This is a genomic window from Palleronia sediminis (genome assembly GCF_004358695.1).
Classification (GTDB): domain Bacteria; phylum Pseudomonadota; class Alphaproteobacteria; order Rhodobacterales; family Rhodobacteraceae; genus Palleronia; species Palleronia sediminis.
Genome location: NZ_SNAA01000001.1, coordinates 1 through 54,512, shown reverse-complemented (window position 1 = coordinate 54,512; position 54,512 = coordinate 1). Strand labels below are relative to the sequence as shown.

The 54,512-nt window shown below is 63.6% G+C and carries 60 protein-coding genes and 3 pseudogenes (1 of these 63 running past the window's edge); 45 read left to right on the top strand and 18 right to left on the bottom strand.

Annotated features, from left to right (window positions below; genetic code table 11):
- The 11 genes and pseudogenes from E2L08_RS00315 to E2L08_RS00270 all read left to right on the top strand — a co-directional run.
- Positions 1-230, top strand: the final stretch of a protein-coding gene (locus E2L08_RS00315) for a YcbK family protein (protein WP_133395069.1). The gene continues 445 nt to the left of window position 1, outside the view; 230 of the gene's 675 nt are visible here — the last part of the coding sequence; its start codon lies beyond the left edge, outside the window; the stop codon is at positions 228-230.
- Complete coding sequence (locus E2L08_RS00310) at positions 227-484, top strand: hypothetical protein (RefSeq protein ID WP_133395068.1); 258 nt, start codon at positions 227-229, stop codon at positions 482-484. Before E2L08_RS00315 ends, E2L08_RS00310 begins: the two co-directional genes overlap by 4 nt.
- Before the next feature lie 31 nt (positions 485-515).
- A complete protein-coding gene (locus E2L08_RS17420; RefSeq protein ID WP_338069512.1) occupies positions 516-650 on the top strand; it encodes a hypothetical protein in 135 nt (44 codons plus the stop codon).
- Between the two features lie 89 nt (positions 651-739).
- Positions 740-1,651 carry a LysR family transcriptional regulator gene (locus E2L08_RS00300; RefSeq protein WP_133395066.1) on the top strand — a complete coding sequence of 304 codons (912 nt, stop codon included), beginning with the start codon at positions 740-742 and terminating at the stop codon, positions 1,649-1,651.
- 133 nt (positions 1,652-1,784) lie between these two features.
- A complete protein-coding gene (locus tag E2L08_RS00295) occupies positions 1,785-2,417 on the top strand; it encodes an NADPH-dependent F420 reductase (RefSeq protein WP_240757770.1) in 633 nt (210 codons plus the stop codon).
- 42 nt (positions 2,418-2,459) lie between these two features.
- A complete protein-coding gene (locus E2L08_RS00290; protein ID WP_133395064.1) occupies positions 2,460-3,050 on the top strand; it encodes an FMN-dependent NADH-azoreductase in 591 nt (196 codons plus the stop codon).
- Between the two features lie 147 nt (positions 3,051-3,197).
- Positions 3,198-3,875 (top strand): annotated as a pseudogene (locus E2L08_RS17165) (DUF5996 family protein); the annotation flags it as partial.
- A complete protein-coding gene (locus E2L08_RS17340; RefSeq protein ID WP_276321510.1) occupies positions 3,778-4,329 on the top strand; it encodes a pirin-like C-terminal cupin domain-containing protein in 552 nt (183 codons plus the stop codon). The pseudogene E2L08_RS17165 and the gene E2L08_RS17340, both read left to right, overlap by 98 nt.
- A gap of 153 nt (positions 4,330-4,482) precedes the next feature.
- On the top strand, positions 4,483-4,926 hold the full coding sequence (locus E2L08_RS00280) for a DoxX family protein (protein WP_133395062.1): 444 nt from the start codon (positions 4,483-4,485) through the stop codon (positions 4,924-4,926).
- Positions 4,927-4,984: 58 nt separating this feature from the next.
- Positions 4,985-5,848, top strand: a complete 864-nt coding sequence (locus E2L08_RS00275) for a VOC family protein (RefSeq protein WP_133395061.1) — start codon at positions 4,985-4,987, stop codon at positions 5,846-5,848.
- A gap of 10 nt (positions 5,849-5,858) precedes the next feature.
- Entirely contained in the window at positions 5,859-6,821 is a 963-nt protein-coding gene (locus E2L08_RS00270) for a glutathione S-transferase family protein (protein ID WP_133395060.1), read from the top strand.
- A 46-nt stretch (positions 6,822-6,867) separates the two neighbouring features.
- Here the strand turns inward: E2L08_RS00270 and E2L08_RS00265 are convergent, their stop codons facing one another.
- Complete coding sequence (locus tag E2L08_RS00265; RefSeq protein ID WP_133395059.1) at positions 6,868-7,440, bottom strand: NADPH-dependent FMN reductase; 573 nt, start codon at positions 7,438-7,440, stop codon at positions 6,868-6,870.
- Positions 7,441-8,409: 969 nt separating this feature from the next.
- Here E2L08_RS00265 and E2L08_RS00255 point away from each other — a divergent pair.
- The 11 genes from E2L08_RS00255 to phoB all read left to right on the top strand — a co-directional run bounded on the left by E2L08_RS00255 (position 8,410) and on the right by phoB (position 18,418).
- A complete protein-coding gene (locus E2L08_RS00255; protein ID WP_133395057.1) occupies positions 8,410-9,456 on the top strand; it encodes a PstS family phosphate ABC transporter substrate-binding protein in 1,047 nt (348 codons plus the stop codon).
- Between the two features lie 69 nt (positions 9,457-9,525).
- Complete coding sequence (pstC, locus tag E2L08_RS00250) at positions 9,526-10,902, top strand: phosphate ABC transporter permease subunit PstC (protein ID WP_133395056.1); 1,377 nt, start codon at positions 9,526-9,528, stop codon at positions 10,900-10,902.
- Positions 10,903-10,913: 11 nt separating this feature from the next.
- Positions 10,914-12,206, top strand: coding sequence for a phosphate ABC transporter permease PstA (gene pstA / locus E2L08_RS00245; RefSeq protein WP_133395055.1), 1,293 nt, complete (start codon positions 10,914-10,916; stop codon positions 12,204-12,206).
- Positions 12,200-13,024, top strand: a complete 825-nt coding sequence (gene pstB, locus E2L08_RS00240) for a phosphate ABC transporter ATP-binding protein PstB (RefSeq protein ID WP_133395054.1) — start codon at positions 12,200-12,202, stop codon at positions 13,022-13,024. Before pstA ends, pstB begins: the two co-directional genes overlap by 7 nt.
- Before the next feature lie 10 nt (positions 13,025-13,034).
- Positions 13,035-13,760, top strand: a complete 726-nt coding sequence (phoU, locus tag E2L08_RS00235; protein ID WP_133395053.1) for a phosphate signaling complex protein PhoU — start codon at positions 13,035-13,037, stop codon at positions 13,758-13,760.
- Positions 13,761-13,792: 32 nt separating this feature from the next.
- Entirely contained in the window at positions 13,793-14,170 is a 378-nt protein-coding gene (locus tag E2L08_RS00230; protein WP_133395052.1) for an ArsR/SmtB family transcription factor, read from the top strand.
- The gene (arsB, locus tag E2L08_RS00225; RefSeq protein ID WP_133395051.1) at positions 14,167-15,234 is read left to right on the top strand and encodes an ACR3 family arsenite efflux transporter; all 1,068 of its coding nucleotides are present in this window, start codon (positions 14,167-14,169) and stop codon (positions 15,232-15,234) included. The genes E2L08_RS00230 and arsB overlap by 4 nt, the downstream gene beginning before the upstream one ends.
- Positions 15,231-15,653, top strand: coding sequence for an arsenate reductase (glutaredoxin) (gene arsC, locus E2L08_RS00220; RefSeq protein WP_133395050.1), 423 nt, complete (start codon positions 15,231-15,233; stop codon positions 15,651-15,653). Before arsB ends, arsC begins: the two co-directional genes overlap by 4 nt.
- 93 nt (positions 15,654-15,746) lie before the next feature.
- Positions 15,747-16,772, top strand: coding sequence for an ATP-binding protein (locus tag E2L08_RS00215; RefSeq protein WP_133395418.1), 1,026 nt, complete (start codon positions 15,747-15,749; stop codon positions 16,770-16,772).
- A gap of 228 nt (positions 16,773-17,000) precedes the next feature.
- The gene (gene phoU / locus E2L08_RS00210; RefSeq protein WP_133395049.1) at positions 17,001-17,717 is read left to right on the top strand and encodes a phosphate signaling complex protein PhoU; all 717 of its coding nucleotides are present in this window, start codon (positions 17,001-17,003) and stop codon (positions 17,715-17,717) included.
- Between the two features lie 8 nt (positions 17,718-17,725).
- Positions 17,726-18,418, top strand: coding sequence for a phosphate regulon transcriptional regulator PhoB (phoB, locus tag E2L08_RS00205; protein ID WP_133395048.1), 693 nt, complete (start codon positions 17,726-17,728; stop codon positions 18,416-18,418).
- Between the two features lie 698 nt (positions 18,419-19,116).
- Here phoB and E2L08_RS00200 read toward each other — a convergent pair.
- The 3 genes and pseudogenes from E2L08_RS00200 to E2L08_RS00190 all read right to left on the bottom strand — a co-directional run.
- Complete coding sequence (locus tag E2L08_RS00200; RefSeq protein WP_133395047.1) at positions 19,117-20,034, bottom strand: plasmid partitioning protein RepB C-terminal domain-containing protein; 918 nt, start codon at positions 20,032-20,034, stop codon at positions 19,117-19,119.
- Positions 20,031-20,942: a plasmid partitioning protein RepB C-terminal domain-containing protein gene (locus E2L08_RS00195; RefSeq protein WP_133395046.1), complete on the bottom strand. Its 912-nt coding sequence runs from the start codon at positions 20,940-20,942 to the stop codon at positions 20,031-20,033. The genes E2L08_RS00200 and E2L08_RS00195 overlap by 4 nt, the downstream gene beginning before the upstream one ends.
- A pseudogene (locus tag E2L08_RS00190) lies at positions 20,942-21,694 on the bottom strand (recombinase family protein); the annotation flags it as partial. The pseudogene E2L08_RS00190 and the gene E2L08_RS00195, both read right to left, overlap by 1 nt.
- A 90-nt stretch (positions 21,695-21,784) precedes the next feature.
- On the opposite strand from E2L08_RS00190, the gene tnpA reads away from it, so the two are divergent.
- The 3 genes from tnpA to tnpC all read left to right on the top strand — a co-directional run bounded on the left by tnpA (position 21,785) and on the right by tnpC (position 24,152).
- Positions 21,785-22,153 carry an IS66-like element accessory protein TnpA gene (tnpA, locus tag E2L08_RS00185; RefSeq protein ID WP_133395045.1) on the top strand — a complete coding sequence of 123 codons (369 nt, stop codon included), beginning with the start codon at positions 21,785-21,787 and terminating at the stop codon, positions 22,151-22,153.
- Positions 22,150-22,497: an IS66 family insertion sequence element accessory protein TnpB gene (gene tnpB / locus E2L08_RS00180; protein ID WP_206076943.1), complete on the top strand. Its 348-nt coding sequence runs from the start codon at positions 22,150-22,152 to the stop codon at positions 22,495-22,497. The genes tnpA and tnpB overlap by 4 nt, the downstream gene beginning before the upstream one ends.
- A gap of 62 nt (positions 22,498-22,559) precedes the next feature.
- On the top strand, positions 22,560-24,152 hold the full coding sequence (gene tnpC / locus E2L08_RS00175; protein WP_133395044.1) for an IS66 family transposase: 1,593 nt from the start codon (positions 22,560-22,562) through the stop codon (positions 24,150-24,152).
- A 32-nt stretch (positions 24,153-24,184) separates the two neighbouring features.
- On the opposite strand, the pseudogene E2L08_RS00170 reads toward tnpC, so the two are convergent.
- Positions 24,185-25,018, bottom strand: a pseudogene (locus tag E2L08_RS00170) (recombinase family protein); the annotation flags it as partial.
- 136 nt (positions 25,019-25,154) lie between these two features.
- Between E2L08_RS00170 and E2L08_RS00165 the strand changes: the two are divergent.
- The 3 genes from E2L08_RS00165 to E2L08_RS00155 all read left to right on the top strand — a co-directional run bounded on the left by E2L08_RS00165 (position 25,155) and on the right by E2L08_RS00155 (position 26,280).
- Entirely contained in the window at positions 25,155-25,604 is a 450-nt protein-coding gene (locus E2L08_RS00165; RefSeq protein WP_240757693.1) for a hypothetical protein, read from the top strand.
- Between the two features lie 99 nt (positions 25,605-25,703).
- Positions 25,704-25,958: a ribbon-helix-helix domain-containing protein gene (locus E2L08_RS00160; protein WP_133395043.1), complete on the top strand. Its 255-nt coding sequence runs from the start codon at positions 25,704-25,706 to the stop codon at positions 25,956-25,958.
- Between the two features lie 4 nt (positions 25,959-25,962).
- Positions 25,963-26,280, top strand: coding sequence for a type II toxin-antitoxin system RelE/ParE family toxin (locus E2L08_RS00155; RefSeq protein ID WP_133395042.1), 318 nt, complete (start codon positions 25,963-25,965; stop codon positions 26,278-26,280).
- 532 nt (positions 26,281-26,812) lie between these two features.
- Here E2L08_RS00155 and E2L08_RS00150 read toward each other — a convergent pair.
- From E2L08_RS00150 to E2L08_RS00125, 6 genes are read right to left on the bottom strand one after another with little or no spacing between them, the layout of a single operon-like run.
- Positions 26,813-27,784: a DUF4268 domain-containing protein gene (locus E2L08_RS00150; protein WP_240757691.1), complete on the bottom strand. Its 972-nt coding sequence runs from the start codon at positions 27,782-27,784 to the stop codon at positions 26,813-26,815.
- A 59-nt stretch (positions 27,785-27,843) separates the two neighbouring features.
- The gene (locus E2L08_RS00145) at positions 27,844-30,804 is read right to left on the bottom strand and encodes a type I restriction endonuclease subunit R (RefSeq protein WP_133395041.1); all 2,961 of its coding nucleotides are present in this window, start codon (positions 30,802-30,804) and stop codon (positions 27,844-27,846) included.
- Positions 30,804-31,967, bottom strand: coding sequence for a restriction endonuclease subunit S (locus tag E2L08_RS00140; RefSeq protein WP_133395040.1), 1,164 nt, complete (start codon positions 31,965-31,967; stop codon positions 30,804-30,806). The genes E2L08_RS00145 and E2L08_RS00140 overlap by 1 nt, the downstream gene beginning before the upstream one ends.
- Positions 31,960-33,468: a type I restriction-modification system subunit M gene (locus E2L08_RS00135; RefSeq protein ID WP_133395039.1), complete on the bottom strand. Its 1,509-nt coding sequence runs from the start codon at positions 33,466-33,468 to the stop codon at positions 31,960-31,962. The genes E2L08_RS00140 and E2L08_RS00135 overlap by 8 nt, the downstream gene beginning before the upstream one ends.
- The gene (locus E2L08_RS00130) at positions 33,465-35,000 is read right to left on the bottom strand and encodes a type I restriction-modification system subunit M (RefSeq protein WP_133395038.1); all 1,536 of its coding nucleotides are present in this window, start codon (positions 34,998-35,000) and stop codon (positions 33,465-33,467) included. The genes E2L08_RS00135 and E2L08_RS00130 overlap by 4 nt, the downstream gene beginning before the upstream one ends.
- A complete protein-coding gene (locus E2L08_RS00125) occupies positions 34,997-36,586 on the bottom strand; it encodes an anti-phage dCTP deaminase (protein ID WP_133395037.1) in 1,590 nt (529 codons plus the stop codon). Before E2L08_RS00125 ends, E2L08_RS00130 begins: the two co-directional genes overlap by 4 nt.
- 44 nt (positions 36,587-36,630) lie before the next feature.
- On the opposite strand from E2L08_RS00125, the gene E2L08_RS16900 reads away from it, so the two are divergent.
- Positions 36,631-36,801: a hypothetical protein gene (locus E2L08_RS16900; RefSeq protein ID WP_168771004.1), complete on the top strand. Its 171-nt coding sequence runs from the start codon at positions 36,631-36,633 to the stop codon at positions 36,799-36,801.
- 1 nt (position 36,802) lies between these two features.
- Here the strand turns inward: E2L08_RS16900 and E2L08_RS00120 are convergent, their stop codons facing one another.
- The 5 genes from E2L08_RS00120 to E2L08_RS00095 all read right to left on the bottom strand — a co-directional run bounded on the left by E2L08_RS00120 (position 36,803) and on the right by E2L08_RS00095 (position 40,712).
- Positions 36,803-37,204, bottom strand: coding sequence for a hypothetical protein (locus E2L08_RS00120; protein ID WP_133395036.1), 402 nt, complete (start codon positions 37,202-37,204; stop codon positions 36,803-36,805).
- The gene (locus E2L08_RS00115; RefSeq protein WP_133395035.1) at positions 37,201-38,526 is read right to left on the bottom strand and encodes a recombinase family protein; all 1,326 of its coding nucleotides are present in this window, start codon (positions 38,524-38,526) and stop codon (positions 37,201-37,203) included. Before E2L08_RS00115 ends, E2L08_RS00120 begins: the two co-directional genes overlap by 4 nt.
- Positions 38,523-38,978, bottom strand: a complete 456-nt coding sequence (locus E2L08_RS00110) for a DUF2924 domain-containing protein (protein ID WP_133395034.1) — start codon at positions 38,976-38,978, stop codon at positions 38,523-38,525. Before E2L08_RS00110 ends, E2L08_RS00115 begins: the two co-directional genes overlap by 4 nt.
- Positions 38,979-39,301: 323 nt before the next feature.
- A complete protein-coding gene (locus E2L08_RS00100) occupies positions 39,302-40,033 on the bottom strand; it encodes a hypothetical protein (protein WP_133395032.1) in 732 nt (243 codons plus the stop codon).
- Between the two features lies 1 nt (position 40,034).
- A complete protein-coding gene (locus E2L08_RS00095; protein WP_133395031.1) occupies positions 40,035-40,712 on the bottom strand; it encodes a LexA family transcriptional regulator in 678 nt (225 codons plus the stop codon).
- A 116-nt stretch (positions 40,713-40,828) separates the two neighbouring features.
- Between E2L08_RS00095 and E2L08_RS00090 the strand changes: the two genes are divergently transcribed.
- The 13 genes from E2L08_RS00090 (at position 40,829) to E2L08_RS00030 (ending at position 51,005) form a co-directional block, all read left to right on the top strand.
- Positions 40,829-41,512, top strand: a complete 684-nt coding sequence (locus tag E2L08_RS00090) for a hypothetical protein (RefSeq protein WP_133395030.1) — start codon at positions 40,829-40,831, stop codon at positions 41,510-41,512.
- Between the two features lie 203 nt (positions 41,513-41,715).
- Complete coding sequence (locus tag E2L08_RS00085; RefSeq protein ID WP_133395029.1) at positions 41,716-42,012, top strand: helix-turn-helix transcriptional regulator; 297 nt, start codon at positions 41,716-41,718, stop codon at positions 42,010-42,012.
- Positions 42,012-42,359 (top strand): hypothetical protein, encoded by a 348-nt coding sequence (locus tag E2L08_RS00080; protein ID WP_240757969.1) that lies wholly within the window; start codon positions 42,012-42,014, stop codon positions 42,357-42,359. Before E2L08_RS00085 ends, E2L08_RS00080 begins: the two co-directional genes overlap by 1 nt.
- A gap of 35 nt (positions 42,360-42,394) precedes the next feature.
- Complete coding sequence (locus E2L08_RS00075) at positions 42,395-42,877, top strand: hypothetical protein (RefSeq protein WP_133395027.1); 483 nt, start codon at positions 42,395-42,397, stop codon at positions 42,875-42,877.
- 104 nt (positions 42,878-42,981) lie between these two features.
- Positions 42,982-43,839, top strand: a complete 858-nt coding sequence (locus tag E2L08_RS00070; protein ID WP_133395026.1) for an ATP-binding protein — start codon at positions 42,982-42,984, stop codon at positions 43,837-43,839.
- A 22-nt stretch (positions 43,840-43,861) separates the two neighbouring features.
- Positions 43,862-44,644, top strand: a complete 783-nt coding sequence (locus tag E2L08_RS00065) for a hypothetical protein (RefSeq protein ID WP_133395025.1) — start codon at positions 43,862-43,864, stop codon at positions 44,642-44,644.
- Between the two features lie 79 nt (positions 44,645-44,723).
- Positions 44,724-44,954, top strand: coding sequence for a hypothetical protein (locus E2L08_RS00060; RefSeq protein WP_133395024.1), 231 nt, complete (start codon positions 44,724-44,726; stop codon positions 44,952-44,954).
- Positions 44,955-45,094: 140 nt separating this feature from the next.
- Positions 45,095-45,322 carry a DUF6511 domain-containing protein gene (locus E2L08_RS17100; protein WP_133395023.1) on the top strand — a complete coding sequence of 76 codons (228 nt, stop codon included), beginning with the start codon at positions 45,095-45,097 and terminating at the stop codon, positions 45,320-45,322.
- An 11-nt stretch (positions 45,323-45,333) separates the two neighbouring features.
- Positions 45,334-45,549, top strand: a complete 216-nt coding sequence (locus E2L08_RS00050) for a hypothetical protein (protein WP_133395022.1) — start codon at positions 45,334-45,336, stop codon at positions 45,547-45,549.
- Complete coding sequence (locus tag E2L08_RS17160) at positions 45,546-46,343, top strand: hypothetical protein (protein ID WP_133395021.1); 798 nt, start codon at positions 45,546-45,548, stop codon at positions 46,341-46,343. The genes E2L08_RS00050 and E2L08_RS17160 overlap by 4 nt, the downstream gene beginning before the upstream one ends.
- Complete coding sequence (locus tag E2L08_RS00040) at positions 46,340-47,089, top strand: hypothetical protein (RefSeq protein WP_133395020.1); 750 nt, start codon at positions 46,340-46,342, stop codon at positions 47,087-47,089. Before E2L08_RS17160 ends, E2L08_RS00040 begins: the two co-directional genes overlap by 4 nt.
- Positions 47,086-48,405: an ATP-dependent DNA helicase gene (locus E2L08_RS00035; RefSeq protein ID WP_133395019.1), complete on the top strand. Its 1,320-nt coding sequence runs from the start codon at positions 47,086-47,088 to the stop codon at positions 48,403-48,405. The genes E2L08_RS00040 and E2L08_RS00035 overlap by 4 nt, the downstream gene beginning before the upstream one ends.
- Before the next feature lie 8 nt (positions 48,406-48,413).
- The gene (locus E2L08_RS00030; RefSeq protein ID WP_133395018.1) at positions 48,414-51,005 is read left to right on the top strand and encodes a VapE domain-containing protein; all 2,592 of its coding nucleotides are present in this window, start codon (positions 48,414-48,416) and stop codon (positions 51,003-51,005) included.
- 34 nt (positions 51,006-51,039) lie between these two features.
- Here E2L08_RS00030 and E2L08_RS00025 read toward each other — a convergent pair whose 3' ends face one another.
- Positions 51,040-52,110, bottom strand: coding sequence for a helix-turn-helix domain-containing protein (locus tag E2L08_RS00025; protein ID WP_133395017.1), 1,071 nt, complete (start codon positions 52,108-52,110; stop codon positions 51,040-51,042).
- Positions 52,111-52,117: 7 nt separating this feature from the next.
- Positions 52,118-52,738: a hypothetical protein gene (locus E2L08_RS00020; protein WP_133395415.1), complete on the bottom strand. Its 621-nt coding sequence runs from the start codon at positions 52,736-52,738 to the stop codon at positions 52,118-52,120.
- 509 nt (positions 52,739-53,247) lie between these two features.
- Here E2L08_RS00020 and E2L08_RS00015 point away from each other — a divergent pair.
- The 3 genes from E2L08_RS00015 to E2L08_RS00005 are packed head-to-tail and all read left to right on the top strand — an operon-like array spanning position 53,248 to position 54,396.
- The gene (locus tag E2L08_RS00015) at positions 53,248-53,769 is read left to right on the top strand and encodes a crossover junction endodeoxyribonuclease RuvC (protein ID WP_133395016.1); all 522 of its coding nucleotides are present in this window, start codon (positions 53,248-53,250) and stop codon (positions 53,767-53,769) included.
- Positions 53,766-53,966 carry a hypothetical protein gene (locus E2L08_RS00010; protein WP_133395015.1) on the top strand — a complete coding sequence of 67 codons (201 nt, stop codon included), beginning with the start codon at positions 53,766-53,768 and terminating at the stop codon, positions 53,964-53,966. Before E2L08_RS00015 ends, E2L08_RS00010 begins: the two co-directional genes overlap by 4 nt.
- Positions 53,959-54,396 (top strand): DUF6362 family protein, encoded by a 438-nt coding sequence (locus E2L08_RS00005; RefSeq protein WP_133395014.1) that lies wholly within the window; start codon positions 53,959-53,961, stop codon positions 54,394-54,396. The genes E2L08_RS00010 and E2L08_RS00005 overlap by 8 nt, the downstream gene beginning before the upstream one ends.
- Positions 54,397-54,512 lie beyond the last annotated feature (116 nt).

Sequence of the window (54,512 nt, the reverse complement as noted above, 5' to 3'; positions counted from 1 at the left end):
TGCTGGCCGACAGCCGCACCATGAAGGGTGGAGGCGCGGCCGGAGTGGCGACACTGGGTGCTGCGGGCGTTGAGGTCGCGCAGAGCGTGTTGGCCGAGACCCAGACCGCTATCCTGCCACTCGTGCCGTATCTCGACACTCTGCGCTGTGTGTTCATCGCCGTGGCGCTCGGCGGGATCGCCGTAACTATCTACGCGCGCCTTGATGACTGGCGCCGGGGGCAGCGATGATCTCGACCTTTCTCGGTGGGATTATCGCCAGCCCATGGATGCGAGCGGCGCTGCGCTACGGCGTCACCGCCCTCGCCACGCTCCTGTTCCTGGTTGCGCTTCGGCGGTCCGGCGAGCGAGCGGGACGCCGCGCCGAGCGCCTTGAAACCTTGGAGAAGGCCAATGATGTTCAACGCCGGATGCTGGAGGCGGCGGCTCGTCGTCCTCGCAATCGCGACGAGCTTGTTGACCGGCTGCGCGACGGCGGGTTTTGAAGCGAACGGCCTGGCAGCATGTCCGCCGGTCGTGGAATACAGCCGCGGGTTTCAGGCGCAGGCGGCCGAAGAATTGGCGGTGCTGCCGGACGGATCAGCCATCGCCGAGATGCTGGCCGACTACAGCGTCATGCGGGATCAGGCGCGCGCGTGCAGCGAGCAATGAAGCCTCTGCACACCAGCCGATGGCCTTTTCTTTCCGATGCAGCTACAGTGAGCGATAATTCAACAAACATTGCTGCCTTCGGGGAAGAAATGGACCGTCTCGAATGCGATCGCATGTTCCTCGCCGTCATGGAAGCCGGCAGCTTCACCGGGGCAGCGGAAAAGCTCGGCACCAGTTCCGGCCAGGCATCCAAGCTGTTGTCGCGGCTGGAAAGTGAACTTGGCGTGCGGCTGCTCAATCGGACGACGCGATCCGTTTCGCCGACGGAGGCCGGTAGGGCATACTACGATCGGCTGAAGCCGCTCGTGGATGAACTCGAAACGCTGGAACTCGATATCCGCAACATCTCGCAGTCGCCGCGGGGGCGGCTGCGCCTGACGGCGCCGCTGACCTTCGGCACGCTGGAAATGGCACCCGCGCTCAATGAATTCGCTGCGCGCTATCCCGACATCGAACTTGATGTGACCTTCACCGACCGGGTCGTCAACGTCGTCGACGAGGGTTTCGACCTCGCCATCCGTGTCGGGCGCCCCGGCGATTCCAGCCTGATCATCCGCAAGCTCTGCGCCGTCCGCATCGTCGTGGTGGCCGCGCCCGCCTACCTCGAGATGCACGGCGCCCCCGAGGCGCCTTCGGACCTGGAACACCATGCCTGCATAATCGACACCAACTTCCGCGAGCCGAACCGTTGGCCGTTCAGGACGCAGCAGGGCGACGCGGAGATGGCGAACGTCTCAGGCCGCATCCGCTACTCCAATGCCGAAGCCTGTCTTCAGGCCGCGACCCTGGGCTTGGGGCTGGCCTGCGTCCCTGCTTTCGTGGCGGGGGACGCGCTGCGGTCCGGCGGGGTGACGCGACTTCTGTCGTCCTACGAGTCGGAGCCTTACGACGTTCACGTGCTCTACCCACATAACCGGCACCTTGCCGCGAAAGTGCGCCTGCTCGTCGACTTCCTGGTCGAACGCTACAGACAGACACCGCACTGGGAGCAAGGCTGGTGACAATTCCATCCAATTGAGAAGCAATCATCTTCCCGGCAGCCGGATTATTGTCTGCCAGAGTAGGGTCTATGTTCTCTGCATGACGAACGAACTGGCGTTCAGCCGAACGCCGGATGTCAGAAGGAGAACGAACATGAGCATCTCGATCATTGGCGCCGGCAACATGGCGAAGGGTCTCGCGGCCCGCTTCGCGAGCGCCGGCCATCCCGTCACTCTCGCCAGCCGCGACAAAACCAAGGCCGACGCAGCCGCCCGAGAGGTGGGCAACGGCGTATCCTCGGCACCCATCGCCGCGGCCGCGCAATCGGCGGACGTCGTCTTCCTGGCGGTGCCCTTTGATGCTGCGGGCGACATAATCGAGGCGGTCGGCGGTTTCGCAGGCAAGATCGTCGTCGACATCACCAACCCGATGAAGGCTGACTTCTCCGGCCTCAGCATCGGTCACACGACGAGCGCCGCCGAAGAAATCCAGAAGCGCGCCCCGCAGGCGAAGATCGTGAAGGCGTTCAACACGATTTTCGCGCAGGTCCTCCAGAACGCCGGCCAGGCGGCCGGACGTCCTGCAACGGTCTTCGTCGCCGGAGACGATGAGGCCGCCCGCGCCGCAGTCGCCGAGCTGGCGCGGGGCGCCGGGTTCGAGACGCTCGAGACCGGCCCCCTGGCCACCGCTCGATACCTCGAGCCCGTGGCCGCGCTGAACATCACGCTCGGCTACGGCCTCGGCCACGGCACCGACATCGCGCCAACCTGGCAGCGCGCTGCCTGACCCGTCGAACTGTCACTCCCCTCCATGAGAAAGTCTGAAACCATGACCAACATCCTTCGCGTCGAATCCTCAATCAAGGGCGACGCCGCCGTCTCCCGGCTGCTGACGGACCGCATCGTCGCCCGCCTTGTCGCGGCCAACCCGGACGCCGTCACAGTCACGCGCGACCTCGCGGCCGGCATCCGTCCCGTCGATGGCCAATGGCTCGGAGCGGTCTATACACCAACCGAGGCGCGGACCGAGAGCCAGCAGGCGACGGCGGCCTATGCCGACGCGCTACTCGACGAGGTGAAGGCGGCGGACGTCCTTGTCATTGCGCTGCCGGTGTATAACTTCGGGCTGCCCGCGCAACTCAAGGCTTGGATCGACCAGCTCGCCCGCAAGGGACAGACCTTCCGCTACACCGAGGCCGGACCCGAAGGCCTCTTGCCTGGCAAGCGGGCGATTGTCGCCTACGCGTCGGACGGCACGAAGCTCGGCTCCGAGATCGACTTCGCCTCGGGCTATCTGCGCCACATACTCGGGTTCTTCGGCATCGCCGACGTTGAGTTCGTAGCCGCAGATGCAATCGCCTTCGGCGCTGAGGAAGCCATCGGGCGGGGCGAAGCCCAGGTGGACGCGCTGGCGGCCTGAGCCGAGATCCACGTTGAGGAGGCTCCGGCAACGGTCGGGGCCTCTCGTCGCAAAAGCTATCTTCGGAAGCGCCAAGCCTGTAATGTCGGAGTTGTGGCAGTCTGCGCCGCATGCGCCATCGACCGCTTCATTGACTAAGGGGCGAACGTGACTGCTTTTTGGCCCGATATTCCCTACCGACCTTGGCGCGAGACCTGCTCCGCGCTGCACCTCTACACCCAGGTCGTCGGCAAGTACCGGCTCGCCCGTTCGCCCTGGGTGAACCATTCCTGGCATGTGACGCTCTACGTCAATGCGCGCGGCTTCACGACCTCGCTCGTGCCAGACCGCCCCGGCGGCGTGGAAATCGTGCTGGACCTCCTCGACCATGCGGTGATCGGCTCCTGCACGGACGGGAGGACGGCGCGCTTCGATCTTGGCCCGATGTCGGTCGCCGCCTTTCACGAGCGTTTCGTCGACCTCCTGCGCAAGATTGGCGCCACGGCCGAGTTCCACGGTGTTCCGAACGAAGTTCCCGATCCGATCCCGTTTGTCGAGGACCTGGCCGAGCGGCCCTACGATGCGGCAACCGTGCCCCGCTTCTTCCGGGCCTGCGTTTGTATCGATCATGTTCTGAACCGCTTTCGCACCTCCTTCCTTGGCAAGGTCAGCCCCGCCCATCTGTTCTGGGGCAGCTTCGATATGGCCGTGACCCGCTTCTCCGGGCGAACGGCACCGCTGCATCCGGGTGGGGTGCCGGGACTGCCAAATAACGTCACCTGCGAGGCCTATAGCCACGAAGTATCCTCGGCCGGGTTCTGGCCGGGCGGCGGCGGCGTCGATTTCCCTGCGTTCTATTCTTACGCCTATCCGGCGCCACCGGGCTTCGCCAACGCCGCCGTGGACGCTATACGCCGATGTCCAGCTCGCGCCGGGTGCAAGCTTCACGGTCGAGCCATCCGTGACCGAGCGCGCGCTTTACACCATCTCGGTCGAAATCGAGGTGGCGGGGCAGAGCTTCGCGTACGCCCAGCTCCTCGTGTTGCGGCCGGGCGACCAGATCGTCGTCCGCGCCGTCACCGCCGCACGTGTCATGCTGTTCGGCGGAGAATCTTTGGAGGGCCCGCGCTGGATCTGGTGGAACTTCATCTCGTCGCGAAAGGAGCGGATCGAGCAGGCGCAGGAGGAATGTCACCGCGGGCGGTTCGACACCGTGCCGGGCGATGAGGCCGACTTCATCCCGCTTCCCAAGATGAATACCAAGCCCCGCCGGACGCTCGGCGGCGTGTTCTACCCCTAGGGCCGGCGGCCCGGACCATTTTGGCGTCCCGAGAGATTTCTTCCATTTTGGCAGCAATCATCTTCCCCTTGACCGGATTATCATTCGGCTCAAACAAGATCATCTTCTCCCTACAGACACCGCGCAAGTGCGCCCCCTTCGAGGAGAATCGAAATGACCTACGCCACCGCTTCCACATCCGCCCGTCCGTCTCTGGTCGAGGGCGTGACCAACGCCGATCTCGCCGCGACGATCCTGCGCGTCTCGATGGGCGTGCTGTTTCTCGCCCATGCCGGGCTGAAGCTCTTCATCTTCACCCCGGCCGGTACGGTCGGTTATTTCGCAAGCCTCGGGCTGCCCGGGCCGCTCGCTTATCTCGTCATCGCGGCCGAGCTGTTCGGCGGCATCGCCCTGATCCTCGGCATCTATTCCCGCTGCGTGTCTCTGGCGCTGGTGCCGATCCTGCTGGGCTCGATCTATGTGCCGCACGGCGCTGCCGGCTTCTTCTTCTCGAACGAAGGCGGCGGCTGGGAATACCCGGCGTTCTGGGCGGTGACGCTGATCGTTCAGGCCCTGCTCGGCGACGGCGCATTCGCGCTGAAGCGCAGCCGCGCCTGAGCTTCCTTGCGGGCCGCGGGGAACCTCCCGCGGCCGCACTTTTCCCGAGGAGACCGATATGACCGCCGCTACAGACTTCTTCGACATGACTACCGCGCCGCTGCGCATCGGGACCGTCCGGCTCAAGGTGCGTGACCTCGATGCGGTCTCCACCTTCTACCAAACGATGCTCGGACTCCGCCCGATCGAGAGCCACGGCCATCGCATCACGCTCGGCACCGGCGGCACGCCGCTTCTGGAGCTGGTGGGCGATCCGGATCTGGCCCCGCTCGATCCGCGACAGGCCGGGCTCTTTCACACTGCTTTCCTGATGCCGACCCGATCCGACCTGGCCCGCTGGTTCGCCCACGTCGCTGCGGCGCGCGTGCCGCTTCAGGGAGCGTCGGATCACATCGTCAGCGAGGCGCTCTATCTCGCCGATCCCGAGGGCAACGGTATCGAGGTCTACGCCGACTGGCCCGTCGACCGCTGGCATGACGCGAAAGGCGAGATCCGGATGAGCACCGATCCGCTCGACCTGCAGGACCTTTTGCAGAGCGCCGAGGGAACCGCATGGTCGGGCTTTCCAGAGGAGGGCAGCGTCGGCCACGTCCACCTGCAGGTAGGTGACACCGTAGAAGCCGACCGCTTCTACCGCGACATCCTCGGCCTCGACATCGCCGCGCGCTATCCGGGCGCGAGCTTCTACGGCAGCGGCGGTTACCACCACCAGCTCGCCGGCAACGTCTGGAACAGCCGCCGCGCCGGAAAACGTCCGAAGCGGATGGCAGGTCTCGATGGCGTCGAGGTCATTGTCCGCGATGCCGCTGACCTCGCGGCCATCGCTGCCCGCGCCGACAGCGCCGGCATCAAAAGCACCACGAACACGGGCGGCCTGACCCTGCACGACCCTTGGGGCACCGGCATCACTTTGAAGAACTGAGGAGACGACCATGCTGATGAACGGAAAATGGGTAGCCGCCTGGCAGCCCGTCCAGGCCAAGGACGACAAGGGCGGCTTCGTCCGCCAGACATCGAGCTTTCGCAACTGGATCACCCCCGATGGAAGCGCCGGGCCCACCGGCGAAGGCGGCTTCAAGGCCGAGCCCGATCGCTACCATCTTTATCTCGCGCTGATCTGCCCTTGGGCGGCGCGCACGCTGATCGGGCGCAAGCTGAAGGGGCTCGAGGACGCGATCTCGGTTTCCATCGTCGAGCCTGAACTCTCCGATCAGGGCTGGCGCTTCGGAGATGCGGCCGGAGCCGACCTCGACACGGTGAATGGCGCGAGCTTCCTGCACGAGATCTACACCCGCGCCGATCCCGCCATCTCGGGGCGGGCGACGGTGCCGGTCTTGTGGGACAAGACCGGCGGAACCATCGTCAACAACGAGTCGGCTGACATCCTGCGGATGCTGAATTCCGGCTTCGGCGATCTGGCGGACAACACATTCGACTTGTATCCGGCCGACCTCCGCGAGGAGATCGACGCGCTCAACACCCGCATCTACCCGGCGCTCAACAACGGCGTCTACCGCGCGGGCTTCGCCACCACGCAAGGAGCCTACGAGGAAGCGTTTCACGATGTCTTCGCCATGCTCGACGACCTCGAGGGGCGCCTCGGCGACGGCCGCGACTTCCTGTTGGGGGACCGGTTCACCGAGGCCGACGTTCGGCTGTTCGTGACGCTGGTGCGCTTCGACGTGGCTTACTTTGGCCTCTTCAAGTGCAATCTGCGCCGGATCGCCGACTACCCCGCGCTGAGCGGCTACCAGTCACGGATCCTCGCACTCCCTGGCGTGCGAGAGACCGTCAGTATCGATCACATCAAGCGCGGCTACTTCTCGATCAAGGCGCTGAACCCGACCGGCATCGTTCCGGTAGGACCCGAACTGCCGCTCGCGCTTGCGGCCTGACCATCGTGGATCGTGAGACCGCCGCGGCGCCCGAATTGCGCTGCGGTCAGCTCGAGCGGGAATAGACGGTCAGGACGCGCCGGATGAAGTCGCGGAACTCCAGCGTGTAGGTGCGCAGGAACTCCACCGTTCCTTCGACACTCACTTCACCCTCGTCCGAAATAAGGCCTGGCTTGAACTGGATGTAGGCTTCCACCGCGTTCATCATCGGCGAATTGCAGAAGCCGAGGATGCTCTTGAGGTGCTGCTGGCCGACGGCGGTTCCGATCGCGCCGGGCGAGGTGCCGATGATCGCCGAGGGCTTGCGGGTGAAGGCATTCTGTCCGTAGGGGCGACTTGCCCAGTCGATCGCGTTCTTCAGTCCGCCCGGGATCGAGCGATTGTATTCCGGGGTAACAAACAGCACCGCGTCCACGTCTGCGATGGCCGCCTTGAAGTCCTTTGCGATCGGCGGATAGTCGGCGTCATAGTCGTAGCTGTAGAGAGGCAGGTCGCCAAATCGGATTTCCTGCATCTGCAGTTCCGGCGGCGCCAGCCGAACAAGCGCTTGCGAGAGCTTCCTGTTGATCGAACCCTTTGCAAGGCTGCCGACAAAATATCCGACCTTGAAATCTGCCATCTGATCCTCCCTGATCATTGGAAACAAAGACCTGCCCGGGCCGGATGACGTCTTGGCGCCCGGTTCCTTGGCCATCATAGCATGGTCGGCCAGCATCACCTGTCAGAATCGCGGACGACCGAGGCGACGCCTGAGCGCCAACAGGGTACCGTGGCCGACTGCCGAGTGAAAGAGGGTGCCGACCGACCGTTCAGTGTGCACGGGACCACATTCGACCGAGCCCGTCGAATGAGCGCGCTGCCGAGCGTGGCGAACTCCCCGCGCATATGTCATTTAGAAATTAATGACTTAGGGTGGGGAAGGTTGGGACTCAGGCCCGCGCCTCCGCCGAGGTCAAGGTGCTGCAGGAAAGGGGCGGTGATCGTGCGGATGCTCAGCGACTACGCGGTTATGCGCGAACAGGCACGGGCGTGCAGGTGAAGACGGGCCGGGCATGACTGTGCAGGAAGCGCCAGACGCCTCGACCGCAGGGCCACGCTCGGCCCGGTTCACGAGTTTCACGGTTTCAAAGAGCGGCAAGGCGTCCCTGCGCGGACATGATGGTATGCGACTTCGGCTACTGTCGCGCACGGAAACGGGCACATTTCTGCATCCGATGTCAGGGCCGTTTTTGGTACCTCAACCTGACGGTGGCGGGCCGTTCTGATCTGAGCGAACCGCGCCAAGAAACTGCCAAAACTTCAGTAGCTTTATCATAGGCTTTTGTCACATCTGACGGTCTGATTTCCATTAGAGCGGGCGCAGGCGGCAAAAAGAGCCAAAAAACTCAACATTATACTGTGTCTGGGGTCAGCGGACCGTGCCGATCCCATTGAATGCGGATGTCTCAAGAAACTGCAGATGCGTTGCGCGGGCGGTGCAAGCGATTTGTCATGAAACTGTAACAGAACTCTTACACCAGCATCACAAAGCCCCCGTATTCCGCCACTCATGGTCGTGACAGCGACCGAAACTAACCTGGGAGCCATCATGCTTTACCTGAAACTGACTGCCTCTGCCTGCGCGGTTGCCGCAATCTCCACAACTGCTGCTTTCGCGCAAAGCCGCGATGCGATCCGTATCGTCGGGTCTTCGACCGTGTTTCCCTACACGCAAGCGGTCGCCGAACAGTTCGCCAACAACACCGGCGCCCCGTCGCCCGTCGTGGAATCCACCGGCACCGGCGGTGGCATGCAGATCTTCTGCGGCGGCATCGGCGAATCGCATGCCGACATCACCGGTGCTTCACGCGCCATGAAGGCATCGGAGTTCGAGCTGTGCCAGCAGAACGGAGTCACCGACATCACCGAAGCGCTGATCGGCTTCGATGGCCTGTCGCTCGCGATCTCGCGCGAGAACGATTTCGACTGGAATCTGACTCTCGGTGAGGTTTACCTCGCCCTCGGTGCCCAGGTTCCGGTCAACGGTGAATGGGTCGACAACCCCTATACCAAATGGTCGGAAATCAACCCCGACCTGCCCGAAACCGAGATCCTAGCCTATGGCCCGCCGCCCACATCCGGCACCCGCGACGCCTTTGTCGAGTTGGCGATGCACGCGGGCTGCGAAGAGCTGGACTATGTAGCCAACGGCGGCTTCGACGGTGACTGGGTTGAAGAGAACTGTTCGCGCATGCGCACCGACGGCCCCTTTGTCGAGGCGGGCGAGAATGACAACCTGATCGTCCAGCGCATCGAGGCCGACCCGAACGCCATGGGTATCTTCGGCTATTCCTTCCTTTACGAGAACATGGACAAGCTGAAGGGCGTGCAGATCGAAGGCGTCGAACCGTCGATCGAGACCATCGCCGACAAATCCTATCCCGTGTCGCGCCCGCTCTATTTCTACATCAAGAACGCGCATCGCGGCGTGATCCCCAACCTTGATGCCTTCATCGAGGAATACATGTCCGACGACGCGCTGGCCTCTGGCGGCTACCTGTCCGAGCGGGGCCTTGTGCCGCTGGCCGAGGAGCGGATGCAGACCTTGCAGGACAACGTTCTGAACGGCCAGTCGATGGAAGCCCCGGCAGGCTGAACGCCTGTCTGATTCCGCCCGGGTCGGCCCTGTCTGGCCCGGGCATTCTACCATGAGTGGGTGTATCCGATGACGACCTTGGCCTTCGCTATTCTTCTTGTCGCCAGCCTTGCGGCCTACGCCTTGAACCGGCGCGCCGCGACCGGCATCCGCAATGGCGGCGCAAGGCTGCATTCAGTCTCGAATTATCACGGCCTCTTTGCGCTGCTGCTGATGCTGGTGCCCGTTCTGGTCGTGATCCTGGCTTGGCTGGTGCTGCAAGGGTCCGTCGTCAACGCGGTGGTGATGGGCGCGCTGCCGGACGGCACACTGACCGAGCTGGAAAAGGGCCAGGTCGATCTCATCCTAGCCGAGATCCAGTCCATTTCCGGGGGCCGCATCTTTGGCCAGCCCGAGCCGTGGAAACTGGCGGCTGCCGAGCGTCTGACCGAGCTGCGCCAGCTGGCCGCGCTTGGCCTTGTGCTGGTGACCGCGCTTCTTTGCCTCGCCATCATGATCTTTGCCCGCAAGAAGGTCTCGGCCGAGTTCCGCGCGCGCCAGGGGGTCGAGCGGATCGTCTCGGGCCTGATGATCTTCTGCTCGGTCGTCGCCATCTTTACCACCGTCGGCATCGTCGCCTCGCTGGCCTTCGAGACCTACAAGTTTCTGCGGTTGGTGCCGCTGAGCGAGTTCCTCTTTGGCCTCAACTGGGAGCCTCAGATCCCGATCCGCGCCGACCAGATCGCCGCTGCCGGTGCCTTCGGCTGGATCCCGGTGATCGTCGGCACGATCGTCATCACCATCGTCGCCATCGTCATTGCCGTGCCGATCGGCCTGCTGTCGGCCATCTACCTTTTCGAATTCGCGCCCAAGCGCGTCCGCGCGGTGGCTAAGCCGCTGCTGGAGATCCTCGCCGGGGTGCCGACGGTCGTCTACGGCTTCTTCGCCATCCTCGTCGTGGCCCCCGCGATCCGCATCTTTGGCGCGTCACTGGGCATTCCGGTCGCGCCCAACACCGCACTGGCGGCGGGCGGGGTGATGAGCATCATGCTGGTGCCGTTCATCTCGTCCTTCGCCGATGACGCGCTGTCGGCAGTGCCACGGGCGATGCGCGATGGCGCGCTGGCCCTTGGCGCCACACGCGCCGAGACAGTGCTGAACGTTCTCTTTCCGGCGGCGATCCCCGGTATCGTGGGCGGTGTCCTTTTGGCTGTCAGCCGCGCTATCGGCGAGACGATGATCGTTGTGATGGCTGCGGGTCTGATGGCCAACCTTACGCTGAACCCGCTGGAGAGTGTCACCACCGTCACTGTGCAGATCGTCACGCTGCTGATCGGGGATACCTCGTTCGACAACCCCAAGACGCTGGCCGCCTTCGCCCTGGGGATGATGCTGTTCCTCGTCACTCTTATCATCAATATCTTCGCGCTCCGGATCGTCCGGAAATACCGCGAAGCCTACGATTGAGGCTTGATCCCATGAGCAATATCCCCTCCGGCTCCGTGGCACGGACCAAAATGGACAAGGTGCGCGGCAGCCTCTCGCGGCGGCACCGCAAGCAGTTCATCCTGCAAGCCATGGGCATCACGGCGATCAGCCTTGCCTTCCTGATGCTGTTCATCCTGCTCGCCTCGCTGATCTCGACCGGCCACAAGGCATTCACCCAGACCGAGATCACGCTTGAGGTGTTCATCGACCCCGAGGAAATCAGCGCCGAGCGCCTTCCGCGCGGCAATTTCGACGATGTGCTGGCGGCGGCTCTGGCAGCAGACCTGCCATCGGTTGACCCCAATGACCGCGCTGCGATGCGCGTGGTGGGCGGCATCCTGTCCAACGGCGCCCAGTTTCAGCTGCGCGACCGCGTGGTGGCGGACCTGTCGCTGATCGGGCAGACCATTGCCCTGAGCGTGCCTGTCTCGGATCCCTATGACCAGCTTCACAAGGGCCTTTTGGACCGCGAGACCCCTGAGAGCCTGCGCCGGCTCGATGACACGCAGATTTCCTTTTACGATCGTCTGATCGAGATTGGCGCGATCACCTCCAGCCTCAATACCGGCCTTTTGACGAATGCCGACAGCCGCTTTCCCGAGCTGGCGGGTCTCAAGGGCGCGATCATGGGCTCGTTCTGGGCGCTCCTGACCTGTTTTCTGATCTCGTTCCCGCTGGGCATCGGCGCGGCCATCTACCTCGAGGAATTCGCGCCCAGGAACAGGCTGAGCGATTTCATCGAGGTCAATATCAACAATCTGGCTGCCGTGCCCTCGGTCGTCTTCGGCCTTCTGGCGCTGGCGGTCTTCATCGGCTGGTTCGGGATGCCGCGCTCGGCACCCTTCGTCGGTGGTATGACACTGGCCCTGATGACAATGCCGACGATCATCATTGCGACGCGCGCCGCACTCAAGGCCGTACCGCCCTCGATCCGCGAGGCCGCCCTGGGTGTGGGCGCATCCAGGCAACAGGTGGTCTTTGGCCATATCGTGCCCCTGGCCATGCCCGGTATCCTGACGGGAACGATCATCGGTCTGGCGCAAGCCCTGGGCGAAACCGCGCCGCTGCTGCTGATCGGGATGAACGCCTTTATAACCTCGGCACCCGCGACGCCGTTTGACAGCGCCACCGCCCTGCCGACGCAGATCTTCATCTGGGCCGACAGCCCCGAGCGCGGCTTTGTCAGCCGGACATCTGCCGCCATCCTCGTGCTGCTGACCTTCCTCATCACGATGAACGCCATCGCAATCTACCTGCGCAGCAAGTTTGAACGCAAATGGTAAACCCCCCGAAAGGAGAGGCCGTGGACGACCTCAGAGCCATCAACTGCGATGTTGATACCAACGCTACCAAGATCAGCGCGCGCGGCGTGCAGGTCCATTACGGCGATACCCACGCGATCAAGGATGTCGACGTCGATATCAAGGAACGTTCAGTCACGGCCTTCATCGGCCCGTCGGGCTGCGGCAAATCCACTTTCCTGCGCTGCATCAACCGGATGAACGACACGATCGACATCTGCCGGGTCGCGGGCGATATCCGCATCGACGGCGACGACATTTATGACCGCAGTATCGACCCGGTGCAGTTGCGCGCCCGCGTCGGGATGGTGTTTCAAAAGCCGAACCCGTTTCCCAAGTCGATCTATGACAATGTCGCCTATGGCCCCAAAATCCACGGCCTGGCCAGATCCAGGGTCGAGATGGACGAGATCGTCGAGCGGTCCCTGCGCCGCGCTGCCATCTGGGACGAGGTCAAGGACCGCCTGCACGCCCCCGGCACTGGGCTTTCGGGTGGCCAGCAACAGCGCCTTTGCATCGCGCGCGCCGTGGCCACCGACCCGGAGGTGTTGCTGATGGACGAGCCATGCTCGGCGCTCGACCCCATCGCGACCGCGCAGATCGAGGAACTGATCGATACCCTGCGCGAGAAATACACCGTGGTCATCGTCACCCACTCGATGCAGCAGGCCGCGCGGGTCAGCCAGAAGACCGCCTTTTTCCATCTCGGCAGCCTCGTCGAATACGGTGATACCGACGATATCTTTACCAACCCGAGGGACAGCCGCACCGAAAGCTATATCTCTGGCCGGATCGGATAGGAGACGCGTCATGAACACGAAACACATTTCCAGCGCCTTTGACCGCGACCTTGAAGGCGCACAGGCCATGCTCATGAAAATGGCCGACTTGATCAACGAGGCCATGATGCGGGCCGCCGAGGCACTCGAGACCAGCAATATCGCAATGGCCGAAGCCGTGCGGCGGAATGACAAGGCCATCGACAAGCTGGAAGAGAGCATCAGGATCGATTGCGCCCGCATTCTCGCAACGCGGTCTCCGAACGCAGGCGACCTGCGTACGGTTCTGACGGTCATGAGCATCGCCTCTAATCTGGAACGCTGCGGCGATTATGCAAAGAACATCGCCAAACGCACGTCCGTGCTGGCCCATGTGCACCCGGTCAAAGATGTTTCTCCGGCTCTGCGCCGCATGCAGCAGGCGGTCGTCGGCATGATGACCGACGCGCTTGATGCCTATACGCGACGCGATGTCGAATTTGCCCAGGAGGTCCGGGCGCGGGATTTCGAGATTGATGAGATGTACAACACCCTTTTTCGTTCACTCCTGACGCATATGATGGAGGAACCCCACAGTATCTCCGCCTGTATGCATCTGCATTTCATCGCCAAGAACATCGAGCGGATGGGCGATCACATCACGTCGATCGCCGAACAGGTGATTTATCTGGTGACCGGAGAACTGCCCGATGACGATCGGCCAAAAGGCGATCTGACATCGCTTTCCAGTCCCGACGCTTTTGACGGGACCACTTGACGAGCAGCATTCAATTCCATAATTCCCGATATATGGATAAGAGTAGCGCACTCGGCGCCTTTGCCGCCCTCGGCCAGTCCACCCGGCTCGAGGTGTTCCGGCTGCTGATCAAGGCGGGGCAGCAAGGGGCGTTGGCCGGTGATATCAGTAGCGCACTGGAGGTGCGCCAGAACACGATGTCGGCCAATCTCGGGGTCCTCGCCCGGTCCGGTCTGATCCGGAGCAGGCGGGAGGGCCGAAGTATCCGCTATTTCGCCGACATGGAGGGGGTGCGCGGCCTTCTTGGCTTCTTGATGGAGGAATGCTGCGGCGGGCGTCCCGAACTTTGTCAGCACGTTCTCGAAGAAATCACCTGCTGCCAGGGGCCGCTCGGCCCACCTGACCGCCAACCACACGAGAGATCGACATGACCGATACATCGCTTCCCGCTGCGGCGGGTCTGGGTACATTCGAACGCTGGCTGTCCGTCTGGGTGGCGCTGGCCATCGGCGCGGGGCTGCTGCTGGGCAATCTGGTTCCGGGCCTGTTTTCGTTTCTGGCCTCGCTGGAGATGGCCTCGGTCAACCTGCCCGTGGCGATGCTGATCTGGGCGATGGTCTATCCGATGATGGTCGGCGTGGATTTCGGAGCGCTGCGGCAAGTGGGAGACAAGCCGAAGGGCCTGGTGGTCACGCTGGTGGTGAACTGGCTGATCAAGCCATTCACGATGGCCGCGCTCGGTGTACTGTTTTTCGAGTATGTCTTTGCGGGGCTGATCCCGGCCGACGATGCGCAGGCCTACCTTGCTGGCGTTATCCTGCTGGGTGCGGCCCCCTGCACGGCAATGGTCTTTGTCTGGTCGAACCTCACCCGCGGCGACGCGACCTATACGCTCGTGCAGGTCAGTGTGAACGACGTGATCATGGTCTTTACCTTCGCGCCTATCGTGGCCTTCCTGCTGGGCGTGACCGACATCGTCGTTCCATGGGACACGTTGCTTTTGTCGGTCGGGCTCTACGTCTTGCTCCCGCTGCTGGCCGGGTATCTGACGCGCCGGCACCTTGTCTCGAAAGGCGGCGAACCGTCGGTCGATGCGTTCAAATCGCGCGTGCAGCCGTTTTCGATCCTGGGGTTGCTGGTCACGGTGGTGTTGCTGTTCGGGTTCCAGGGCGAGGTCATCTTTGAGCGCCCGCTCGTCATCGTGCTCGTCGCCGTGCCGCTGTTGATCCAGTCATACGGCATCTTCTTCGTGGCTTACGGCGCGGCGCGGGCTTGGGGGATTCCGTTCAACGTGGCGGCACCCTGCGCCATGATCGGCACGTCCAACTTCTTCGAACTAGCCGTTGCCGTCGCGATCAGCCTGTTCGGGCTGGGATCGGGCGCGGCCCTTGCCACCGTTGTGGGCGTCCTCGTGGAAGTGCCGGTGATGCTCTCGCTCGTCGCCTTTGCCAACCGGACGCAGCACTGGTTCCCAAAGGAAGGGGGCGCGTCGTGAGCATCGTCATCCATCACAACCCTGACTGCGGCACCTCGCGCAACGTGCTGGCGATCATCGAGGCGTCGGGTGAGACGCCGGTTGTTGTTGACTACCTTCAAACCGGATGGACCCGCCCGCAGCTTCTGGCACTGTTCGCCGCTGCCGACCTGACGCCCCGCACCGCCCTGCGGACGACGAAATCTCCGGCAGAGGAATTGGGCCTGCTCGATCCCACCGTCAGCGATGAAACGCTACTCACGGCAATGATTGACTACCCCGTTCTGGTCAACCGTCCTATCGTCTGTTCGGGCAAGGGGGTCCGGCTCTGCCGCCCGAGTGAAGCCGTGCTCGATCTACTCGACCGCCTGCCACTCGGCCCGATGGCCAAAGAGGACGGTACGCCGCTGATCGACGCGAAAGGACACCGGGTTGGCTGATACTTCCACCATACGCGACTCGCATCCCCAACTCTCGTTGGATAGAATTTTCAGTGCGCCCATGGAATGAATGCGCAGGCGAAAGGGTTTGAAATGGATCGGCAATGGCTTGACGGTATTTTGACCGGCGTACCAATGCCGATGGTGATGATCGGAGCAGATGACCTGATTTTCGCGGCCAACCCGGCAGCCGAGGCCATTCTGGGGACCGGCCAGATCGGTCGCCACCACGCCATCGCCCTGCGCCAACCCGCCTTGTTGGCCGCGATTGAAGTTGCGCTGCGCGATAGGGTGGCTGGGCAGGCACGCTATGTGATTCATGGTCGGTCGCATGAGGTAACCTATCTCGTCACGGTGACTCCCGTTTCCAGCACCGACAGAAGTGGTGCTCTCTGCGCCTTCCAGGACATCACCGAACAGGAACTCATCGGCCAGCTGCGCCGGGATTTCGTCGCCAATGTCAGCCACGAGTTACGCACCCCCCTGACGGCGCTGGCTGGGTTCATCGAAACGCTGAAAGGAGCGGCCCGAGACGATCCAGCGGCCCGTGACCGGTTCCTTACGATCATGGAACGTGAGACAGGACGCATGAACCGCCTTGTGCAGGATCTTCTGTCGCTCTCGAGGGTCGAGGCAGAGGAACGCCGACGCCCCACCACCGACGTGGATGTCGCAGTGGTGATCCAATCCGCCGCCGCCGCCCTACGCCCTGTCGCCGATGCAGCCAACGTGACGCTGGAAATCACTGGGGCGGACACCGCACCGCATGTCCCGGCCGATGCGGATCAGTTGTTGCAGGTGTTCCAGAACCTGATTGAGAACGCGATAAAATACGGTGCCTCCGGCAGGCTGATAACGGTCAGGATCCATCCGCCAACCAGCGACCCCCTGTTGCGAATTGACGTGATCGACCGGGGGGACGGCATCGAAGAGCAGCACTTGCAGCGCCTGACCGAGCGGTTCTACCGCGTCGACACCCACCGCTCCCGCGACAAGGGCGGCACCGGCCTAGGGCTTGCCATCGTCAAGCACATCGTCAACCGTCATCGCGGCGAGTTCACCATCAGCAGCCAACGCGGCAAGGGCGCATGCTTTACGGTTCTTCTGCCGAAAACCTGAGCAGCCTTCATAAAACTGTTACAAGACTGTCGCAAAAGCGTGGTGCGCCGACCCTAGAGTGGTCGATACAACTATCATGTAGCAAGCTGCCCGCGACATCGGCGCAAAGTGTCCTTTCACCTTGGCAGTCAGCTCGAATACGGAGAAACGTGCCATGCATTTAGCTACCCGACCGATCCGCGCACTAAAAGTTACATCACCGGCCGGTTCCGGCTGACAGAGGATAAGATGAAAAGCGACCCCCACATCGCGTCTGCCTTCGACCGCGACTTCGAAGCCGTTCAGGCCATGATCGCGCGCATGGGCGGGCTGGTCGAAGCGGCCATTCTCGACGCGGCCCGCGCACTGGAAACCCGCGACGACGAACTTGCCGATGCGGTGCGCAAGGGCGACCGGGCCATCGACGCCCTCGAAGAACAGATCAATGCCGAGGCCGCTCGCCTGATCGCGCTGCGCTCGCCTGCCGCTGCCGATCTGCGCATGATGCTGACCGCGATAAAGATTGCCGCGGCGCTGGAACGCTGTGGCGACTATGCCAAGAACCTTGCGAAACGTTCGACGATCCTAGCGAGGATGCCCGCCATTGGTGGCGCGACCGCCCTGATCCGGCGCATGGCCAAGGCAGTACAGCTACAACTGAAGAACGTGCTCGACGCTTATATCAAGGGTGACGCCGACCTGGCCGAACAGGTGCGACAGCAAGACCACGATATTGATCAGATGTACAACTCCCTGTTCCGCGAATTCCTGACGCATATGACCGAGGATCCGCGCAACATCTCGACTTGCCTGCACCTGCATTTCATCGCCAAGAACATCGAACGGATGGGCGACCATGCGACGGGGATTGCCGAGCAGGTGATCTATCTCACCACCGGTTCCTTGCCGGATGACGATCGCCCCAAGGCAGACAACACGTCGATTGCATCAGGCACAGCAGAATAGGAGGCCGCATGGCGACCATAGAACACCCGCTGATCCTGCTGGTTGAGGATGAGCCGGCACAGCGCGAAGTGCTGTCCTACAACCTCACCGCCGAAAGCTACCGCGTCAATCTGGCGCAAGACGGCGAAGAGGCGATAATGATGGTTCGCGAGGACCCCCCGGACCTGATCGTGCTCGATTGGATGATGCCGAACCTTTCGGGGATCGAGGTGTGCCGCCGCCTGAAATCCCGGGCCGAGACGCGCGCGATACCGGTCATCATGCTGTCGGCCCGCTCCGAAGAGGTGGATCGGGTGCGCGGCCTTGAAACCGGAGCAGATGACTATGTAATCAAACCCTACTCCATCGTCGAGCTGATGGCCCGCATCCGCGCCAACCTGCGGCGTGTGCGCCCTTCAACCGTTGGCATGGTCCTGGAGTTTCAGGATATCCGGCTTGACGGCGAAACCTATCGTGTCACCCGCGCGGGCAAGTCGTTGCAACTCGGCCCGACCGAGTTTCGCCTGCTCGCCACCTTCATGGAAAGACCAGGGCGGGTTTTTAGCCGCGAACAGTTGCTCGACCGTGTCTGGGGCCGCGATATCTATGTCGAAACCCGCACCGTCGATGTCCATATTGGCCGCTTGCGCAAGGCCTTGTGTCGGCAAGGCGGTGACGATCTTCTACGCACCGTTCGGGGCGCGGGCTATGCCTTGGGCTGATGGAAAATTTGCCCACTGTCAGCTCACAACCCAATTCCGTCGCTAAGCCCGCGACGCCTGTCGCGGGTCTTCTCTGGTTCTTGCTCTCGCTGTTCCTTGATCTCGTTGGCGCATGCATTCACAGGCCCCGTGATCGGCGGTGTCAGAGCAACCCGGCTTTAGGCTGGCACGGCGGTCAAATACCGTCCTCGGATGCCAAAACGCTCCCTGTTTCGGTACTCCAGGACGCGACCGGAATCATCCGCCTGACGGCGATTTTGTATGTGCAGTTTCCGATGTCGTTCAGGGTTTTCGCGGACCTGCTGCAAGAGCGGGGCGTCGCCTATGAATCGGTCCTTTTCTTCTTACGATATCAGATCACCAGCATCTGTTTCCAATCGCGGGGCGCATTTCAACGAAGAAGTTGCGCAAGAAATACGAATAGGGACATGGCTTGCAGTTCCATTTCCTTGATCAACAGAGTCGTAACGAACGGGAAGTGAAGCAGGCGTGCCGATCCACACCAACCCTCGGCACGCCTGCAATCGTCGCAACCACATGTGCGGTCGCGCGGTCGGCGAAATCTCGGCCGACCTGGTGGGCTCCGAACGGGTTCGCCGCCATCCCCACCGCCGCGCTCGATCCGCCCCACAGTGCGGCGTCTCCTGCGGTCCCCGCGCTTGTCGGGTCCGGGTCCCCATCAGTTCTGGCCGCTTTGGCTATTCCGCCTCAGGCGGCAGGGTCGAGTCCATATCTGTGATCGCTTGAAATTCTGTCAAAAACTCTGGCCGATGTTGTATCAGGTACCGCACGACCCGGGCGTTCCCGAGCAGCTTTCCCAGATACGCTTTGATGACGGTGAGCTGCAGATGGTCCTGGCCGTAGGAGTCCTGAATTGAGGTGATGCCTTCCTGCAGTCGGGCCAGCTCGCGCTCCATGCGGGCCATGGCCTCCGGGGTGATGCCTCTCATCTTCCTGGGTTTTTTGGTGTCCACCAGCTGCGCCTGCGGCGTTCCCGCCAGAATTGCGGAGATGTATGCTGGAGAATAATTGTTCGCGTTCATCATCAGCTCGGCCGCCTCGATCTGGCGCATGGCTTTCATCTTGCGCAGGACTTCGAACACGGCGGTCGCGCAGTGCTTGTTCTTCAGGATACCGACGGCCTCTTCACAGATCCCGTCGAGCAACTTTGCCTTGCGCACAATGCTGCGCGGGTTGAGATCCAGCGCCAGAGCGATCTTTTCCTCGGAGACACCGCGCTCGATGGCCTTGCGGATCATCTTGTGCTCCTGGATGGGCGCAAGGCGGCTGATCCGCTTGTTGTAGGTAAAGGCCTCGTCGTCCGTGGAGATCAGACATTCGACCCGTTCGATACCGAGATCCTTCAGCACCTTGATCCGGATATGCCCGTCGAGCAGCATATAGGTGTCTTCCTCACCCGGGGATCGCGTGACGACCGGCGGCTCGACCAGGCCAACCTCTTTGATCGACGCGGTGATCTGGCGGTACTTACGGCTGGATTTGACCGATGCGCTGAGGGCGCGCACGGGCAGGACGGCCTCTACCGGCACAGTGACGCAATCGCTCTCGAAGCCAAGCGTGACCGCGTCCGGGTTTTTGCGCTTGCCCCGGCTCATTCTGCCGCTCCCGCGTCCAGCGTTTGCCCGAGATAGGTGGGCAGGGTATCCAGCCCCTCCGCGCGCAAGAGCGTCAGGAAGTGGTCATCGCCCTTCAGCGAGCGAAACGCCTCGACGACGAACATCAGGCGGCCCTGCGTCAGTTCGGCCTTCTTTATCAACAATTTCTGGCGTTCGGCCTCCTGTTTATAAGCACGCACGAGCGCGTCGCTGGTCAAAGGCCGTTTGGCGCCGTCGCCTCTGCCATAGCTGTTTCGATGAAGGCGCGGGCCCTGTGCATCGCGCTGCTGGATGAGGCGGCGCACGGCGGCCAGTTTCTTGCCGCGCAGCTTTTTCTGGGTGTAGGCGTCCATCAGAGCGCGCTGCCCGCCCTCAGCGTCTGTCTTTGAAATGTCGATGGCGAGGTTCAGCGGCAGAAGGCCGGTTTCGACGGCCGAGACCAACCGCTCTTCGCCGCGCTCAAGCAAGCCCGCGATCATGCCGACATAATCTGGCGTGACGCCGATCTTGTTCGCGATCTGGCGGTCGTTGTAGCCGCGTTTGCGCAGGTTGCCGATCTCGCGCATCAGGTCGATCGGGTTGTGCTGGCGGCGCGCACAGTTCTCCACGAGGCTCATAACCAAGCAGTCGCTCTCGTCGGCGTCGATGATAATGGCCGGTATGGCATCCTGCTGAAGCTCCATGAACGCCTCGAGCCGCCCTTGTCCACAGACAAGGTCATATTCGGTAGGGTCGGTTCCTGCACGCTGCGCCACGGTGATTGGTCGCTTGAGACCGATTTTCGCGATGTTTTCGACCATTTCCTCGAAAGTGCGCCGGTTGCGCACACGGGGGTTGAGGATGCGAATTCGGTCGGTGGGGATGAGAGTGACCTGTTTCTGGGCAATGTCTTGGGCGTCGTCGGGCATCAGGCGGCCTCCGTGATCCGGGCCCGGCCAGCGAGCGCATAAAAATAGTCGAGCGTGTCAAAGCGATAGGCGTCCAGCGACAGCCCGTTTTGCTCGGCCAGCCTCAGTCTGGCCATGGTCATATCGATGCTCGGCAGCAGGTAATAATCGCGTGGGCCGCTGTTCAATTCGTCCATCCGCACGGCAATCGTGATGTCGGGCACCAGGCCAGTATCAAGACGGATGCGCCATCGCAGGGAACCGCCCTGCGTCTCGAAACACCGGGCAAGCACTACCGACGCCGTGAACTCGTCGTTGATGCGGATCAAGCCGGTTTCTGGATCCTGCACCGCCTGGCCACCGCGCTCGGCAATGCCGTCGAGGATCCGGGCCACAATGCCGGGATGGGCCTGCCGCAAGGCCCGGTTGATCTCGACGTAGCGATAGTCGCGCTCGGGCTCATAGCCGATCATCTGGTAGGCGCGCAGCAGGCTGCCGAAGCGGCTCCGGAAGGCGCTGGACGACGGCAGGTTGTCCTGTTCATCGATGATCAGTCCCGACAGCACACCTTTATGTTTCAGCACGGCGCGCAGGGCTTCGAGCAGTTCGGCATCCGTGAAATGCTGGCTGCGCGCGTCGACGATTTCGCGTGCGCGCAGAAACAGCGCCTCGTCAACGATGGCGGGGTAGGCGCCCTCCGCACGGATCCACATTTCGCGCGGGTTCACCACCCGGCGCTGCTTCAGCTTGAAGGAAACCTTGTTGGTAACCGACCGATTGGGGCCGCCTGCCTGAGGCTGGGGTTCCGAGGTAAGACACGTGCATAACGACGTCGTTATGCACGTGTCTTATTCGGAGGAGCCATGCTGGGCGAGGTTCTGGGTGTCGAACGGCGCCGACGGTGGAGCGAAGATGAGAAGCTGGAGATCCTGTCGGAAGTCGGCGTCGGCGGGGTGTCGGTGACGCAGGTCGCGCAGCGCCACGAGATCACGCGGTCCCAGATCTACGGCTGGCGGCGTGATCTGAAGAAGAAGGGCCTATGGTCGCCGGATCGCGGGGCCGTTTTCCTGCCAGTGGATTTTAGTTCGTGCCCGGAGCCGGCAAGCGCCCCCGCGCCGTCTCGGTCAGTTCCGGTCGAGCTGCGGCTGAGCAACGGTCGCTGCCTGAGGTTCGACAGCGGGATCGATGAAGAGGCGCTGACCCGGTTGATCCGGGCGGTGGACGCGGCGTGATCGGGCCGGGAACCGGGGTTCGGGTCTACCTGGCCTGCGGCGCCACCGACATGAGGAAGGGCATCGCGGGGCTGTCGACCATGGCTCAGGATGTCCTGCGCCAGAAGCCCGCGAGCGGCGCGGTCTTTGCGTTCCGGGGGCGCAAAGGTGACCGGCTGAAGCTGCTTTACTGGGATGGCCAGGGTTTCTGCCTCTACTACAAGGTGCTCGAACGCGGGCGCTTCCCCTGGCCCAGCACCGAAGGTGGCATCGCCCGGCTGACCTCGGCACAGCTGGCCATGCTCTGGGAGGGGATCGACTGGCGGCGTCCGGACTGGGGTGCGCCGCCGGCACGGGTGGGGTGATTTACCCCTCTGATTCCCTTTGTTTTATTGGCTTTTGACGACACGGCGTGGTATTTGTCGGCATGTCCGAAGACGCCGACATTCTCACCGATGACCCCACCGTTCTGAAGGCGATGATCGTCGCGCTTCAGACGGAGAATGCGCGCATGTCGGCCACGCTTCAGGCCCACGAACAGCTGGTCCAGGCGCTGCGCCTGCGGATCGCCAGGTTGCAGAAACAGGCTTTCGGCAAGTCCTCGGAGAAGATCGAACGGGAGATCGCCCAGCTCGAGCTGGCGCTGGAAGACCTGCTGATAGCCGTCGCCGAACAGCGCAATGAACCGGCTGGCGAAGCGGATGCCGAACCTCCCGCCGCCGATGCCGGATCCGCTGAGGTGAAGCCCCGCCGCAGGCCCCGGGTCTCCGACGAGACCCCGCGGGAGCGACGGGAACTCGACCCCGGCACCTGCTGTCCTGATTGCGGCGGTGACCTTCGCGTGGTCGGCGAGGACGTGAGCGAGCTTCTCGACATGGTCGCCGCGCAGATGAAGGTCATCGAGATCGCACGGGTGAAGAAGTCCTGTCGCCGCTGCGAGAGGATGGTGCAGCCCGCGGCGCCAAGCCGCCCGATTCCGGGCAGCATGGCCGGACCGGGCCTGTTGGCGCATGTGCTGGTCTCCAAGTTCGATGACCATGTCCCGCTCTATCGCCTCAACGAGATCTACGCGCGCATGGGTGCGGACGTGCCCGACAGCACACTGCTGGACTGGTGCGGCCGGGCGATGAAGGTGCTCGCGCCGATCATCGAGAGGATCGAGGCCGAAGTCATGGCGGCGCCCGTGCTGCATGCGGACGACACGCCAATCCGCGTCCTGGACCGCTCCCGTCGCGACCGCGGCCTCGGCAAGGGGGTCAAGCAGGGGCGGGTCTGGGCCTATGTCTCCGACCAGAGGCCCTGGGCCGGCACGGCGCCGCCAGGGGTGGTCTACCGCTTCTCGCCGGACCGGAAAGGCGAGCATCCGCGTCAGCACCTGCAAAACAGCAGCGGTATCCTTCAGGCGGACGCCTATGCAGGCTTTGGCCAGCTCTACGAGCGCCGCGCGGACGGCAGCAGCCAGTTCCGTGAGGCGGCCTGCTGGGCACATCTGCGGCGTGACTTTCACGATGTCTGGGAGGCCACGAAGTCCGAGATCGCGCGGGAGGCGCTCGACCGGATCGGGAAGCTCTACGATGTCGAACGGCGGATCGCCGGCCAACCCGCCGACCTGCGCAAGGCCGCACGGGAGCAGCACTCCCGCCCCCAGGTCGACGCCTTCAAGGCATGGGCCGAGGCCCAGCTGGCGCGCATCACAGGCAAGGGCGATCTCGCGAAGGCCTTCCGCTACGGGCTCTCCCGCTGGCCCTCATTCGAACTGTTCCTCGAGGATGGTCGCATCGGGATCGATAACAACCCGGCCGAGCGCGCCATGCGCCCGATCGGCGTTGGCCGCCGCAACTGGCTCTTCGCTGGCTCCGACAGCGGCGGGGAAACCCTCGCCCGGGCCATGACCCTGATCGAGACGGCGAAGATGAGCGGGCTGGACCCGCAAGCGTGGCTTGCTGATGTCCTCGACCGTATCCACGATCACAAGATCAACCGCCTCGACGAACTGCTCCCGTGGAACTGGAAGTCGTAGGATCAGGCGACGGTATCAACCGGCCGGTTACCCTTGTTGTAGACGTTGTTGCCGATGTATTTTTCGTTGGTCAGGACCTGATGAACGGACGCCCGGGACCATGGCCGCTCAAGATCCGTCAGATGCCCCTCGGTATTCAGGGTTTCTGCAATCTCACGCTCCGAGCGGCCATCCTCGACGAACATTCGGTACATGCTGCGCACGACATCCTGTTCCTGCTCAGGGCCCGGAACGAGAACGACGCGGTCGGTCTGAAGGCTCTTCTGTTGGCCGCGGGACAAGGCACCCTTCGGGTTGCCGTGTTCGTCGATCAGAACCCGGCGCAGGCCGTATCCAGCCGCTCCGCCTTGGCGGTAGCCAAGTTCTACCAAGCGGCATTGACCGGCAAAGACCTTAACTGAAAGTTCGCGGCTGTATTCGCCCGCCATCACCCGCTTGACGGTTTTCAGAAGGTTGGAGCCGATGCTGCCGTCGTTTTCGAACTGCTCGCCGCAATAGTGGACTCGGATCCCGGCGCGAGAGCAGACATGCTCGTGGTAGGCCCCTTCATCAGCATCCTGAAACCGGCCCCAGCGGCTGACATCATAGACCAGAATGGCCTTGAAATCCGCTTGGCCGGTTCTGACCTCGGCCATCAGGTTCTGCAGCGCCTCGCGGCCGTCCAACCGCAAACCGGATCGACCGGAGTCCTCGAATACGCGCAGGATCTGCAGACCCCGGGCGGTGGCGTAATTGCGAATGATGTCGAGCTGGTTTTCGGTCGAGTACTTCTGGTGATCGGTCGACATCCGCACATAGGCGACGGCCGGTAAATCCTGCTCGACCTCCGCGTCTTTGTCCGTCCTGTTGTCTCGACCGTTACTCAAATCAAGTATTCCTTGTCGGCGGTTTCACCCTTGCTGTGCAAAACATGCGGAGCGGAGAAATCCATTCTTTCCATTTGGCACAAGCAGCTCCGAAAAGTCGTTTCCTGAAACGGGCAAGCTCTTTCCGATTTCCCAAGTGTCAGTTCTCAAATTCAAATTCATCGTCGCGGCCTTCAAATCAGCAGTGTTCTTGAGTCGCGATCCAATGACTCGATGCGGGCAAAATCAGCACGCGCCGTTTTCATGGCTCTTCAATTGTTTAACCGAGAAGGACGTGAAAATGCGCGTGAAGATGGGCACAGTTGTGCCGAAAGTGGGCACATTTGTGCACCTGGTCGAAGAACCTACCGATTATCGTACCGCTATGGCGCTGGCTCTGCATGAGGAGCTGGGCGAAACGCATCGCGCAATCAAGATGGCCATGCGCTGGACGGGCGCCAGTGAACGCACCGTGAAATACTGGTTCGCGGGTGAACGGGGGCCGAGCGGTGATCATCTGATCGCTCTTGCGCGGCATTCGGATGCGGTGCTCTTTGTTGTCCTTGCACTTGCAGGCCGTCACATTGTCGAGGATGCTGACGGTTGAGACGCCAACGATGATCGGCACCCGGGAGACGCAGCCCACTCTTGTTTTGCGTTCGTTTTCGGTTATATTGAATACACGCGAAGTGAGAGGTGCTGCGCCATGTCCCGAACGACCACGATGACCGTCCGCCTTGGAGGGGCCCTGAGTGACTTCGTGTCGGCCAATGTGGGCGATGACGGGTCTTATGAGAACGTCAGCGAATACATCCGCGACTTGATCCGGCGTGACAAGGAGAGGGCGGAGCAGGAGGCAGTCAACCGCCTGAAGGCAGAGTTGATCCATGCCTTCGCGGCTCCGGAGGAGACGTATCAACCGCTGACCGCAGCCGAGGTGATCGCGCGGAACCGGGCCTGATCCGATGCCCGCCATTCGAATCCAGGAAGGGGCGTCCCATCGCCTCGATGACATCTACCGCTACACCCGTGACAGATGGGGAAATGATCAGGCCGAGAAATACATAACCGGCCTGTTTGCAGCCTTCGACAAGATTGCAGCGCACGGTGTTGCGTCGAAACCGATCCCAGCCGAGTTTGGTGTTGAAGGGTACTTCTTTCGCTTTGAGCGCCATTTCGTCTACTGGCGCCATCTCTCGAATGGCGACATCGGGATCGTGACCATCCTGCACGAGCGCATGCACCAGATCGACCGGTTTCGGGATGATTTCGGGCTCGGATGATCGGACGCCTTTTCAAGGCGCATCAGTTTTGCGCTGTGTGAAATCGTCGATGTTTGCACGGTCCAGCGGTAAATGTAGACACCCACTTGCTGGAGGTGGGAAGGATGCCGCTCTCGCCAGACGGCATCGCCATGTGAGACGCTTGCAGTGTTGGAAGCGCTCGTGGGGTGCATTGCGCGAAAAATAATAATTTAAAATCAATGTCTTGATGTGGAGAAGGTTCGACGCCGGTCCCGTTCCCTCCGCCACTTGCCCCCGCGAAAGCGTTCTCCCCATCCGGCTGCGGCCGGATTTTTTCGTTGTTTTCGAGGGTTATGCGGGTGGGGCTGAGCACCGACCTCGGCGCCAAGGGGCCCGGAAGCGGTCTCTCAGTGCCGATATTCTCCGGGCCTCATGACTGCGCCGATTTGGTGCAGAGCTTGTAGGCTGCTGAAATTCTTTTGCTTTTCAAGCTTTCGACCTGAACATTCGATGCCGGTGGCGTTCGTAAGAACGGACCGAAATCGAACGAGGCAAAAACTGGAAAAGCGCTCTAGATCTCGGTCGCCTCTTGGCCTGTTGCGCCGCCTGCTTGTCTCTCCTTCTGCCATTCGTCAGCATCGAGCTCTCTTACCCGGTTGAGGAACGCTCTGTGTAAATCGTTCACCTTGGCGGCCAACCACTCGTGCTGCCGCGGCCAATCGCGCTCGTCTTCCGGATCGACCTTCGTCATGTACACGGAGATGCGGCAATCTCGCCTCGTAGGCAGTTCCTCCCAGTCGAGCTCATAGCCCAACTCCTGCTCGATAGCCTGCTTCTGCTCCTGCAGCAGATGAAAGAAAGACTTCGCCAGATCGCCCGCAATGTACAACTCGGCCCTGATCTGGCGCTTCGGCCGGATCATCACTGCTCCGAGGTTGAAGCCTGTCCTGCCAATCGAGTAACCCATCCAGGACTGCGGCTGGGGCTTGCGTGCGCCGGAGACTGGACCAGCCGCCTTATCAAGCGCTTGGTGGAAAGCGTCCCAATAGGATCGCTGCTTTAGTCGAGTGTCAGACAGTTCTGACTCGTCGATCGCGCGGGCAGCCTGAGCGACAGATCGTGACCAGTCGTTCGGCTTGGACACGATGTTGAACTTGGGTGCTGCAGGCGAGTCGCCGATTCTCCATAGTTCCACTTCCAGCCCAAAGAATCTGAAGCTCTCGTCCGTGATCTTGTTGAGCCAATCGAGGGTAGAGCGATGTTCCTCAGTGAAACGCGCCGCAATCCAGACGATTGTTACGGCTTCAAGCCCCGAGGCATAGGTCAATAGCTGCCCGAGATGACTATGGTCGGTGCGTTCGAGTTGGTTCTCGACGAGCACCCATGATCCGGTTCCGATATCCTTGCAAAGGATGTCGGCGCGGAATGGTCCTACGGATTTTTCCTGCGCCTCCAGTTCGAGATCGATCCCCAGCGTCTCACCCAAGATTTCGAGGTTGTCTTCCCTTGCAAGCCACGGAGTAAAATCGCTCGACTCGCTCACCCAAATCTCACGAAGGTCGACGCGCGATAGTCGGCCAAGTCCATTGCTCGACGCCACCATCAATAATACTCCCGAATGTAGCCGTAGGCCCGCTCGAAAAGCTCTGCGTCCTGGTGGAGCTTGTACTTGAAGAGCGTCTGACGAAGTGCCTTCTTCACCTCACGCTCACCGGCGTGAGTGGCTTGCCATCCATCGAAGCGCACGGCGCGGACGATCTCGTCGATGTCGTCCACGACACGCTTCACCATGATCGGCGTCTCTCCGTTCTTCGCCTCTTCGAACAGCTCAGTGAGGGCCGCCTTGCCCCGGTCGATGTCTTCCTCGACCGGGGTCTCGCGTTCCATCTTCACGACGTCCTTGGCAAGCGCGAGTAGCTCTTTCAGGAAGTCGATGCTGAGCAGGAGCCCCTGCTGGTGACGGTTCTTGAGGTCCTCCAGGCGCTCGGCCAGCGCCTTGTATTTCGGGTTCCCGGCGTGCTTGCGCAGCCGCCCCGTTAGCTTGACCGAGATCTCCTTGGCTTTCTTCTCGGGGTCTGGGTTGCCGAGAACGGCCTCGAGCAGCTCCGCGTCCATCACCAGGGTGTCGAGATCGTCTCGCACGGCGTCGACGTGGACGTTCTCGTGGATCAGCTCGATGGTCTTGGCGCCCAGCCGGTGCCAGAGCAGCCGCCCAGTGCCGGTAGACGGCTTGAGCGACTCGTAGACCTGCGCCAGCCAGCGATAGTCCTTCTCGTGGGGCGTCAGCACCGGGTCCGGCGATAGCGCCTCCCAGATGCGGCTGAGGACGCTGAAATCCGATGCGAAGGCGTCACGACGCTCGTCGTTCGGCAGGCAGTCCTGTGCCGCGATGAGGCCCTCATAGCCGGTTAGGGTGCGGTCCACGCCAGCGAAGTACACGAGGCACTTCTGGATCGCCGACGGCAGCATCGCGGCCAGTTCGGCGATGTTGGACACCGCCTTCTGGACGCCCTTCTCGTCGAACTTCAGCGCCTGCGCGACGTCGTCGAAGATGCCGAGGTAGTCGACGATCAGCCCGTGCGTCTTCTGCTCGCCGTAGGGGCGGTTCGTCCGGCAGATCGCCTGCAGCAGCGTGTGGTCGCGCAGCGGCTTGTCCAGGTACATCGTCTGCAGGATCGGGGCGTCGAAGCCGGTCAGCAACTTCGACGTCACGATGATGATCTTCAGCGGGTCCTTCGGGTCTCGGAACCGGTCGAGAAGCTTTTCCTCGGCATCCCTGTCGCGCCGGTAGGCGGCATATTCTTCTTCGCCGCTGTTGACCGACATGACGATGTCGGAGGTTTCCGGCGGCAGGTGCTTGTCGAGTTCCCGCTTGTATAGGAGGCAGCTCTCGCGGTCGAAGGTCACCACCTGAGCCCCGAACCCGTTCGGCTGCACCTTCGCCTGGAAGTGCTGCGCGATGTCGGCGCAGATGGCGCTGATGCGCTCCGGCGCCTTCACCAGGATCGACATCTTCGCGGCGGCGCGGCCGAGCTTGTCCCTGTCCTCGTCCGTGAGGCCCTCAGTCAGCTCGGCGTAGGCTGCCTCGATCGCCTGCTGGTCGATGTGCAGGTCCACTAGCCGCGGCTCGAAGTGCAGTTCTTTGGTCGCGCCGTCGCGGATCGAGTCGTTGAGCCCGTAGCGGCTCATGTAGCCGTTCTCGTCGATCTCTGCGCCGAAGGCGTAGAAGGTGTTGCGGTCGGCGCGGTTGATCGGGGTGCCGGTCAGGCCGAAAAGGAACGCGTTCGGCAGCGCCTCGCGCATCTGGCGTCCCAGGTCGCCTTCCTGCGTGCGGTGCGCCTCATCGACCATGACGATGACGTTGTCGCGGTCGTTCAGCACGCCGTCCGCCTCGGCGAACTTGTGGATCGTGGTAATGACGACTTTGCGCACGTCCTTGGCCAGCAGCTCGGACAGCTCCTTGCGGCTGTCGGTGCGCACCAGGTTGGCCATGTCAGCGGCATAGAAGGTGCCGGCGATCTGGCTGTCGAGGTCGATGCGGTCGACCACCACCAGCACCGTCGGGTTCTTCAGTGCCGGGTGCAGGCGCAGCTTGCGGGCGGCGAACAGCATCAGGAGCGACTTGCCGGAGCCTTGGAAGTGCCAGATCAGACCCTTGCGCACCTGACCGGCGACGACGCGCTCGACGATCCTGTTGACGCCTTCGACCTGCTGATAGCGGGCGATGATCTTGATGCGCTGCTTGCCCTTGTGCGTCGCGAAGGCGGTGAAATTGGCGAGCAGGTCCAGCACCACCGCCGGCCGCAGCATCGCGTTGACAGCCTTCTCGACCTCGCCCATCGACTGCGGACCGTCAGCGTCCGTCCGCCACGGGCCCCAAAGATCGACGGGCATGCGGACGGAGCCGTATCGGTACTCCTTGCCCTCGGTGGCGACCGAGAAGACGTTTGGCACGAACAGTTCCGGCACGTTCTGCTCGTAGTCGTCATGGACCTGGAGCGCGGCGTCGAGCCAGCTCTGGCTGGAGCGGACCGGCGTTTTGGCTTCGATCAGGACGAGCGGCAGGCCGTTGACAAGCAGCACCAGATCGGCGCGCTTCTCGGTCTTGCCGGCGTGGAAGGTGAACTGCTGGGTGACGACGAAGCTGTTCTGCTCGATGTCGTCGAAGTCGATCAGGCGGATGGTGACATGCTGGCCGTCCGCGCCGAAGGGCATGGAGCGTTCGCCGAGCATCCAGGCGACGAATTCCTCGTTCGCCTTCACCAGCCCGTCCGAGCGCGCGCTCATGACGATGGCGCGCAGGCGGTAGAGCACGTCGTCCACGCGGGACGGGTTGGCGGCGATGTCGGGGTTCAGGTGGATCAGGGCGTCGCGCAGATAGGGCTCGACCAATGCCTCCTGCGACTGGCGCGGAAGGTCGGTGGGGCCGACGAAATGCCAGCCGAGGCCGGAGATCGCGCCGCCCTGCCGGGCGAGGCCGGGCGTGACTGTGGGTGAATTGGTGCTGCCCGCGAGGCGGTCACGGATGAAGGCTTCGACGGTGTTGGCCTCGTTGAAAGACATCAAACACCCTCCGCTATTGCTGCCAAACCTCTCATGTAGAGGGCTTGAGCCTCTTTCACCCGGGCTTCTGCATTCAGCATTGCGCTATGGATTCTCGCAATATTTCGGGAGGCCTCTTTTTGCTCATTGATACTGAGAAGCGGAATCGGGCTCTCTCGAAGGTCGATCAAGTGAATGTGCTTGAGGGCCGAGCCGGAAACACGAGAGGCAATATGTCGCTTAAAGAGACTTGATTCGAAGTAGAACCTGAGAAACCACGGATCGAGCAGATCACGTTTTGGCTTCACCAGTGCAACAGATACAAAGATGCTGAAATCTGTTTCGGTTTCGATGACACGGGAGACGCCAAGTGTACCATCCTTTGAAATAAGGACGTCACCTTTTTCGGGATGAGCGCGCGATATAAAACTAAGGTGATCTTCCTTGGTCACAAATCGAGTATCCGAAAAGTCAATTCCCGACCCACGCGTGAGGTTTTCAACAGTAAGAAATGGTATCCCGCTCTCAACATATTTCGGTGTGTGGTGAACGCCGTCTACAATCTTTGTGCTGAGGCTTTTTAGGCTCGCAACACGATAGCCTTCTCTACTGGCCGAGCGTCCAAAGACGTCGTCCACGGCGGAATAAAACACTGTCTGCGCTGCGTCTGCCTGCGCGACCAATGCGTCCACGTTCGCTTGCATTGCGCGCATCAAGTCAAGAGCACGCGCTTGCTCCTGGATCGGCGGCAGCAGAAATTCCTCTTTTGCCAGTGCCTTCCAATTGATCGACGGCGAGAGCGAGCCGACCGAGATACTGAGCGCCCGCTCCATGAACAGATCACTCTGCATGAAGAAGGGCAGGAATTCAGGCAGCACGGTTTCTGGCTTGGCCCGCAGCACCATGGCGTGCGCCGAGCAGATCCCCTCGAAATCCGCCACTGCCACCTTGCGCTGATAGACCCGGCGCTTGCCGAAGATGATGTCGCCTGGCTTGAACAGCAGCTTGGTGGACTCGACCTCGCTGGTGTCGCCCCACCGGCGGATGCGCAGGCTGTCGGGATCGAGGTGTTCCAGGCCGACGTAGCGGTCCACGTCGGCCTCATCCGGCATGACCCGGTCGTTGATCTGATCCGCCAGTTGATCGAAGCGGTAAGAGACGAGTTTCGTGGGGCGCTCAAGCATCGGCGTCCTCCGCCGGGGCAAGCCCGTCGAGCATGTCGACCAGCCCATCCATGCCGGTCCAGAACTCGCGCCCCTCGGCATCGAAGGCGCCCCAGGCCGCCGCGAGCGTTATGGCATCCTCTGCCGCCACTACTGGCTTCTGTTTCTTCACGTAGCGCGCGATAGACAGGTTCGCCTCGGCCGCCAGGACGTCGGCCGTGCTGACCACGGCGGCGAAGCCGGGTGCGTCCTCGAATGCCTTATAGGCCGCCAGGACGCGCGCCTGATGCGCGTCGCGCAGGAAGCTCTGCGCCCGCTCGCGCGCGATCTCGGCCACCGCGTCGATGAACAGGATGCGTCCCTGCCGTTCAGCCGGCTTGCGGCTGCGGCAGACGATGACGCAAGCCTCCATCGGCGAGTTGTAGAAGAGCCCCGGCCCGAGCCCGAGCACGCATTCCACCAGATCGGCCTCGATCAGCTTGCGCCGCATCTCGGCCTCTTCGTTGCGGAAGAGCACGCCATGCGGAAACAGGATCGCGCAGCGCCCGGTCTCGGGGTCCATGCTTTGCAGGATGTGCTGGAAGAAGGCGTAGTCCGCTCGCCCCTGCGGTGGGGTGCCGAGGAAGTTGCGCCCCCAGACATCCTTCTCCCACGCGCCGCGGTTCCATTTCTTGATGGAGTACGGCGGATTGGCGAGGACCACGTCGAAGGTGCGCAGTGCGTCGCCTTCCGCGAAGGCGGGGGCGGCCAGCGTGTTGCCGCTGGAGATCTGGAAGTCCGACACGCCGTGGATGACGAGGTTCATCCGGGCGATGGCGGCGGTGATGGTGATGAGCTCCTGCCCGTAAAGGCCCATGGTGCGCGTCTCGCCGCCGCGCCGTTTCACCTCGGCGAGGCAAGAGATCAGCATGCCCCCGGTGCCGCAGGTCGGGTCATAGATGCTTTCGCCCGATTTCGGCTGCAGCATCTGCGCCATAAGGTGGACCAGCGTGCGGTTGGTGTAGAACTCCTGCGCCGTGTGGCCGCTGTCGTCAGCGAACTTCTTGATGAGGTATTCGTAGCCGTTGCCAAGCTCGTCCTCGGGCACGGCGGCGAGCGTCAGATCGTGCTTCGAGCAGTGCTCGATCAGGTTCTTGAGCGTGGCGTCGGGCATCTGGCCCTTGTCGGTCCACGGCGCGTTGCCGAAGACGCCCTGCAGCCGCTCGGGGTTGGCCGCCTCGATAGCGAGGAAGGCCGAGAGGAGCGCCCGCCCGACATCCTTGGGCGCGCTGCGCACGTCGTTCCAGTGCGCCTCCTCGGGGATGACGAAGCGGTCGTTCGCGGTGGCGGTCGCGTAGCCCTCGTCGCCGGTTTCGTCGAGCGCCTCCTGGTAATCCTCGTCCCAGACGTCGGAGAGGCGTTTGAAGAACATCAGCGGGAAGATGTACTGCTTGTAGTCACTGGCATCGACGAGGCCGCGGAGCAGCGTCGCGGCGCCCCAGAGATAGCTTTCGAGCTCGCGCTGGGAGAGGTGGTCGGTCATTGCAGCCAGCCTCCCTCGGTCAGCACCTTGCGCAGGTGATCCTCGGCCGCACGCGCATCGGCGAGAGCTGTCTTGAAGGCATCAACAGCCTCGGGCAGCGGAGGGATGTCCTCGCCGATGGGCGGCAGCACGTAGCGGGAGATGTTGAGCGTCCAGCCTTCCTTGTTGATCTCGTCGATGGTGGTGACCTTGGCGCGATCCTCGACATCCTCGAAGGCGCGGTACCAGGCGACGATCTGGTCGCTGTGCTCCTGGTCGAGGAAGTTCTGCGCGCGGCCTTTGCGGAACAGGCTTGAGGCATCGATGATCAGGACCTTCTTCTTGCGCTCGGCCGGCTTCTTGCGCCGAAGCACGACCACGCAGCCGGCAAGCTGTGTGCCGTAGAACAGGTTCGGCGCCAGGCCGATGACGGCCTCGATCATGTCGTTCTCGAGGAGCGCCTTACGGATGGTCCCCTCCGCCGACTTCCGGAACAGGGCGCCCTGCGGCAGGACGACGGCCATCCTGCTGTTTCCGGTCGGCGCCATCGACGAAATCATGTGCTGGACGAAGGCATAATCGCCGTAGCTTTCTGGCGGGATCCCGTATTGGGCGCGTCCCCACGGGTCGGCCTCCCAGAGCTCGCGCCCCCATTCCTTCAGCGAGAACGGTGGGTTCGCAATGACGCAGTCGAAGGTGGCGATGCCGCTGGTGCTCGAGTCCGTGAAGGCGGGGCTGCGAAGCGTATCTTCGCGGGCGATCTGGAAGTCCTCGATCCCGTGCAGGACCAGGTTCATGCGCGCGATGGCGGACGTGGTGAGGTTCTTCTCCTGACCGTAGATCTTGCCATAGAAGGTCCGCGGATCGCCGCCCATACGCATGACATGTTCGATCGCGCCAAGCAGCATGCCGCCCGTTCCGCAGGCGGGGTCATAGATGCTTTCGCCCTCCTGGGGATGGAGTATCTCGACCATCATCCGTACGACGCTGCGCGGGGTGTAGAACTCGCCGGCCTTGTTGCGGCGGGTGACGTCGGCGAATTTTCCGATCAGGTACTCGTAGGCGTCACCGAGGACATCCGTGCTGACCGCCTGGTTGCCGAGCCCGATGTCCGAGAACCCCTCGATCAGATCCTTGAGCAACTCGTCCGAGAACTTCTCCTTGTTGCCCCAGTCGGCGGTGCCGAAAACGCGGAACAGCGTGTCTGGGTTGGCCCGCTCAATCTCCTGCATCGCGTGGTGAAGCGCGGCCCCGACATTCGTCGCGGTCTCGCGAACGTCATTCCAGTGGCAACCTTCGGGGACGACGAAGCGATGGATCTCGGGGAACAGCGAGGGATCCGTCTCGCCATAGATCTCCTGCGCCTCGGCTCTCTCTTCCTCCCAAACATCGGAGATGCGTTTGAAGAACAAGAGTGGGAGGATGTATCCTTTCCAATCAGTTCTATCGACGGCTGAGCCCCGCAGCGTATTGGCTGCATCCCAGAGTGCCGATCGCAACTCATTAGAAGTCTCGGCCGGCTCCGGCCTCTCGGATGCAGACGCATCGCTCATGCTGACGGGTCTTCCATCTGAAAGTTGTCAAGAATCGCGTGGGCCTCTGAGGCAATGTAATCGATTTCTTGCTCACCAATTCTTGGTCGGCATTCCCCTTGATACCAATCTTCGATCATGCCGGTTCTTCTGCTTCGTCTTCTAGATTTCTCAAAGATCGATGAGAATCGAGAAGGAGAAATTCCCGAAAAATGTGCAAATTCAACCTTTCCTTCTTCGTGTTCACCAATGGAAACTAAGTCGCCATAAAGAAGCTCAGTGCGACTCTTTGGGTATGGTTCAATAAAAATCACTCTCGCTATGCCGCATCCAATGATGTGCTTGGCGCAATTATGGCAAGGAAAGGTGGTCACATAAAGGGTGGCACCTCGAACCGAGCGGCCAAGTCGTGCAGCGTCGCTGATCGCATTCATCTCGGCATGAATCATGCGGCCATATTCGGTGATTTCACCTATCATGGAGTCGTTAATTGCGTCGTTCAGATCTTCATCTTTAAGGATATCGCCAGGTTCCTTTCCGCCTGCGAGCAAGTCATGGTCTGATAGCGTCTTCAGAAAATCATAGATAATGCGGCTCGTTTCTTCCTTGTTGGCCTCACCTCCCTTGTCGATGTCGCGCTTCTTGTTGACGTCCTCGTCCCAGTAGTTACCGCCTCCGGGCTTGGGTACTTCATTACAGCCGATGGTGATAACGTCGCCGTCGCTGCTAAGAATGGCGGCGCCAACTTGACGAGACAGATCCACAGATCGCAATGAAGCAGATTTGGCTAGGTAGCTGCCAAATTCGTCTTTGGTCGGAGCGGCATTGTTGCGCCCAAAAAGGGCGTTGATAAATCTGACGCAGGTAGCCGAGGTAAAGTCCTCGTCTTTAGCGTCGATGAACGCATCTGCTAGGTGAAATATCTTTGTCAGCCTCTGACCGTAATCGTCCTCGTCTTCATTTTCATCTTGTCGGATAAGCTTTTTGGCCTCCGCCTCGCGGTCTTCCGGCTTCAGGCCTGGATTCTCCCTGCCAAGTCTCGCTGTTAGATTGGATATTCTGTCCTGCCGATCTTGAGTTACAGATACTTGAATGAATGCAGGGCCATATATTTTTCGCATCAATTGAATTTCTTCAGGTCTCTTGAACTGCCTGACGATATATGCGACGCTATCTAAGCGCACTTCCTCCAGAGTAGCGTTCTCTGGAGGTATAATTCCCGCTTCGGAAGCAATTTCGGCTCTCTGCTCCCGGATTTTAGTAATGGCATACGCTGCGAGTATGCCGTTTTTTGAGTAGAGACGTCGAACTTCATTGCCCGACGCAATCTTCTCTGCCAATGAGCTCAGAGCAGGACGCGCTTCCTTTTTCTCCTCGAGTAGATCGGCGATGCCTTCGGAGAGGCTTATGTGTATTGCCTTGTAGTCGACTTGTTTCAGCGCTGCAGCAATCGCTTTCTCGACAATTGTAATGTCGCAACCAATTGGGCCAACAAGGCCGATTACTAACTCTGGTCTCATGTTTTCGGCCTCGGCCCTGCGCGATCCAACGTGTTTGCGTTGGATCTGAGGTTGTGAGAGATGCAGAAGGAACTTGCGGTGAATCATCAAGTGATTCAAGGTGTAGTCATAAGCAGGCGGAGGAAGACAAGATGCAGGCCAAGCAAGCTCAGGGTGGCACAGCTGTTCTCTCGAAGGCACCAAAGGGCCAGAAGATCCAAGCCAAACCTCTGCAGCAGCGCATCGCCGACGTGAAGGTTGCTGTCAGCAACCAGTCGTCTGCAACACGCGCGAATCTATCCGGTCGCTTCAAGGTAAGCTGATCTAAGTATCAGATTTCGTTGTACTAATTCTGTGATTTTGGCGCTCCCATTCCAACGGAAATGGTTTCAGCACCTGCGAGAGCGTCACCTCCGGCCCCTGCTTCCCGTCCAGGATCGCCTCCACTATGTCGGGCGAAAGCAGCGTCAGGCGCAGGACGCGGGTCATGTAAGACGGCGCAATCCCCTCGCGCTCGGCCAGGTCGGCGATGGTGGCGAACTCCCCAGACTCCAGCATCCTCCTCCAGCGGAACGCGCGGGCCAGCGCCTTGACCAGCGTAGTGTCGGTCCGCCTCGGCTGCACGGCGCCGTCCGGCAACTTCACCTCCTTTCTACCGCCGCGCTTCACGATGCGGAACGGGACATGCAGCGTCACGGTGTCCGGGATCGGTGTCCTGCTGGTCATGCTGCCGCCTCGGTGCCGCCTGCAAGCATCTCGCGAGCAAGGCCACTGAGGCCGTCGACGCGCAGTCGGACATTCAGGCCCTCGGTGCCGATGTCCACGCGCTCGACCAGCAGCGCCACGATCCGCGCCTGTTCGGCCGGGAAGAGTTCGTCCCACAGCGGGTCCAGTTGCTGCAGGGCCGCGCAGGCGTCGGCCTCGGTGATGTCGTCGGCGTGGGCGCGCGCCGCCTTCCATGTCCCCGCCACGATCTCCGGCTGGCGGAACACGGCGCGCAGCTGCTCGATGACGGCGGCCTCGATCTCGCCCGCGGGCACGCGTCCCACGGGGCATAACCCGGCGCCGTGCTTCAACACCGTCTGGCTCACATAGTAGCGGTAGAGCCTGTCGCCCTTGCGGGTATGCGTCGGCGAGAAGGCCGCGTCATCGGGACCGAACAGCAGCCCCTTCAGCAGCGCGGGCGTCTCGGCGCGGGTGCGGGCGGCTCGCTTGCGCGGGCTTTCCTGCAAGATGGCGTGGACGCGGTCCCACGTCTCGCGGTCGATGATCGCGTCGTGCTCTCCGGGGTAGCTGTCGCCCTTGTGGACCGCCTCGCCGATGTAGGCGCGGTTGCTGAGCATCCGATAGACGTACTTCTTGTCGATCCTGTTCCCGCGCGAGGTGCGGATGCCGCGCGCGCCGACCTCCCGCGCCAGTTCCGTGCCCGACCCGATCTCGAGGAAGCGCGCGAAGATCCAGCGGACGTGCGCGGCGGCTTCCTCGTCCACCAGCAGTTTGCGGTTTTCCACCCGGTAGCCGTAGGGCGGCACGCCCCCCATCCATATCCCCTTCTTGCGGCTGGCGGCGACCTTGTCGCGGATGCGCTCTGCGGTGACCTCCCTCTCGAACTGGGCGAAGGAGAGCAGGATGTTCAGCGTCAGCCGTCCCATCGACGTGGTCGTGTTGAAGCTTTGCGTCACCGAGACGAACGTCACGCCGTTCCGGTCGAACACCTCGACCAGCTTGGCGAAGTCCGCCAGCGAGCGGCTGAGGCGGTCGATCTTGTAGACCACGACGACATCGACAAGCCCGTCCTCGATGTCTTCCAGCAGCCGCTGGAGGCCGGGGCGATCCAGCGTGCCGCCGGAGATGCCGCCATCGTCATACTGATCACGCACCAGCACCCAGCCCACGGAGCGCTGACTGGCGATGAACGCCTCGCAGGCCTCGCGCTGGGCGTGGAGCGAGTTGAACTCCTGCTCCAGCCCTTCCTCGGAGGATTTCCGAGTGTAGATCGCGCAGCGCAGTTTCCGGACCATTCCTGATTTCGCGGGGGCCTTCGTCATGTCCTGCCCCGCCGGTTTTTCAGCCCGAAGAACACCCAGCCGTTCCAGCGCGTGCCCGTGATGGCGCGCGCGATGGCAGACAGCGACTGGTAGGGCCGTCCCTGCCATTCGAAGCCGTCCGCGGTGACAGTGACGATGTACTCGACACCTTGCCACTCGCGCAGCAGCCGCGTGCCGGTGATGGGGCGGTCACGGTCGAGGCGCGTGCCGCGCTTCTTCTTGTCACCGCCGTCGAGTTCCTCGCCCAACCGTTCCAGCCGCCGGATCGTCTCGGGCTTCAGGCCACCATAGGCCAGCTCCTGGATGCGATAGGCCAGCCGGCTCTCCAGGTAGCGTCGGTTGAACGGCGGCGGCTCGCTATCGAACAGATCGCGCCAATGCGCCTTCAGTTCCGGCGTCGTGGCGGTCTTCAGCGCAGCCAGGCGCGCGGGGATGGGATCGGGCTTGTTCATGCATTTCTCCGATGAGTTGGAGCTGCATGACGGCATCGGTCGGCCGGAGAGTGTAGGCGAATTTCTCCAGGCTCGTCAGAAGGTTCGCCGCGCTCGCGCAGCCGCAACCGGACCAGCCCCAGCGCCAGCAGACCGCACAGTTCGGCGCGGCGTTCAGCGGGTGTCATCCGGTCGGGTGGCAGCGGGTTTGAACCCCGCTGAGGATTTTTCGGCGCGTTTCGCATGGGGGAAACGCTACCCGCGCACCCTCTGAAAACAATCGGATTCAAAGGCTTATGGGATTTCCGCGTAAGCCTGCGCAGAGGATGGGAACCGGCGGAGCCTCAGTGACGTATCGCCGGCGCGACCTGGGCATCGGTGTCGAGAACCAGCGCCGATCTCCAGAGCGGCGTCTTCATAAACACCGCCTCTTCGAACCGATAGCTGGCCGTGCCGCGTTCCTGCTGCAACAGGCCAGCCCAGCAGAGCGGGCGCAGGACCTGGATGTAGAGCTGGCCCATCACCTCGTCGTAGTGCGGGAGCGGGCCAGTCTCGGGCTCGCCGAACAGCACGCGGCGGAGGTGGGCGCCGGTGGCGCCGTCCTCGGTCTCGACGTTGAGCACGTTCAGGAACACGTCCCAGTTGCCCAGGATCGGCGCATCGTCGAACCGCGACATGTTGGCGTGGTTGATCCGGAACAGGAAGAACGGGACGACCGTGCCGAAAATCCGGCCGGGATGGCCCGCCAGCGCCTGGCCGGTCTTGGTCAGGCGGAACTCACCCTTGTAGTGCCGCCCTAGCTTCATCGCGATCATCAGGTCGTGCAGCACCATGAGCGGGGCGAAGTCCGGCTCGTTCAGAACCTTGTTGACGGCGAAGAGGTCCGCCTCGGTGTGGCCAGGCCAGTCGAACTTGGCCGCGGCCCAATGCACGAACACCCGCTTGAAGGTCTTGGACGGCGTCAGTGGGACGCCGCTATGCTCGCCGATCCAGGCGAAGGTCTTCTCGATCCCGCGCACCAGCGGCGAGAACGCCAGCGCCGGATCGGCATCATCGACCTCGCGGAACGCAATCACCTCAGATCTCCCGCGCGAACCAACGGATGCGGCCGACGATGTGGATCTCGTCGGCCGTTCTTTCGTATTCGGGGTAGTGCTTGTTGTCGGAGATGACGCGCACTGCGGGCGGGTCGCTGTTGGGGATGTGCTCGAGCCGCTTGGCGACAAGTCCCATCCCGTCGTCCAGCACGAAGATGCCCGGTGGGTTGGGCGCGCGGCGGGTCATGTCGACCAGCACCGCGTCGCCGCTGATGAGCGTCGGCGCCATGCTGTCGCCCTCCACATGCATGATGCGCAGCTGCGACGGGGTGGCCTTGAGGCTGTTTCGGATCCAGGAGCGGCGGAAATGATAGACCCGGCCGGGCGTGTCGCCGTCCTCGGTCACGACGGCGCCGCCGCCCATCGCGGGGCGCGGGGTGGCGTGGGCGATGGCAACGAAGGCGTCGTCAGGATTGTCCAGGAAGGGGGGCTTCCCCTCCACCTCACCGATGCCATGGATCAGCCAGTCGCGATCCACCTTCAGCACGCGGGCGACCTCGGCCAGCCGGTCTATGCCAGGGCGCGTCGAGCGTCCGCGGAGGATGTCATAGACGAAGGAGCGGTTCACGCCGGCCATCTCGGCGACGTGGGCGGGGCTGATGCCGAGCTGGTTGGCCCGGGCCCTGAGGCGGTCGGAAAGCGTGTGGTGCTCGGTCATGTCATCCCCACCCAACTGTGGATGAAATAGGATGAAATCGGATTGATCGGAGCCCGTCAAGCGAATAAGAACAGAAGGTAAACATCTTACACGGGAATCGGCGCGGAGGGCAGTGAATGCATATCGACAAATCGTACTTCACGCTCCCCGAGATCCTCGAGCGGTGGCAGATCACGGAAGCGGACCTGATCTACCTCGCCGAGAACGACAAGCTGCGTCTGTCGGTGCGCGTGTTCAGCGCGCCCATGGAGTTCGGCGACATCGAGGAGGACGACCGAGGCGAGACCTATAGGGTGCCGTGGGAGCAGAGCTACTACAGCGGTCTGCTCGATCTCCACGCCCGCGATGTGTTTCAGCTTTTCCGGTGCGGTGAGGTTCATCTCGCGAGTTTTCGGACGCCGAAGGCCGACTACGCGACGACCTGGGGCGATGCGCAGCCCGTCCTCGTCATGATCGGCGACCTCCTTCTAAGGCGCGATGAACGCGACCGTTTCGAGATCGAGACCGGATTCTCGCCGGGCGGGCAGCCGATGGAGGAGGCGACCTTCATCCACTCGGTCGATTACTTCGAAGTCCGCTGCAACGGATGCCGGTTCAAGCTGGGCCCGATCCAGGCGGAAGTCGTGCGCGCGCTGCACGAAACGGCGCAGGCCGGCGCGCCCTGGCAGAACGGCAAGGCGATCCTGTCGCGCGCCGGCTCGAAGAGCCTGCGCATGGCCGACGTCTTCAAGTCGCAGAAGGACTGGCGGCATCTGATCCGCTCCGACCGGCGTGGCGGCTACCGTCTGAATCTCTACTGACCGATCTCGTTTCGCCCGTTTTCCTGTGGGATCGGGAGGGGGACGAGTGAGGGATGGTGGGGGATGACGGCGCCCGGCCAGCCGCCAAACGCCAGTCCCGCAAGGGCCGACTGATCCCCCTCTGCATCCCCCGCCAGTCCCCACGACATCCCACACCGTAATTGCGCACTGTCTCCTCAACGACGACACGAGAGGAGACATCGATGCTGCAGAGGCATTGCCTGAACCAGAAGGAGCTGGCCCGGCGCTGGGGGATCTCCCACCGGACGCTGGAACGCTGGCGCTACAACGGCCAGGGACCGGCCTTCCTCAAGCTCGGCGGGCGCGTGCTCTATCGGCTCGCCGACATCGAGGCCTTCGAGCAGAGCCAGCTTCAGCGCGCCTTGAAGATCAGCGAGGCCGTCGCGCGCGTCGGTCACACGCCCCGCCGTCTGACCGCGGACCCAGCGCGAGACACCGGTCATGGTGCAACGCACCAGCGGACTGCGCGGCTGTGCTGATGGTCGCCGCAACCCCAATCGGCGCCCGCGTAGCGAGGCCGCGGCTCACTGACGTCGAGCTCTACGCCTGGATCGCACAGGCCGAGGCTGGCACCAGGATCGAGTACCACTGCGGCTTTCTCGGGATCGATGTCACGCCGGTGATTTCGACCTTGCCCGAGCCCGAGCGCCGTCAGCTTGCCGATCTCGGTCAGGCCGCGTTGGGCGCCTTCGAGAAGGGCCTCGTCCACCTCGTGCAGGAACGCGTGGGCCCCGATCGCTTCGCCTACATCGCCGTCGCGCGACCCAGACCCAGAGCCGCCAACGCCTCGCTCTCGACGCTGCTCCTCGAAGAGCGCGCCGCGTGATGGCCCTGCCATTCCCTTCCAATGGAGACCCCGCCATGCCGCACCCCGACAACGCCCCGTATTTCAACGATCTCGAGGGTCTCGCCATCGGCGACATCGCGGCGCTGCCGCCCGAGATGCTCCTGGATCTGCAGACGACCGCGCTCGCCGAGACCGCCCGCGTGAAGCGGCTGCGGGACCGGCTCGAGGCCGGCATCGCGCAGCGCTACGAGACCGCCGCCGCGGCCGAGCGGGCCGCGCAGGGCAAGACCAGCGGCACGGTGCGGGTCGAGGACGAGGGCGTCGTGATCGTCGCGGACCTGCCCAAGAAGATCTCCTGGGATCAGGACCGCCTCGCCGCGATGGCCGAGCGCATCCGCGCCGCCGGCGACGATCCGACCGAGTATCTCGAGATCGCCTACCGCGTGCCCGAGCGGCGCTTCGGCGCCTGGCCCGCGGCGATGCGCGAGGGCTTCGCGGACGCGCGCAGCGAGACCACCGGCAAACCCGTCTTCCGGCTCGAGGCTCGAGACCGGTGACGCGCGGCGGCGGGACGCCCGGTCGGCAACGCCGGGCAGGTTCCCCTTCGGCACCCGGTCACCCCCGCCGCCGCGCCCCCTGAATGCACATTCCGGAGAACCCCATGGCCTTCCGCATCATCACCGCCGACGAACGGCTCTCGGCCGCCGAGAACAAGACGTCCCTCGCCATCTTCGGCCCGCCCGGCGTCGGCAAGACGACGCTCCTGAAGACGCTGCCCGCCGAGGAGACGGTCTGCCTCGACCTCGAGGCCGGCATGAAGTCGGTGCAGGACTGGCGCGGTGACTCGATCCCGGTGCGCAGCTTCACAGATTTCCGCGACCTCGCCGTGCTGATCGGTGGGCACGATCCGGCCCAGCATCCGAAGTCCTGGTACGGCGCCGAGTATCACGCCTGGCTGCAGCAGCAGTATCTCGGCACCGGCATCGAGGACTTTCTCGCCCGGAAACGGATCGTCTTCGTCGACTCGATCACCGACCTGACGCGGCAGGCCATGGCCTATGCCCGCCAGCAGCCGGAGGCCTTCTCCGAGCGGACCGGGAAGCCTGATGTCCGCGGCGCCTACGGGCTGCTCGGCCGCGAGGTGATCCAGGCGCTGAAGCACCTGCAGCACGCCCGCGGCAAGACGGTGATCTTCGTCGGCGTGCTCGAAAAGGTCACCGACGAGTTCGGCACGGCGACCTGGCAGCCGCAGATGGAGGGCACCAAGGCCGGGCGCGAGTTGCCGGGCATCGTCGATCAGGTGGTCTCCATGCAGCTCTTCGGCCGCGACGCCAAGGGCGAATGGACCCTCGATGAGACCTCCGCCGAGCGCCGGCTCGTCTGCCGCTCCGGCAACCCCTGGGGCCTTCCCGCCAAGGACCGCTCCGGCCGCCTCGATGTGACCGAGCCGCCAGATCTCGGCGCGCTAATCGCGAAGATCGACGGCCGCGCACCCGCCCAAACCGCCATCCCTTCCTGATCCAGATGCAAAGGACAGACCCATGAGCTACGACCTCAACGACGCCCAGCCGCAGATGGCCCCCATCGGCGAGCTGATCCCCGACGGCACCTTCGCCAAGGTCCGCCTGACCGTGCGCCCCGGCGGCGTCGACGGCGCCACGCAGATGGACGCCAAGCTCCTGAAAGCCTCGCAGTCGAGCGACGCGAAGATGCTGGACTGCGAGTTCACCATCCTCGAGGGGCCGCATGCCCGGCGGAAGTTCTGGCAGAGCTTCACCGTGGCGGGCGGCAAGGTCGACGAGAAGGGGCAGTCGATCGGCTGGAAGATCTCGAAATCCACCTTTCGGGCGATGGTCGACAGCGCTCTCGGGCTCGATCCCAGGGACGAAAGCCCCGACGCCAAGGCCAAGCGGGTGCTGCCCGGGCTCAAGCACCTCGACGGCATCGTCTTCGCAGCGCGCATCATGGTGGAGCCCGCCTCCAACCCCCAATACCGGGACCAGAATCGGATCGCGAACGTCGTTCTGCCCGACGAGCCGCAGCATGCCGCGATCATGCGCGGCGAAACCGTGCCCCCGGAGCCCGTCAACGCCCCGCCGCGCAAGGCCGCGAGCGCGCCGGCGCCGGGCTGGCAGGCGCCCACGCCGGCATGGGGTGCGCAGCCGCAAGCCCCGGCGGCGGCCCCGGCCTGGGGCGCGCAGGCGCCGGCTCCGCAGCAACCGCCCGCCCAGCAGCCGCCCGCCGCCCAGCAACCGGCAGCGGCCCCGCCGTCCCCGCCGAGCGGGGCGCCGGCGACCGGCATGCCCGCCTGGCTCAATGGGTGAGGCGCGGTCGGCAGCGCGGCGGCGGAGGTCAAACCGGCCTTCGTCGCGGCCCGCGGCCCAACGCGATCCTGCCGGGCCGATGACCCCGGATGAATGGCAGGCGCATGTGACGCGCGAAGCGACGCTGGAGATCGGACGATGGCTCGAGGCCCGAGGAAGACTGCACGCCCCCATCGCAAGCCTCAGCCTCGCCGACCTCGAAGCCATGGCCAGCAATGCGATCTCGCGCTGGATCGTGCTCCAGTCCGAAAAGCTCCAGAGGGCGGGTTGGCCGCCCGAGGACCCGATCGGGACCTTCTTGCTCGGGTAGCGCTTTGCGCCGTCTGCGCCCGCGAGGCGCGCGGCTTCGGCTACTGCCACGGCCTCCGCTGGGATCGCCACCCCTACCACCGCTTCTGCTCGCGCCGCTGTCAGGACGCGGGCAGCGCCATCGCCCAAAGGAACAACGGCATGATCGACAAGACCGCGCGCGAGGCGCAGGCGATCCGCGATTCGCGGACGCTCTTCGCCGAAGCGCTCACCGACCTCGGGCTCATGGAGCCCTTCTTCCATCGCAGCGCCGAGGACATCGATCGCCTGATCGAGGCGGCGGTCACCGGCTACATCGACAGCATGCAGGACCAGGCCGCGCGCAAGGAGCGCACCGGCACGGCCCTCGACGACCCCATTCCGTTCTGAGGGGGCGCGCGATGATCGACCTGAACGACGACACCGCGTCCTGCAGCTGGAAACCTCTGCTCGAGGCAGCCACCGAGAACGCCGTCACCGACTTCGAGATCGAGTTCTGCGACAGCCTCCGCGAGAAGCTCGCGCGCCTCAGTGAGAGCGCCCGGCTGACGGACGCGCAGTTCCACAAGCTGACCTGCATCGCGCAGGCCGGCGGCTTCTGGGAGCGCGAGCGATGATCGACCTGAACCATAAATCGGGCTTCCTCTACGGCGCCGGCGCACCACGCCCGCCCATCGCCGAAGCCGTGTCCGCCGCCATCGATACGGCGCTGTCCGCGCGCCATCGCGCCGAGCGTCCGCGTACCTATGTCAGTTCCTCGGGTCTCGGCCGCGACTGCCTGCGCCAGATTCAGTACGACTTCCTCGCGGTGCCCAAGGACGAGGGCCAGGAGTTCGCGCCGCGCACGCTGCGCATCTTCGAGGCGGGCCACCGGGCCGAGGACATCGTCGCCGGCTGGTTCCGGATCGCCGGGTTCGACCTGCGCACCGAGCGACCCGATGGTCGCCAGTTCGGGTTCGAAGCCCTCGGCGGCCGCTTCAAGGGACATATCGACGGTTGCCTCGTCGCGGGCCCCGTCACGATGGACTATTCCGCGCTCTGGGAGAACAAGGCGCTCGGCGCGGCCAGCTGGAAAGACGTGGTCAAGCGCGGCGTCAGCCTCGCCCGGCCGGTCTACGCCGCCCAGATCGCGCTCTACCAGGCCTACATGGACCTGCCGGCCCCGGCGCTCTTCACAGCGCTCAATCGCGACACGATGGAGCTGCATGCCGAGCTCGTGCCCTTCGATGCGCATCTCGCGCAGGAGATGTCGGATCGCGCCGTTGCCGTGGTGCGAGCCTCCGAGGCGGGGGAATGGCTGCCGCGCGCCGCGGCTGAGCCCACGGCGGTCCTCTGCCGCGGCGGCATGGCGGCCGGCAAGTGGCACCCGCCCTGCGCTTGGGCGGGTCGGTGCTGGGGAGAGCGGCGATGATCCCCGACGCCTATGAGCTCAAGCGGATCGTGCGCGCCCATCGCGACCGATTCTGGTGCTCCGACCTACTCCGAGCGGCGGAGTTCGCGCCGATCTATTTCTTCGACGATCAGGCCTCCTTCGATGGCGACAGTGTCGACCGCGCGATGACCCGGGTGCTGACCGGCCCGCTTCGGCTGCCGCATCCGTCCGTGATCTTCGAGGTGCGCGAGCAGCGCGCGTCTCCCTTGGGCCTGATCGTCTGCGCTCGCGCCGACGGTGACATCGTCGAGGCCACGTTCCTCATGCGCAAGCGGGCGCCGCGCGGCTGGACGGATTGCCTGGTGCGGATCTGGATGCATCCGGACGGCAAGGCGGAGATCGAGGGCAACCCGGCAGAGCGACACGACGAGACGGTCCGCGGTCACGGCGAAGTCGCCGCCGGCATCGTCTGGCGCGCGCTGACCATCCTCGGCGCGTCCCCGGAAATCCGCGACCGCAAGGTGTCGCTTGCGAAACGGTCTCGCCTGTCCCGTGAGGGCGTGCGCGGATGGGTCTGGCGCCAGGTCGCCATCGATCCAGCGCGCCTGCGCGCGGCGACGCCGCCGCAGGGCGGCAGTCACGCCAGCCCGCGCTGGCACATCCGCCGCGGGCACTGGCGGCAGCTGGCCGACGGGCGCCGGGTCTTTGTCCGTCCGTGCGAGGTCGGCGATCCGACCCGCGGCGGGATCGTCAAGGATTACGCAGTGGAGGCACGCCATTCATGACCGAGTTCACCCCATCTGCCACCCAGGCCGCCGCGCTCCGCGAGATCAAGGAGTGGTTCGAGACCCGAACCGAGCAGCAGCAGGTGTTCCGCCTGTTCGGCTATGCCGGGTCGGGCAAGAGCACCGTCCTGAAGTTCGCGCTCGACGAGCTCGGCCTCTCGCCCCACCGCAGCGCGCGGGACGGCCGATGCGTGCCCGGCGTGGTCACCGCCACCTTCACCGGCAAGGCCGCGCTGGTGCTGACCCGCAAGGGCACGCCCGCGCGCACCATTCACAGCCTGATCTACTCGGTGATCGAGGCGACCGAGGAGGAGATCGAGGAGGCCGCCCGAAAGATCGCGGTGGCCGAACGCGACGCGCTTCGCCTCACCGGGTTCGCGCGCACCGCGGCCGATGCCGCGATCGAGGCGATGCGCCAGGGGCTCTCGGCGATGAAGCACCCGCGCTTCGCCCTGAACCCGCAGAGCGACGCGGCCGACGCCCGGCTGATCGTGCTCGACGAGGTGTCGATGGTCGGCGAGGAGATGGCGCGCGACCTGATGAGCTTCGGCAAGCCGATCCTCGTCCTCGGCGATCCCGGCCAGCTGCCGCCGATCCGGGGCGAAGGCGCCTTCACTCGCGACGAGCCGGACGTGATGCTGACCGAGATCCACCGCCAGGCGGCCGAGAGCGCGATCATCCGCCTCGCCACCATGGCGCGCGAGGGTCGGCCCATCGGCTTCGGCATCTACGACGATCATGTCGCCAAGCTTCGCAAGGGCGACATCACGCCGGAACAGGCGTTGCGCGGCGGCCAGCTGATCTGCGGGCTGAACGCCACGCGGCTGCAGATCAACAACGCCATGCGCGCGGCGGCCGGCCTCGGCAGGACCTGGCTACCCACCGGACCGGCTGAGAAGATCATCTGCCTCAAGAATCAGAACGATCTGGGACTGATCAACGGCATGTTCGTGACGCTCGAGGACATCGTCGACGAGGGCAGCCTCTACTTCTCCGCCGTCGTCCATGACGAGGACGGGCGCCACATCGGCGAGCCCTATGAGGACGGGCGCCCGGGCCGGCTGCGCATCTACAAGGGGCATTTCGAGGACCACGTCGTCTACGACGACAAGCGCCATGACCGCGACTACAAGGAGAAGCGTCTGCTGACCGAGGCGACCTTCGGCTGGGCGATCACCGCGCACAAGGCGCAGGGCTCGCAGTGGGAGAACGTGATCGTCTGGGACGACGGGCTGGGTCGCTCCGAGATCGACCGGCGCCGCTGGCTCTATACCGCGATCACCCGGGCCGAGCGCGGTCTCGTCCTCTTGGCTTGAGGGGTGCGATGATCGACCTCAACGACATCGCGGTCCCGAAGACCCGGCACGATCTGGCGGTCGTGAAGGAGCGGCTCGCCTGCACGGCCGCGGACTGGCTGCCGGGGCTCTTCCCCGAGGCCCGGCTCGCGCGCGACCGTCGTTCCTTGCGCTGCGCGGACCTCTCCGGGCGCCCGCCGCGCAAGGAGGGCTCCTGCACCATCCATCTCGACGGGCCCTATGCCGGGTGGGGCTTCGACTACGCCACCGGCGAGCGGGCCGGTCCGATCGACCTGATCGCGCAGGCGACCGGCCTCTGTGACAGCGCGCTCTTCGACGAGGCCGCGCGGCTCGCGGGGATGGATCGCCCTGCGCCGCGGACAACGCCGGCGTCGCCCATGCGCGCACGTCCCGACCACTCGGCCGAGATCGCGCGGCTGGTCGACGGGGCCGTGCCGATCGCGGGTACGCCTGGCGAGACCTTTCTGCGCGCCCGCGGGGTCTCGGATCCCGGCTCGCCCGACCTGCTGTTCCATCCCGATCTTCCGGACTTCGACGGCTGCCGTGGCTGGCCCGGCCTGATCGCGATCCTGCGGTCGCCGGACGGGGAGCGCGCACAGGGCATCCACCGCACCTTCCTGCTCGACGACGGCAGCGCGAAGGCGCCTCCGGGAAAGAAGATGCTCGGCAGCGTGAAGGATGCCGTGGTCCGGCTGTTCCCGGTGCCCGCGGACGGCCACATCGGTATCGCCGAGGGGATCGAGACCGCGCTCGCCGCGCACGCGCTCTTTGGCACGTCGGTCTGGGCGGCGCTGTCGGCCGACGGTCTGGCGCGGTTCCAGTGGCCCGAGGGCACCCGCCGCGTCACCATCTACGCCGATGCCGAAGATGCTGGCCGCCAGGCGGCCGCGACGCTCTCGGACCGACTGCACCGGGCCGACATCCCGAACGAGATCGTCGCGCCGCTCCATGGCGACGACTTCAACGACGATCTCCAACGCGGCGCCCGCGCCGAGGATTACGCGCGACCGGCTGACACCACAGCCGACCCGCAGACCGGGGATCCTATCGACACAGAGACGGCCACGCCCATCGTCGCCTCCGCCGACGATCCCGCGACGCTGGTCGCCGCTGCCGAGGCGCTGACCAATCCGCCCGAGTTCGAAGCCCTGTCCACACTGCTCGGGCGCATCGCGCTGGCAAAGCTCGATCCTCTGCCTGAGCGGCAGGTCATCGCGCGGATCAAGTCCGCGACCGGGATCGGCATGTCCGTTCTCACCCAGCAGCTGGCCGAGCTCCGCCGCCGCGTGAACGCCACCGGTGATCCAAACGCGCCGATCCCGAAGCCCGCCTGGTTCAGGCGACTCCGGCTCGATCTGGCCGGCGCGCCCGAGCGCAACGAGGCCAACGTCATCGTCGCGCTGACCTCTGATACCGCCTTCGCAGGCGTGCTCGCCTTCGACGAGTTCGCGCAGGAGATCGTCGTGCGTCAGCCGCTGCCGTGGGACAGTGTCGTCACGTCGCTCCCGCGCCCCTGGGAGGACGCCGACGACATTCGCACCGCCGAGTGGCTGCAACTCCGCGGCATCAACGTGGCGCCGGTGGTCGTGAGCCGCGCCGTCGGCGCCGTCGCCCGCGAGTTGCGCATTCATCCCGTCCGCGACTGGCTCGACACCCTGACATGGGACGGCACGCCCCGGATCGAGACCTGGACCAGTGCCTATCTCGGCGCGGAACCCACGGCGTTCCATCACACCATCGGCGCGCTCTGGCTGATCTCGGCCGTCGCCCGCATCTACCGGCCCGGCGTGAAGGCCGACCACATGCTGATCCTCGAGGGACCGCAGGGCGCGCGCAAGTCCACCGCGATCAAGGTGCTGGCCGGCGAGGAATGGTTCACCGACGAACTGCCGGAGCTCGGTTCGAAGGACGCCGCACTGCACATGCAGGGTGTCTGGATCGTCGAGATCGCCGAACTCGATGCCATCGGCCGCGCCGAGGTCTCGCGCATCAAGGCATTCCTGACGCGCACAACCGACCGCTTCCGCCCGCCCTATGGCCGCTACACCGTCGAGGTGCCGCGCCAGTGCGTCTTCGCCGGCACCGTGAACCCCGACACCTATCTGCGCGACGAGACCGGCAACCGCCGCTTCTGGCCCCTCCGCTGCGGGACCATAGACATCGCTGCGCTCGCCCGCGACCGCGACCAGCTCTGGGCCGAGGCCGTTCACCGCTTCCGCGCCGGCGCGATCTGGTGGATCGACGATCCGGCGCTGCTGGCCGAAGCCCGCGAGGAGCAGGACCGCCGCTATCAGTCCGACGCCTGGGACGACCTGATCGAGCACTGGCTGACCCACGAGCTCCGCTCCGTCTCCGATGGCTTCCCCGACTACGGTAATTCCCGCACCGAGAGTGTGCCGCGGCCGGAGCCGCTGAGGGACGTGTCGGTGGGCGAGATCCTCGAGGAGGCGATCGCGCTCGAACCGGCCCGCTGGACCCGCGGCGATCAGATGCGCGTCTCGGCCTACCTCAAGGCGAACGGCTGGGAGCGGTACCGGCGGCGCGACGAGGGCGGGCGTGAGGCGCCCCGGGAGTGGCGGTATCGGAGGGCCCTCACATAGTTTCGCCCGCCGCGTCGCTTCCTAGAGGCCCCGGTTACACCGCGCGCAGCGAGCCCTTTGCCTGCCTCTCAGCCGCAACTTCATCTGCCGTCAAACTCCAGATGAGCCCTTCCACCTCGTCGAGCGGCAGGCCGAGTTCTCTCGCGATATCCGCCTTCGTCACGCGCTCCTGCCAGAGCATCGTAAGCACCTGCCGCCAGACCTTGGACTTTTCGCGGCTTATGCCGTTGGGCTCGCCGGTGCGGTAACCGCGCTTGGTCAGATCGATGCAGATCGACTTGTATTGCCACTCAGACAGCCGCCTCAGCTGGTGCAGACGGTAGGCCATCGCCATTGCTGAGACGCGCCAGCGTGCCTTTGCACGAATGACGACATCAGTCGTGATACGCCTGGGAATGCGGGCGATCACGTCTTCCGCAGGCATCAGGAACGCCGAAGCGAAGGCGTTTGCTTCGCGCTCCACGTTTCTCCCCTTCTTCGGGTCGCCGTGCATGTGCATCACCAAGTGGGCCAATTCGTGGGCCGCATCAAATCGGCTGCTTTCGGCGGTCTTGAAGTTGTTCAGAAACATGTAGGGCTTGCCGCCACGCCAGAATGAAAACGCGTTGACCGACGCGGTATTTTCGGTGAGCGAAAACAGCCGGACGCCCTTTGCCTCCAGGAGCGCCAATAAGTCCGTGATGGGCTGCTGCCCGAGCGACCAGTGCTGCCGCACATGGGCAGATGCAACCTCGGGGTCGCTCTCGTAGGAGAGATCGATGAGCTCAGGCTCAGGCAACCCGAATCGTTCATCGACCCACTCGCTCAGCATCAATCCCACCGACCCGGCGCCAAGAGAGGCGTCGCGTTCTCTCGCCGTCATCTTCGAGAACGATCGGAAGCTGACAGCACCGGGATCCACTGAATCGACCTTTGAGCCGAAGAAAAATTCTTCCGGATAACGAAGTGCTCCTGCCAGCTTCCCGACGGTATCGGGTTCCGGCTCGTTGCGACCCTTCTCGAGGCGTTTGATCGTATCGACACTCACGCCTGCTTGTTCGGCAAGTGCCTTCGCCGTCAGCCCGCGCCGTGCACGGGCCAATTTCAATCGTGTTTCTTCGAACATGTGACGCCTACTTGCGCACGATCTTGGGCTCGAAGTCTTCCGCGGTTCCGTCGTCGTCGAGATTCAGGAACGTTTCGTCCTCGTCGCCCTCGGAAAGCAGGAAGATGCGCTCGACGGCACCTTCAAATGTCTTCCCGGAAATCTTCGGCCGGGTAAGCTCTGCCCGCCCAGTCTCATCTACCATGAGATAATAGAACGCCAGGCCGACAGCGTCATCGCGTACGAAATAGCGAAGTTCTTCGGGGTCAAACAGCATCGGACCGCAGGCGCGTTCCGAAGCCGCACCCTTGTCTGATCGCGGCTTCGGCGCCTTTTCACCGCAAGCACGGTCCACGTTGCAGAAGCCAATCTTCAGACCTTTTCGGTCGTTGCGGATGGTCTCGACCCCGTCCTTGCGATCGATGACCCACTCTTCGCCAATGAACTCCTGGCGCAGAGCCGCGACGCCTTCATGATACCCAAAGGTGCCTGCCGCGTTTGAGGGATGCAGCGCTGTCGCGTTGCCGCTCGCAGTGCGCGCAGCCTGCACCGCGTTGACCAGGCCGTCCTTGGTCAATCCCAGCTCGGTGATGCGGCGATCCACATCCCAAGGCTCATCCAGTAGCCTAGTCTCAATCCATCCAGTCATGCTCGATTCCTCATGCCCGTTTTTTCGCCCTACTTGTAGGTTAAAAAAAACGGGCACGGTCAAGATGCACCTTACGCGCGCCGTCCCAACCTCCCCGGTGGTCCCAACCCTGTCCCAACCTCCCGAGGGGGTTGGGGACACGAAAAGCCATTCAAAAACAATGGTGTCCCCAACCTCACCCCGTGGCCCCAACCTCTTGCTACACATTCATGTGGGAGAACGGAAAAGGTCGGGAACATGTTCTTCTATACGAAATGAGAAGGACCCCCGTTGGGGACACCGAGGTTGGGACCCACATCCATTCAAGCCATTGGAGTGAAACGATAAAGGGCTGTTCCAAACCCCTCGAAGGTTGGGACCACGCGTTCGGAGGTTGGGACCGGGGCGGGCAGCGCGTCGATCTTCGCCGGTCGCGTTGTCCCTGGTAGTTTTCGCTTTGGCCGAGGACCGCCGGATGCTACATCTTGCGGTGACCGAAGCCGAAGGCCCACAACTTGTGAGCCTTCACGATGAACACACCGATCCCCACGCAGGACGTCCGCCCCGAGCCGGACGCGATCATCCGGTCCTGCATCCTCGCCCTCGATCTCGGCACCACGACCGGCTGGGCGCTCCGCAGCCATGACGGATTGACCACCAGTGGCACAGTCAGCTTCCGCCCCGGCCGCTTCGACGGTGGCGGCATGCGATACCTGCGTTTCACCAATTGGCTGACCGAACTCGACCGGCTATCGGGGCCCATCGCCGCGATTTGGTTCGAAGAGGTCCGCCGCCACGCCGGCACCGACGCGGCCCACATATACGGCGGGCTGATGGCCACGCTGACATCATGGGCCGAACTGCGCGGCGTTCCCTACGAGGGCGTTCCGGTCGGTACGATCAAACGCCACGCGACCGGCAAGGGCAACGCGCCAAAGGAGGCGATGATCGCCGCGGCGCGAGCACGAGGGTTCTCGCCCGCCGACGACAACGAGGCCGACGCCATCGCGATCCTCCATTGGGCGCTCGAGACGAACGGGGGCCTGGGATGAGGTGGTATCCGAAAGGCTACGGCGGCTCGCGCCGGGATCCCGACCAGGTGAAACGCGATGGCTGGCATGACGAAGGCGTGCTCGCCGTCTCCGTCGACGACCAGCGCCTGACTTGGCCAGAGCGCGAGCTGGTCCGTCAGCTCGGTGAGAAGCTGTATGGGCCTCGGGCGAACGACCGGGAGGCCGCGAATGGCTGAGTGGACGCCCACCATGGTCGAGGACCGGCTCGAGAGCGCCGCCGACGTGTTCCGCTCGTTGCCCGAGGTGAAGCCGCAGGGCTACTTCAACGCCTGGCCCGAGTATTTCCATAGCTTCGCCGACCAGGTCGGCCAGGAGCCTCTGATGCGCCGGCCCAAGCCCGGGCCGCGTGACATCACGCAGGCCGAGGATGCTCTGCTCTGGCTGCGCTGGCTCGATCCCGCCGATGCGCGCCTGCTCTGGCTTCGGGCGAACCGGAAGCCGTGGAAGCCGATCTGCTGGGAACTCGGCATCAGCCGCGCCACCGCGAACCGGCGCTGGCAGTACGGGATCGCGGTCATCGTCTGGCGCTTGAACGGCAAGGTCGTTTCGGGGAAGAGATCGATGGAACATGTCATCGCAGTTGTGAGCGAACGACGCCTTTCCTAGGGTCAGGATGCATTGATTGTTGCTGTTCGGCGTGATTCACGGCCCGAAAAACGGAGCGGTGACATGGACGACCTCTACTGGCTGAGCGACGAGCAGATGGCCAAGCTTTCCCCTTT

What these genes read in the sequence shown, in the direction of transcription:
- E2L08_RS00310 (WP_133395068.1), top strand. Translation starts at nt 227, where the DNA reads ATGATCTCGACCTTTCTCGGTGGGATTATCGCCAGCCCATGGATGCGA.
- E2L08_RS00300 (WP_133395066.1), top strand. Translation starts at nt 740, where the DNA reads ATGGACCGTCTCGAATGCGATCGCATGTTCCTCGCCGTCATGGAAGCC.
- E2L08_RS00295 (WP_240757770.1), top strand. Translation starts at nt 1,785, where the DNA reads ATGAGCATCTCGATCATTGGCGCCGGCAACATGGCGAAGGGTCTCGCG.
- E2L08_RS00290 (WP_133395064.1), top strand. Translation starts at nt 2,460, where the DNA reads ATGACCAACATCCTTCGCGTCGAATCCTCAATCAAGGGCGACGCCGCC.
- E2L08_RS00280 (WP_133395062.1), top strand. Translation starts at nt 4,483, where the DNA reads ATGACCTACGCCACCGCTTCCACATCCGCCCGTCCGTCTCTGGTCGAG.
- E2L08_RS00275 (WP_133395061.1), top strand. Translation starts at nt 4,985, where the DNA reads ATGACCGCCGCTACAGACTTCTTCGACATGACTACCGCGCCGCTGCGC.
- E2L08_RS00270 (WP_133395060.1), top strand. Translation starts at nt 5,859, where the DNA reads ATGCTGATGAACGGAAAATGGGTAGCCGCCTGGCAGCCCGTCCAGGCC.
- E2L08_RS00265 (WP_133395059.1), bottom strand. Translation starts at nt 7,440, where the DNA reads ATGGCAGATTTCAAGGTCGGATATTTTGTCGGCAGCCTTGCAAAGGGT.
- E2L08_RS00255 (WP_133395057.1), top strand. Translation starts at nt 8,410, where the DNA reads ATGCTTTACCTGAAACTGACTGCCTCTGCCTGCGCGGTTGCCGCAATC.
- pstC (WP_133395056.1), top strand. Translation starts at nt 9,526, where the DNA reads ATGACGACCTTGGCCTTCGCTATTCTTCTTGTCGCCAGCCTTGCGGCC.
- pstA (WP_133395055.1), top strand. Translation starts at nt 10,914, where the DNA reads ATGAGCAATATCCCCTCCGGCTCCGTGGCACGGACCAAAATGGACAAG.
- pstB (WP_133395054.1), top strand. Translation starts at nt 12,200, where the DNA reads ATGGTAAACCCCCCGAAAGGAGAGGCCGTGGACGACCTCAGAGCCATC.
- phoU (WP_133395053.1), top strand. Translation starts at nt 13,035, where the DNA reads ATGAACACGAAACACATTTCCAGCGCCTTTGACCGCGACCTTGAAGGC.
- E2L08_RS00230 (WP_133395052.1), top strand. Translation starts at nt 13,793, where the DNA reads ATGGATAAGAGTAGCGCACTCGGCGCCTTTGCCGCCCTCGGCCAGTCC.
- arsB (WP_133395051.1), top strand. Translation starts at nt 14,167, where the DNA reads ATGACCGATACATCGCTTCCCGCTGCGGCGGGTCTGGGTACATTCGAA.
- E2L08_RS00215 (WP_133395418.1), top strand. Translation starts at nt 15,747, where the DNA reads ATGGATCGGCAATGGCTTGACGGTATTTTGACCGGCGTACCAATGCCG.
- phoU (WP_133395049.1), top strand. Translation starts at nt 17,001, where the DNA reads ATGAAAAGCGACCCCCACATCGCGTCTGCCTTCGACCGCGACTTCGAA.
- phoB (WP_133395048.1), top strand. Translation starts at nt 17,726, where the DNA reads ATGGCGACCATAGAACACCCGCTGATCCTGCTGGTTGAGGATGAGCCG.
- E2L08_RS00200 (WP_133395047.1), bottom strand. Translation starts at nt 20,034, where the DNA reads ATGAGCCGGGGCAAGCGCAAAAACCCGGACGCGGTCACGCTTGGCTTC.
- E2L08_RS00195 (WP_133395046.1), bottom strand. Translation starts at nt 20,942, where the DNA reads ATGCCCGACGACGCCCAAGACATTGCCCAGAAACAGGTCACTCTCATC.
- tnpA (WP_133395045.1), top strand. Translation starts at nt 21,785, where the DNA reads ATGCTGGGCGAGGTTCTGGGTGTCGAACGGCGCCGACGGTGGAGCGAA.
- tnpC (WP_133395044.1), top strand. Translation starts at nt 22,560, where the DNA reads ATGTCCGAAGACGCCGACATTCTCACCGATGACCCCACCGTTCTGAAG.
- E2L08_RS00160 (WP_133395043.1), top strand. Translation starts at nt 25,704, where the DNA reads ATGTCCCGAACGACCACGATGACCGTCCGCCTTGGAGGGGCCCTGAGT.
- E2L08_RS00155 (WP_133395042.1), top strand. Translation starts at nt 25,963, where the DNA reads ATGCCCGCCATTCGAATCCAGGAAGGGGCGTCCCATCGCCTCGATGAC.
- E2L08_RS00145 (WP_133395041.1), bottom strand. Translation starts at nt 30,804, where the DNA reads ATGTCTTTCAACGAGGCCAACACCGTCGAAGCCTTCATCCGTGACCGC.
- E2L08_RS00140 (WP_133395040.1), bottom strand. Translation starts at nt 31,967, where the DNA reads ATGCTTGAGCGCCCCACGAAACTCGTCTCTTACCGCTTCGATCAACTG.
- E2L08_RS00135 (WP_133395039.1), bottom strand. Translation starts at nt 33,468, where the DNA reads ATGACCGACCACCTCTCCCAGCGCGAGCTCGAAAGCTATCTCTGGGGC.
- E2L08_RS00130 (WP_133395038.1), bottom strand. Translation starts at nt 35,000, where the DNA reads ATGAGCGATGCGTCTGCATCCGAGAGGCCGGAGCCGGCCGAGACTTCT.
- E2L08_RS00125 (WP_133395037.1), bottom strand. Translation starts at nt 36,586, where the DNA reads ATGATTCACCGCAAGTTCCTTCTGCATCTCTCACAACCTCAGATCCAA.
- E2L08_RS16900 (WP_168771004.1), top strand. Translation starts at nt 36,631, where the DNA reads ATGCAGGCCAAGCAAGCTCAGGGTGGCACAGCTGTTCTCTCGAAGGCA.
- E2L08_RS00120 (WP_133395036.1), bottom strand. Translation starts at nt 37,204, where the DNA reads ATGACCAGCAGGACACCGATCCCGGACACCGTGACGCTGCATGTCCCG.
- E2L08_RS00115 (WP_133395035.1), bottom strand. Translation starts at nt 38,526, where the DNA reads ATGACGAAGGCCCCCGCGAAATCAGGAATGGTCCGGAAACTGCGCTGC.
- E2L08_RS00110 (WP_133395034.1), bottom strand. Translation starts at nt 38,978, where the DNA reads ATGAACAAGCCCGATCCCATCCCCGCGCGCCTGGCTGCGCTGAAGACC.
- E2L08_RS00095 (WP_133395031.1), bottom strand. Translation starts at nt 40,712, where the DNA reads ATGACCGAGCACCACACGCTTTCCGACCGCCTCAGGGCCCGGGCCAAC.
- E2L08_RS00090 (WP_133395030.1), top strand. Translation starts at nt 40,829, where the DNA reads ATGCATATCGACAAATCGTACTTCACGCTCCCCGAGATCCTCGAGCGG.
- E2L08_RS00085 (WP_133395029.1), top strand. Translation starts at nt 41,716, where the DNA reads ATGCTGCAGAGGCATTGCCTGAACCAGAAGGAGCTGGCCCGGCGCTGG.
- E2L08_RS00080 (WP_240757969.1), top strand. Translation starts at nt 42,012, where the DNA reads ATGGTCGCCGCAACCCCAATCGGCGCCCGCGTAGCGAGGCCGCGGCTC.
- E2L08_RS00075 (WP_133395027.1), top strand. Translation starts at nt 42,395, where the DNA reads ATGCCGCACCCCGACAACGCCCCGTATTTCAACGATCTCGAGGGTCTC.
- E2L08_RS00070 (WP_133395026.1), top strand. Translation starts at nt 42,982, where the DNA reads ATGGCCTTCCGCATCATCACCGCCGACGAACGGCTCTCGGCCGCCGAG.
- E2L08_RS00065 (WP_133395025.1), top strand. Translation starts at nt 43,862, where the DNA reads ATGAGCTACGACCTCAACGACGCCCAGCCGCAGATGGCCCCCATCGGC.
- E2L08_RS00060 (WP_133395024.1), top strand. Translation starts at nt 44,724, where the DNA reads ATGACCCCGGATGAATGGCAGGCGCATGTGACGCGCGAAGCGACGCTG.
- E2L08_RS17100 (WP_133395023.1), top strand. Translation starts at nt 45,095, where the DNA reads ATGATCGACAAGACCGCGCGCGAGGCGCAGGCGATCCGCGATTCGCGG.
- E2L08_RS00050 (WP_133395022.1), top strand. Translation starts at nt 45,334, where the DNA reads ATGATCGACCTGAACGACGACACCGCGTCCTGCAGCTGGAAACCTCTG.
- E2L08_RS17160 (WP_133395021.1), top strand. Translation starts at nt 45,546, where the DNA reads ATGATCGACCTGAACCATAAATCGGGCTTCCTCTACGGCGCCGGCGCA.
- E2L08_RS00040 (WP_133395020.1), top strand. Translation starts at nt 46,340, where the DNA reads ATGATCCCCGACGCCTATGAGCTCAAGCGGATCGTGCGCGCCCATCGC.
- E2L08_RS00035 (WP_133395019.1), top strand. Translation starts at nt 47,086, where the DNA reads ATGACCGAGTTCACCCCATCTGCCACCCAGGCCGCCGCGCTCCGCGAG.
- E2L08_RS00030 (WP_133395018.1), top strand. Translation starts at nt 48,414, where the DNA reads ATGATCGACCTCAACGACATCGCGGTCCCGAAGACCCGGCACGATCTG.
- E2L08_RS00025 (WP_133395017.1), bottom strand. Translation starts at nt 52,110, where the DNA reads ATGTTCGAAGAAACACGATTGAAATTGGCCCGTGCACGGCGCGGGCTG.
- E2L08_RS00020 (WP_133395415.1), bottom strand. Translation starts at nt 52,738, where the DNA reads ATGACTGGATGGATTGAGACTAGGCTACTGGATGAGCCTTGGGATGTG.
- E2L08_RS00015 (WP_133395016.1), top strand. Translation starts at nt 53,248, where the DNA reads ATGAACACACCGATCCCCACGCAGGACGTCCGCCCCGAGCCGGACGCG.
- E2L08_RS00010 (WP_133395015.1), top strand. Translation starts at nt 53,766, where the DNA reads ATGAGGTGGTATCCGAAAGGCTACGGCGGCTCGCGCCGGGATCCCGAC.
- E2L08_RS00005 (WP_133395014.1), top strand. Translation starts at nt 53,959, where the DNA reads ATGGCTGAGTGGACGCCCACCATGGTCGAGGACCGGCTCGAGAGCGCC.